The organism is Chroococcidiopsis sp. TS-821 (assembly GCF_002939305.1).
GTDB lineage: Bacteria > Cyanobacteriota > Cyanobacteriia > Cyanobacteriales > Chroococcidiopsidaceae > Chroogloeocystis.
Map to the genome: position 1 here is coordinate 115,343 of NZ_MVDI01000010.1, position 44,297 is coordinate 159,639.

At 44.0% G+C, this 44,297-nt stretch carries 37 protein-coding genes, 1 tRNA gene and 1 pseudogene (1 of these 39 cut by a window edge); 20 read left to right on the forward strand and 19 right to left on the reverse strand.

The window, feature by feature from the left end; translation table 11 throughout:
* Positions 1–1,411: the 5' portion of an IMS domain-containing protein gene (locus tag B1A85_RS19765; protein WP_104548452.1), read on the reverse strand. It extends 737 nt beyond the left edge of the window; the window shows 1,411 of its 2,148 coding nt (coding positions 1–1,411); its start codon is at positions 1,409–1,411; the stop codon falls past the left edge of the window.
* Positions 1,412–1,606: 195 nt separating this feature from the next.
* On the opposite strand from B1A85_RS19765, the gene pdhA reads away from it, so the two are divergent.
* From pdhA to fba, 4 genes are all read left to right on the forward strand, one after another.
* The gene (gene pdhA, locus B1A85_RS19770) at positions 1,607–2,638 is read left to right on the forward strand and encodes a pyruvate dehydrogenase (acetyl-transferring) E1 component subunit alpha (RefSeq protein WP_104548453.1); all 1,032 of its coding nucleotides are present in this window, start codon (positions 1,607–1,609) and stop codon (positions 2,636–2,638) included.
* Positions 2,639–2,780: 142 nt separating this feature from the next.
* Positions 2,781–3,653, forward strand: a complete 873-nt coding sequence (locus tag B1A85_RS19775; protein ID WP_104548454.1) for an aldose epimerase — start codon at positions 2,781–2,783, stop codon at positions 3,651–3,653.
* 113 nt (positions 3,654–3,766) lie between these two features.
* A tRNA-Lys gene (locus B1A85_RS19780) sits at positions 3,767–3,838 on the forward strand.
* Positions 3,839–4,132: 294 nt separating this feature from the next.
* Positions 4,133–5,212: a class II fructose-bisphosphate aldolase gene (gene fba, locus B1A85_RS19785; RefSeq protein ID WP_104548455.1), complete on the forward strand. Its 1,080-nt coding sequence runs from the start codon at positions 4,133–4,135 to the stop codon at positions 5,210–5,212.
* A 68-nt stretch (positions 5,213–5,280) separates the two neighbouring features.
* Here the strand turns inward: fba and B1A85_RS19790 are convergent, their stop codons facing one another.
* The 3 genes from B1A85_RS19790 to glyS form a co-directional block, all read right to left on the reverse strand.
* Positions 5,281–5,712, reverse strand: a complete 432-nt coding sequence (locus tag B1A85_RS19790) for a sulfocyanin-like copper-binding protein (RefSeq protein ID WP_210404609.1) — start codon at positions 5,710–5,712, stop codon at positions 5,281–5,283.
* Between the two features lie 93 nt (positions 5,713–5,805).
* Positions 5,806–6,618: a carbon-nitrogen hydrolase family protein gene (locus B1A85_RS19795; RefSeq protein ID WP_104548457.1), complete on the reverse strand. Its 813-nt coding sequence runs from the start codon at positions 6,616–6,618 to the stop codon at positions 5,806–5,808.
* A 158-nt stretch (positions 6,619–6,776) separates the two neighbouring features.
* A complete protein-coding gene (gene glyS / locus B1A85_RS19800; protein ID WP_104548458.1) occupies positions 6,777–8,924 on the reverse strand; it encodes a glycine--tRNA ligase subunit beta in 2,148 nt (715 codons plus the stop codon).
* Positions 8,925–9,196: 272 nt separating this feature from the next.
* On the opposite strand from glyS, the gene aspS reads away from it, so the two are divergent.
* Entirely contained in the window at positions 9,197–10,984 is a 1,788-nt protein-coding gene (gene aspS, locus B1A85_RS19805; protein WP_104548459.1) for an aspartate--tRNA ligase, read from the forward strand.
* Between the two features lie 68 nt (positions 10,985–11,052).
* Here the strand turns inward: aspS and B1A85_RS19810 are convergent, their stop codons facing one another.
* Positions 11,053–11,973: an S-layer homology domain-containing protein gene (locus B1A85_RS19810; protein WP_104548460.1), complete on the reverse strand. Its 921-nt coding sequence runs from the start codon at positions 11,971–11,973 to the stop codon at positions 11,053–11,055.
* Positions 11,974–12,522: 549 nt separating this feature from the next.
* Between B1A85_RS19810 and B1A85_RS19815 the strand changes: the two genes are divergently transcribed.
* Positions 12,523–13,413 (forward strand): DUF2382 domain-containing protein, encoded by an 891-nt coding sequence (locus tag B1A85_RS19815; RefSeq protein ID WP_104548461.1) that lies wholly within the window; start codon positions 12,523–12,525, stop codon positions 13,411–13,413.
* 138 nt (positions 13,414–13,551) lie between these two features.
* Here the strand turns inward: B1A85_RS19815 and B1A85_RS19820 are convergent, their stop codons facing one another.
* The 3 genes from B1A85_RS19820 to B1A85_RS24070 form a co-directional block, all read right to left on the reverse strand.
* Positions 13,552–14,130, reverse strand: coding sequence for a thioredoxin family protein (locus B1A85_RS19820; protein ID WP_104548462.1), 579 nt, complete (start codon positions 14,128–14,130; stop codon positions 13,552–13,554).
* A 72-nt stretch (positions 14,131–14,202) separates the two neighbouring features.
* The gene (locus B1A85_RS19825) at positions 14,203–14,595 is read right to left on the reverse strand and encodes an amidase family protein (RefSeq protein WP_168192444.1); all 393 of its coding nucleotides are present in this window, start codon (positions 14,593–14,595) and stop codon (positions 14,203–14,205) included.
* Between the two features lie 66 nt (positions 14,596–14,661).
* Positions 14,662–14,814, reverse strand: coding sequence for a hypothetical protein (locus tag B1A85_RS24070; protein WP_168192445.1), 153 nt, complete (start codon positions 14,812–14,814; stop codon positions 14,662–14,664).
* A 202-nt stretch (positions 14,815–15,016) separates the two neighbouring features.
* On the opposite strand from B1A85_RS24070, the gene B1A85_RS19830 reads away from it, so the two are divergent.
* Positions 15,017–16,528, forward strand: coding sequence for a thymidylate synthase (locus tag B1A85_RS19830; RefSeq protein WP_104548487.1), 1,512 nt, complete (start codon positions 15,017–15,019; stop codon positions 16,526–16,528).
* Positions 16,529–16,636: 108 nt separating this feature from the next.
* Positions 16,637–17,014: a hypothetical protein gene (locus B1A85_RS19835; protein ID WP_104548464.1), complete on the forward strand. Its 378-nt coding sequence runs from the start codon at positions 16,637–16,639 to the stop codon at positions 17,012–17,014.
* Positions 17,015–17,078: 64 nt separating this feature from the next.
* On the opposite strand, the gene dcd is transcribed toward B1A85_RS19835, so the two are convergent.
* Positions 17,079–17,672 carry a dCTP deaminase gene (gene dcd / locus B1A85_RS19840; protein ID WP_104548465.1) on the reverse strand — a complete coding sequence of 198 codons (594 nt, stop codon included), beginning with the start codon at positions 17,670–17,672 and terminating at the stop codon, positions 17,079–17,081.
* 244 nt (positions 17,673–17,916) lie between these two features.
* Positions 17,917–18,453, reverse strand: coding sequence for a P-loop NTPase family protein (locus B1A85_RS19845; protein WP_104548466.1), 537 nt, complete (start codon positions 18,451–18,453; stop codon positions 17,917–17,919).
* Positions 18,454–18,653: 200 nt separating this feature from the next.
* Here B1A85_RS19845 and rph point away from each other — a divergent pair, with 200 nt between their 5' ends.
* A complete protein-coding gene (gene rph, locus B1A85_RS19850; RefSeq protein ID WP_104548467.1) occupies positions 18,654–19,379 on the forward strand; it encodes a ribonuclease PH in 726 nt (241 codons plus the stop codon).
* A gap of 451 nt (positions 19,380–19,830) precedes the next feature.
* Positions 19,831–21,357 (forward strand): ferredoxin:protochlorophyllide reductase (ATP-dependent) subunit B, encoded by a 1,527-nt coding sequence (gene bchB, locus B1A85_RS19855; protein WP_104548468.1) that lies wholly within the window; start codon positions 19,831–19,833, stop codon positions 21,355–21,357.
* Positions 21,358–21,381: 24 nt separating this feature from the next.
* Here the strand turns inward: bchB and B1A85_RS24915 are convergent, their stop codons facing one another.
* The 4 genes from B1A85_RS24915 to pgl all read right to left on the reverse strand — a co-directional run bounded on the left by B1A85_RS24915 (position 21,382) and on the right by pgl (position 24,093).
* The gene (locus tag B1A85_RS24915) at positions 21,382–21,540 is read right to left on the reverse strand and encodes a hypothetical protein (protein WP_210404611.1); all 159 of its coding nucleotides are present in this window, start codon (positions 21,538–21,540) and stop codon (positions 21,382–21,384) included.
* A 480-nt stretch (positions 21,541–22,020) separates the two neighbouring features.
* Positions 22,021–22,524, reverse strand: coding sequence for an FHA domain-containing protein (locus tag B1A85_RS19870; RefSeq protein WP_104548469.1), 504 nt, complete (start codon positions 22,522–22,524; stop codon positions 22,021–22,023).
* A 25-nt stretch (positions 22,525–22,549) separates the two neighbouring features.
* Positions 22,550–23,284 (reverse strand): FHA domain-containing protein, encoded by a 735-nt coding sequence (locus B1A85_RS19875; protein ID WP_104548470.1) that lies wholly within the window; start codon positions 23,282–23,284, stop codon positions 22,550–22,552.
* A gap of 74 nt (positions 23,285–23,358) precedes the next feature.
* Positions 23,359–24,093, reverse strand: a complete 735-nt coding sequence (gene pgl / locus B1A85_RS19880) for a 6-phosphogluconolactonase (RefSeq protein ID WP_104548471.1) — start codon at positions 24,091–24,093, stop codon at positions 23,359–23,361.
* 235 nt (positions 24,094–24,328) lie between these two features.
* Here pgl and B1A85_RS19885 point away from each other — a divergent pair, with 235 nt between their 5' ends.
* Positions 24,329–24,994, forward strand: coding sequence for a TIGR04282 family arsenosugar biosynthesis glycosyltransferase (locus tag B1A85_RS19885; RefSeq protein WP_104548472.1), 666 nt, complete (start codon positions 24,329–24,331; stop codon positions 24,992–24,994).
* An 11-nt stretch (positions 24,995–25,005) separates the two neighbouring features.
* Here B1A85_RS19885 and B1A85_RS19890 read toward each other — a convergent pair whose 3' ends face one another.
* The gene (locus tag B1A85_RS19890) at positions 25,006–27,330 is read right to left on the reverse strand and encodes an ATP-dependent helicase (protein WP_104548473.1); all 2,325 of its coding nucleotides are present in this window, start codon (positions 27,328–27,330) and stop codon (positions 25,006–25,008) included.
* Positions 27,331–27,414: 84 nt separating this feature from the next.
* Here B1A85_RS19890 and B1A85_RS19895 point away from each other — a divergent pair, with 84 nt between their 5' ends.
* Positions 27,415–29,064 (forward strand): glycosyltransferase family 39 protein, encoded by a 1,650-nt coding sequence (locus tag B1A85_RS19895; RefSeq protein WP_104548474.1) that lies wholly within the window; start codon positions 27,415–27,417, stop codon positions 29,062–29,064.
* A 17-nt stretch (positions 29,065–29,081) separates the two neighbouring features.
* On the opposite strand, the gene B1A85_RS19900 is transcribed toward B1A85_RS19895, so the two are convergent.
* Positions 29,082–29,279: a hypothetical protein gene (locus B1A85_RS19900; protein ID WP_015188033.1), complete on the reverse strand. Its 198-nt coding sequence runs from the start codon at positions 29,277–29,279 to the stop codon at positions 29,082–29,084.
* Between the two features lie 219 nt (positions 29,280–29,498).
* Here B1A85_RS19900 and B1A85_RS19905 point away from each other — a divergent pair, with 219 nt between their 5' ends.
* From B1A85_RS19905 to B1A85_RS19925, 5 genes are all read left to right on the forward strand, one after another.
* Positions 29,499–30,065 (forward strand): hypothetical protein, encoded by a 567-nt coding sequence (locus tag B1A85_RS19905; RefSeq protein WP_104548475.1) that lies wholly within the window; start codon positions 29,499–29,501, stop codon positions 30,063–30,065.
* A 155-nt stretch (positions 30,066–30,220) separates the two neighbouring features.
* Positions 30,221–31,510 carry a Glu/Leu/Phe/Val dehydrogenase gene (locus B1A85_RS19910; RefSeq protein ID WP_104548476.1) on the forward strand — a complete coding sequence of 430 codons (1,290 nt, stop codon included), beginning with the start codon at positions 30,221–30,223 and terminating at the stop codon, positions 31,508–31,510.
* Positions 31,511–31,606: 96 nt separating this feature from the next.
* Positions 31,607–35,248, forward strand: a complete 3,642-nt coding sequence (locus tag B1A85_RS19915; RefSeq protein ID WP_104548477.1) for an AAA domain-containing protein — start codon at positions 31,607–31,609, stop codon at positions 35,246–35,248.
* A gap of 27 nt (positions 35,249–35,275) precedes the next feature.
* The gene (locus tag B1A85_RS19920) at positions 35,276–36,064 is read left to right on the forward strand and encodes an ATP-binding protein (protein WP_104548478.1); all 789 of its coding nucleotides are present in this window, start codon (positions 35,276–35,278) and stop codon (positions 36,062–36,064) included.
* A complete protein-coding gene (locus B1A85_RS19925) occupies positions 36,042–37,880 on the forward strand; it encodes a phospholipase D-like domain-containing protein (RefSeq protein ID WP_104548479.1) in 1,839 nt (612 codons plus the stop codon). Before B1A85_RS19920 ends, B1A85_RS19925 begins: the two co-directional genes overlap by 23 nt.
* A gap of 4 nt (positions 37,881–37,884) precedes the next feature.
* Here the strand turns inward: B1A85_RS19925 and B1A85_RS19930 are convergent, their stop codons facing one another.
* Positions 37,885–38,973 carry a RuBisCO accumulation factor 1 gene (locus B1A85_RS19930; RefSeq protein ID WP_104548480.1) on the reverse strand — a complete coding sequence of 363 codons (1,089 nt, stop codon included), beginning with the start codon at positions 38,971–38,973 and terminating at the stop codon, positions 37,885–37,887.
* A gap of 136 nt (positions 38,974–39,109) precedes the next feature.
* Here B1A85_RS19930 and ubiE point away from each other — a divergent pair, with 136 nt between their 5' ends.
* A complete protein-coding gene (gene ubiE / locus B1A85_RS19935) occupies positions 39,110–39,799 on the forward strand; it encodes a bifunctional demethylmenaquinone methyltransferase/2-methoxy-6-polyprenyl-1,4-benzoquinol methylase UbiE (RefSeq protein WP_104548481.1) in 690 nt (229 codons plus the stop codon).
* Positions 39,800–39,833: 34 nt separating this feature from the next.
* Positions 39,834–41,069, forward strand: a complete 1,236-nt coding sequence (locus tag B1A85_RS19940) for a DUF445 domain-containing protein (protein WP_104548482.1) — start codon at positions 39,834–39,836, stop codon at positions 41,067–41,069.
* Between the two features lie 53 nt (positions 41,070–41,122).
* Here B1A85_RS19940 and hflX read toward each other — a convergent pair whose 3' ends face one another.
* Both hflX and cofG read right to left on the reverse strand, forming a co-directional pair.
* On the reverse strand, positions 41,123–42,886 hold the full coding sequence (gene hflX, locus B1A85_RS19945) for a GTPase HflX (protein ID WP_246841478.1): 1,764 nt from the start codon (positions 42,884–42,886) through the stop codon (positions 41,123–41,125).
* 105 nt (positions 42,887–42,991) lie between these two features.
* Positions 42,992–43,975: a 7,8-didemethyl-8-hydroxy-5-deazariboflavin synthase subunit CofG gene (gene cofG, locus B1A85_RS19950; protein ID WP_104548484.1), complete on the reverse strand. Its 984-nt coding sequence runs from the start codon at positions 43,973–43,975 to the stop codon at positions 42,992–42,994.
* 147 nt (positions 43,976–44,122) lie between these two features.
* Between cofG and B1A85_RS25705 the strand changes: the two are divergent.
* Positions 44,123–44,297 (forward strand): annotated as a pseudogene (locus B1A85_RS25705) (photosystem II q(b) protein); the annotation flags it as partial.

Genomic DNA, 44,297 nt, shown 5'->3' on the forward strand with positions numbered 1-44,297 from the left:
CACTTCCAGTGGTATTTGCGGTAGTAAAATTTGTCGCACTAACTGCTACATTCGCAGTTGTTTTGCGCGTCCGGTTTGGCTTTTGCCTTTGCGGTTGAGATGTCTTGTGAGTTGTTGATGTTGCCACCGAAGCTGTGGCTTTTTGTGAAGCTTCGATTTGATTTGGTAGCGCTTCTAAGTAAGTTTGAACGTGTTCGTCGGCAAAGTATTCTTTTAAAGAAGCTTGCCGGTGTTTTAAGTCGCAAAACTGAGGAAATACTTCATTTTGCAGCCAACGTTCGGCATAGAGACACAAACCAGGCAATAAATCAGGAGAACCTTGCGAATATTCGCGAATAAATTCTAATGGCTCGCGTTCTTGTGAAAGTTCTAAAGCGCGATTGGCTTCGACTGTTTGACCCAAAAGAAGCGTCGCGATCGCTTGTTCGAGGTAAACATCTTGGCGCTTGGTTTGAGCTAAATGTTGTAACAACTGCTTCGCTTGCGAAATCAGCACAGGCATGCGCTGCGTAAAACCCCGGGCAATTAAAGCATACACTGCCAAATAGCTAGCTACTGCCGAAGGGCGTTTGCTTTCTGCTTCAAATAAAGTTTGCTGTTCGGAGACAGTAAGGTATGTCCGGAGTTGCTGAATGAAGCGCAAAAAGTCGTCAAGACTTAGCCCTGAACCATCATCACCTGTACCATCAATTCCACCACGCGCATTCAGGAGATCTTGCAGTAACTTGAGTCCCAAATGTCGGCGTTCTAAAGTTGTACCTTCTGGTTCGGCAAGCAATGCCAAAATTCTATAAGGACGTAATTTATTGAGATCTGCAGCAATGTCGTTTCTGAGGTTAAGAAAGATACCTTCGCGCGTCAGTCGTTGTTCGCCATTTTGTAGCGAGTTCGCCGCACTTTCATAGTTTTTTTGCTGCCATTGTTCGCGTCCTAGTTCTAAGTATGCTAGTGCAACAGTCAAGACAACATCTGCGCGGAGTTGATCGTTATTTTGTTCGCGGTGCGAGTTGTTGAGATACGAATTTCCCAGCGTTAAAACAAGTTCATATTCGCCGAGTTCTTGAAGAATTAGCAAAGCGCCAGCAAATAAGTTATCTGCAATTTCAATGATTGGCGTGTGCGGCGCGAAAATGTCTTCAACGAGAACTTCTTTACTTTGCGCGCCTTCCGGTGTTGGTTGCTGTTCGTAGCGATGCGCAAAATAATTTGTATCGTAAATCTTACGTTGACTGGGTTCGGATAAAACTGCGTACGCTTGCTCGATCAATTGCTTGCGGGCGGCAATGGCTGCGGTTGAATACTCGCGTCGCGGTAACTGAATAAGGCGATCGCGATAAGCTTGTTGTAATTGTTCGTGACTCGCCGCAACTGGCAGTCCCAAAATTCGGTAGTAGTCTAATGGAATTTGCACAGCTTACTTCCCCTGCACCGCAAGTAATCAACTTCAACGAACGCTTTTCCGTCTCAGCAAAACCGTGCAATTATAATAACTTGAGAGCTTTGTCCGTAACACGGATCTGCCCCACAATAGTTAAAGTTACCTAACTTGAGATACTAGACAGTATACAACTATTTACAATTTCTTTTACGAGGATACTACACGGCAATGGTGCAAGAACGAACATTACCCACCTTTTCTGCGGCTACGGCACAACTGAGTAAAGAAGAAGGTTTGCGGCTGTATGAAGATATGGTTTTGGGGCGCTACTTTGAAGACAAGTGTGCAGAAATGTACTACCGAGGCAAAATGTTTGGCTTCGTCCATCTTTACAACGGACAAGAAGCAGTATCTACAGGGGTGATTCAATCGATGCGCCCTGGTGAAGATTACGTTTGTAGCACGTATCGCGACCACGTTCATGCCTTGAGTGCAGGAGTGCCAGCCAAACAAGTGATGGCAGAGTTGTTTGGTAAAGCCACAGGCTGTAGTAAAGGGCGGGGTGGCTCAATGCATATGTTTTCGGAAGAACATCGTCTGCTTGGTGGTTATGCGTTTGTTGCAGAAGGCATTCCCGTGGCTACAGGGGCGGCGTTTCAATCAAAATATCGGCGCGAGGTGATGGGCGATGAAAGCGCGGATCAAGTGACCGCTTGTTTTTTTGGTGATGGTGCTTGTAATAACGGTCAGTTTTTTGAATGTCTCAATATGGCAGCGTTATGGAAACTGCCGATTATTTATGTTGTCGAAAATAACAAATGGGCAATCGGTATGGCACACGAACGCGCGACCTCGCAGCCAGAAATTTATAAGAAAGCTAGCGTGTTTGGCATGGTAGGTGTCGAAGTTGATGGCATGGATGTTTTAGCTGTGCGCCAAGTTGCACAAGAAGCTGTAGCACGCGCTCGTGCAGGAGAAGGTCCTACATTGATTGAAGCATTGACTTATCGTTTTCGCGGTCACTCGCTAGCCGATCCGGATGAGTTGCGTAGCAAAGACGAAAAAGAATTTTGGTTTGCACGCGATCCCATCAAGAAACTTGCTGCGTACTTGACTGAGCAAAATTTGGCATCGCAGGCAGAATTGAAACAAATTGAACAAAAAATTGCGCAAGAAATTGACGAAGCGGTACAGTTTGCCGAAAATAGCCCAGAACCTGACCCTAGTGAGTTGTATCGCTACGTCTTTGCAGAAGATTAATCGACTGTAGCGGGCAACATGAGATTCGCTTGGGCAGTGGCTAATTAGTATAAGATCGCAAAGCGCTGCGATTAACAATTACTCGTCCTGTATGTGTTTTTATTGATTTTCACGCAATTACTGCAATTACTAAAGAACTATTGTGTTTGCGATCGCCTGTTCTCAACAACAATACAAAACCTACACTCTCACCGACAAAGCCGCTGATTCGCTGATCGAAATTGTCCCCGAACGCGGCGGGATCGTTGCTCGTTGGTCAATTCAAGGTCAAGAGATTCTTTACCTAGACGCAGAACGATTTGCGAATCCGCAATTGAGCGTACGTGGTGGAATACCAATTTTGTTTCCCATTTGTGGAAATTTACCAGACAACACTTATACGCACAACGGGCAACAGTACGCGCTCAAGCAACACGGCTTTGCCCGCGATTTACCTTGGAAAGTCACTAACGAGGATACGCAGAATCAAGCCGCTGTAACGCTCGTTCTCGAAAGCAACGAAACAACGCGCACAGTCTATCCATTCGATTTTCAGTTGGCGTTTACGTATCAGCTACAGGGAAATCAATTAGCGATCCGGCAACGCATTACAAATCACTCCGCAGTCGCTATGCCTTTTTCTGTAGGACTGCATCCTTACTTTCTAGTACGCGATAAAACGCAGTTGCACTTTGCGATCCCCGCAACAGAATATCAAGACCAGCGTACCAAAACACAACACGCCTTCACAGGTAATTTTGATTTTGAGCAAGACGAGATTGACGCTGCGTTTCGACCGCTCAGCGCTGCAAATGCCAGTGTTTGCGATCGCGATCGCAATTTACAGTTACACTTGAGTTGGGATGATACGTATTACTCAACCTTTGTTTTTTGGACGCAAAAAGGCAAAGACTTTTACTGTGTCGAGCCGTGGACTGCGCCGCGCAACGCGCTCAATACAGGAGATGACTTGATTTCGTTAGAACCTGGCGAAAGTTTGAACGCTTGGGTGAATATGACAGTCACTTTTTTATAGAAGCTCTTTCCAAATTCTGAATTTATGTGGTATCTTAGAAAAGTTGCCAAAAACCCTTAGGCACTTTGTAAAGTTTGCTCTCTGGATCAAACCTCCGCAAGCAACTTTCAGCTGGGTCGCTAACTCAACGGTAGAGTACTCGGCTTTTAACCGATTAGTTCCGGGTTCGAATCCCGGGCGACCCATAAAAGCTTTAGCTAACGATACCGTAACTATTGCCATTACTAAATTCCGCGATAGGAATGGTTAATTTAGAACATAATTAAGGCTTATATTCCTTACTCTAACTAAACCTACCCTCCACCTTCTGCTTTATAAAGTAGGGTTACTAGCAGTTAGGGAAGAATGACAAGGAATAGAGATGAGAAAGTATTCTCTGAATATAATTGCTTATAAGTTGAAAATTATCTTAAGATTAGCGTAAGAATTACGTTTGTCTTAAGACGACTAGCTGACTATCAAAATTAGGAGGACTATCTATGGCGCTCGTACCAATGCGGCTGCTGTTGGACCATGCGGCTGAAAACGGTTACGGCATTCCAGCTTTCAACGTGAACAACATGGAGCAGATCCAGGCAATTATGCAAGCTGCTCACGAGACAGATAGCCCCGTGATCTTACAAGCTTCTCGTGGCGCACGTAAATATGCTGGTGAAAACTTTCTGCGTCACTTGATTCTAGCAGCAGTAGAAACCTATCCTCACCTTCCGATTGCCATGCACCAGGATCATGGTAATGAGCCAGCAACTTGCTACTCTGCCATGAGAAATGGCTTTACCAGCGTCATGATGGATGGTTCGCTGGAAGCAGATGCGAAAACTCCTGCAAGCTACGAGTATAACGTTAGTGTTACCCGTGAAGTTGTGAAAGTAGCTCACGCGATCGGTGTTAGCGTTGAAGGCGAACTCGGCTGCTTAGGTTCTTTGGAAACTGGTATGGGTGAAGCTGAAGATGGTCATGGTTTCGAGGGTAAACTCGACCACTCCCAACTATTAACCGATCCTGACCAAGCTGTTGATTTCGTTGAGCAAACTCAAGTGGATGCTTTGGCGGTAGCGATTGGTACTAGCCACGGCGCTTATAAGTTTACTCGCAAACCGACTGGGGAGATTTTGGCAATCAGCCGGATTGAAGAAATTCACCGTCGTCTACCAAATACTCACTTGGTTATGCATGGTTCTTCTTCGGTTCCTGAAGACTTGCTAGAACTAATTAACCAGTACGGTGGGACGATTCCTGAAACCTACGGCGTACCTGTAGAAGAAATTCAAAAAGGTATCAAGAGTGGCGTGCGTAAGGTAAATATCGATACTGATAACCGGTTGGCGATTACCGCAGCAGTACGCGAAGCTTTGGCAAAAGATCCTAAGGAGTTTGACCCGCGTCACTTCCTCAAGCCTTCGATTAAGTATATGCAGAAGGTGTGTGCAGATCGCTATCAACAGTTTGAGGCGGCTGGTCAAGCTAGCAAGATCAAGCAAGTTTCGCTCGATGAGTTTGCGGCGAAGTACGCTAAGGGTGAATTGAGTGCTGTAACGAAGAAGACAGTTTCTGTGTAGAAGATTGTGGGTTAATTTTTGAAGCGGGTGGTTGCAAGGCTACCCGTTTTTTTTTACTCGATTATTCATTATTCAACAAAAAGTTCGGCTTTCATTCCCGCTTGAAAATGTCCTGGAATGTTGCATTCGATGAGGTATCTTCCAGGTTGGAGATGAGTGAGGAGTGTTGCTGTTGCACCGCTAGGTAGATCTTCGGCTTCGATTTCATCGATTTTTTCACCGACTTTTTTGCGTTCGAGTCGGTTGTCTTTGATGGGCATTTGGTCGAGTGGTAAATCAGTTTTGATGATTTCCATTTCGTGGGGAAGTTGACCTTGGTTGTCGGCAATAAATTCGACTGCACCAGCAGGTACAGTTGTCGGCGACAATTCAATTGCCATTTCGGTTTCAATAACTTTAACTTGAGTTACAGTTTGGGCGGCGATCGCATTTTGTGCAATACCACCAACGACAACCAGTAAAAAAATTACAGCAATTAACAATTTACTTAAGATTTTCAACTTAACACCCTTTAATCGCACAATCGACGGCTATCTAAATTCTAAAAGGAAATGCGATCGCCGTACTCTTCCCTCACTCACTCCTCACCGCTCTTAAAGAAACACGCTGTGCTGCAATGATGGCATTTGTCTGCGGACTTGGTCTAAACGCATCGGGTTAATCTCAGCGATCGCAACTCCTGGTGAATTACCAGCATCGGCGAGAATAACTCCCCAAGGATCGACGATCATCGCGTGTCCGTGCGATTGGCGCAAGGCGTAATGTTGTCCAGTTTGTGCAGGGGCAATAACATAGCAAGTATTCTCAATGGCTCTAGCTTGTAGAAGCACTTGCCAATGGTCTTTCCCAGTGTATGCTGTAAATGCAGCCGGAACGAAGAGCACATCTGCGCCTTTGAGTGCCATATGGCGGTATAGTTCAGGAAATCGCACGTCGTAGCATACTGAAAGTCCGAGATTACCAAGATCTGTAGAGGCGTAAACGGGGGGTAGTTGGTTTCCCGCCATCACTGTACTTGATTCGCGGTAGGTATTGCCGTCGGGTAAGTTGACGTCAAACAGATGAACTTTGTGATAGCGCGAGAGCTCTTGACCATTGGGGTCGATCAGTAAAGCAGTGTTGTAGACTTTTGTGCTATCTACAGGTACCGGAAATCCACCACCAAGAATCGTTACTTGGAAGCGCTGCGCCATTGTCTTGAGGAATTTTTCACTCTTTTGCGCGATCGCACTCGCTTGCGCAATCTTAGCTGCTTCCTCGCCCAAGTAAGAAAAGTTTTCTGGCAAACTTACTAACTTGGCACCTTGACGCACGGCAAGCTCGATTAATTCTTCTGCTTGAACTAAGTTTTTTTCTAGGTTAGGCAGGCTTGTCATTTGGATTGCGGCGGCAAGATAAGGCTTCATGGATCGGTATATAGAAGTTGTAGAGAGTAAATAGTAGAAGTACGCAGGCGCAAGCGAGAAATACTGGTTTATATTTCTCCTTGGTTGCAATGGTATGACATCGCGCGTGAAATTTTACATTTGAATATTGATTTTAAAAAATTTGGCGTGTTTTGGGTCTAAGTTTTAACAATTGCACCAAAGTCTGCTAATACACGAGCGTGGTTGCGCAATAGTCCCAGTAAGTTTAAGCGATTACGTCTAATTTCTGGGTCAGGATCCATAACTAAAACGCTGTCTGGTCCATCGAAAAAGTTACTTACTTTAGGAGCAATTTCTGCTAATGCTGTGATTAATTGTTGATAGTCGCGCGAGGCACGGGCAGCAATTGTTTTTGGTGCAAGTTGTACTAGGGCATCATAAAATGCTTGTTCAGATGATTTTTGAAAAAGTTCTTGTTTGATTAAGTGCGGATCTAATTCGCTAGTATTTAAATCTCCTTGTGCAGCTAACCTAGTTGAACGATTTACTGTATCGTAAACTTTTTCTAACTCACCATTGTTACGAATTGACTGCAGAAATAAAGCGCGATCGCGCACGTCTAATAAATCTTTTAACGCTCGGAGTTTGTACTCCGAGTCATTATCTCCTAAAACAGCGTTGACTAGATCGTAATCAACTGCTTTTTCTTCTTGAAGTTGGGTGCGCAGGCGTTGTAAGAAAAACTCTTGGAGTTGGCGTACTAATTCATCGCATCGCGCTTGAGGATGCGCAGTGACAAAATCTGTAGCTACTTGCTCTAGTAGCTGCTGTAAGTTAATTTGTAAGTTGGCACTCCATATGATATTAATTATTGCATTCGCTGCGCGTCTTAATGCAAAAGGATCGGATGAACCGGTCGGAATCATACCCAAGCCAAAAATGCTGACTAAAGTGTCGAGTCGATCGGCTAAACCAACTACTTGACCTGTGATTGTGCTTGGTAGGCGATCGCTGGCACTACGTGGTAAGTAATGTTCAAATATGGCAGTAGCCACAGCTTCGGGTTCGCCACTTGCTAAAGCATACTTTTGCCCCATAACTCCTTGGAGTTCGGGAAATTCGTATACCATTTGCGTCACTAAGTCAGCTTTGCATAACAATGCAGCGCGTTGAATTAATCTGCAGTCATTTTCTGATAGCACTAATTGCGCGCAAATGAGTTCGGCAATCTTACTTAATCGCGTGACTTTATCGCGAACTGAACCTAAATCTTCTTGAAAAGTCACCGTTTCAAGTTGTGGTAGATAGCTCTCTAATGGTTTTGATAAGTCGGTTTTATAGAAGAATTGACCGTCAGCTAATCGAGCGCGGATTACTCTTGCATTGCCCGCAGCAATGATATCTGACTTTGTCGGATCGCCATTAGAAATGGTAATAAAATAGGGTAACAGTTCCTCAGAATTACTAGTTTTAAATACAGGAAAATATCGCTGCTGAGTCACCATTACTGTTGTAATAACCTCTGCAGGTAAGTTTAAAAACTCATCGTCAAAACTGCCAACAACAGCATTGGGAAACTCGACTAAATTTGTTACTTCTGCTAGTAAATCGGGATAGATATGCGTACTTCCATTAACTTTTTGGGCAGCAGCTGCTGTCTGTTCTTGAATTTGAATTTGTCGCTGCTGTGGGTTGACTTCAACGAAAGCTTGTCGTAGTATATCTACATAGTTATTAGGATGGTGGATTGTTACTTTTTCTGGCGACAAAACGCGGTGTCCAAGACTAAAGCGATCGCTCTTAATTGTTTTCGATCCGTTTCCTAGCTCTACTGGTAAGACAGCAGCATCGAGTAACGCCACTAGCCAGACAATCGGTCGTGCAAACCGCAAATCACCGTCACCCCAACGCATCAAGCGCTTACCTTCTAACTTTGTAATCCACTGCGGTACTAACTCGGTTAACAATTCAGCGGTTGTTCGTCCGGGGATGCGTTGTTGTACAAAGACAAAATCGCCCTTATCTGTAGCGCGAATTTTCAGTGCTTCAATGGTAACACCTTGTTTCTTGGCAAATCCTTCTGCCGCCTTTGTTGGTTGTCCATCTTTAAACGCCGCTTGCGCGGGTGGACCTTTAATTTCTTCCTCGCGATCCGGTTGTTGCGGAGGTAATCCTTGAATGACAACAGCTAACCGTCGAGGAGTACCGTAAACATCAATCGAACTTGCCGACAAGCTATTTTCTTGCAAACTCTGCGGAATCAGCGATCGCCATTGTTGAATCGCACTTTCCACAAAATCAGCAGGTAATTCTTCGGTACCAACTTCCAATAAAAAACTAGGCATAAGAAATTAAATGATAGATATTCCAGTTTCAACAGTTTATCGCGCCACCGAATTTGATAGAACTATACAACTTGTGACTTGGTAATTGGCGTCGCCGCATGCTGCTGGTGGTGTCCTAAGCCGAACAACGGTCATTGGAAATTGCGACTCGTTACCTTAATTCATAGTAAGATATCAAGATCTATGTCTGTTTTCTCAGCGAATGCTAGATAATAGAAAGACTTTGACAACCATTACCCTATTCAATCACTAGCGACAAAACTCAAGCAACTATGCGAACTCACTATTGCGGCGAATTGCGTTCCTCAAATATTGGAGAAACTGTCACCCTGAATGGTTGGGTAGACCGTCGCCGCGATCATGGAGGCGTAATATTTTTAGATTTACGCGATCGCACTGGAATTGTGCAAATTGTCAGCGATCCGCAACGCACACCAGGCTCGTACGCGCAAGCTGATGCGCTGCGAAATGAATACGTCGTTCAGATTACCGGAAGAGTAACTCAGCGTCCATCTGAATCGCTCAATCCGCGCCTACCTACAGGTGAAATTGAAATCTACGCCGATGAAATTCAACTACTTAACGCGGTACACAAGCAATTACCGTTTCAAGTCGCCACAGCAGATACCGAGACAGTACGCGAGGACTTGCGGCTGAAATATCGCTATTTAGACATTCGCACCAGTCGCATGAGTCGCAATTTGCAATTGCGCCACCAAGTCGTCAAAGCAATTCGGCGTTACCTCGAAGATGAATGCAACTTCATTGAAGTTGAAACGCCGATTCTGACACGTTCGACCCCAGAAGGCGCCAGGGATTACCTCGTTCCCAGTCGCGTCAATCCTGGTGAATGGTTTGCATTACCGCAGTCACCGCAGTTGTTTAAACAATTGCTAATGGTGTCAGGATGCGATCGCTACTATCAAATTGCCCGTTGTTTCCGCGATGAAGACTTGCGCGCCGACAGACAACCAGAGTTTACGCAACTCGATATGGAAATGAGTTTCATGTCGCAAGCCGAAATTCTCGCACTCAACGAAGGTTTAGTTTGTCATATCTTCAAATCGGTTAAGGGTATTGAACTACCACATCCTTTCCCGCGCTTGACATGGGCAGAGGCGATGGAACGTTACGGTAGCGATAAACCAGATACGCGCTTTGGTTTGGAACTGGTGAATGTTTCTGATTTAGTTAAAGATTCAGGGTTCAAAGTTTTCTCAGGGGCGATCGCCGCTGGCGGTACAGTCAAAGTGCTGCCAATTCCTCACGGAAACGACATTATTTCCAACGTCCGCATCAAACCTGGTGGCGATTTATTCAAAGAAGCTACCGAAGCAGGTGCTAAAGGTTTAGCTTATATTCGCGTACGCGATGATGGTGAAATTGATACGATCGGCGCAATTAAAGACAATCTTACCGCTGAACAAAAGCACGAATTGTTGCAACGCACAGGTGCGCAAGCGGGACATTTATTACTGTTTGGTGCAGGCGATAGCGCAACTGTGAATAAAACGTTAGACCGACTGCGACAAGTCCTAGGACGCGAATTAGGGCTAATTGACCCTGATAAAATTAACTTGCTGTGGGTGACAGATTTTCCCATGTTTGAGTGGAATGCTGACGAAAAGCGTTTAGAAGCGCTGCATCACCCTTTTACCGCACCGCACCCAGATGACTTGCACGATCTTAAAACCGCGCGCGCGCAAGCGTATGATTTGGTCTTAAATGGTGTTGAAATAGGCGGCGGAAGTCTGCGGATTTATCAACGCGAAATTCAAGAACAAGTATTTAGCGCGATCGGACTTTCCCAAGCGCAAGCGCAAAATAAATTTGGCTTTCTTCTAGAAGCGTTTGAGTATGGAACGCCACCTCACGGTGGAATTGCTTACGGTTTAGATCGTTTGGTAATGTTACTTGCAGGTGAAGAATCGATTCGCGATGTTATAGCGTTCCCCAAAACACAACAAGCGCGCTGTTTGTTAACTGACGCGCCTTCGAGTGTGGATGATAAGCAGTTGAAGGAATTGCAGGTTGTTTCGACGTATAAGCCTAAAGCTTAGCTTGGTAATGGGTAACTGGTAATGGGTAATAAACTGATATAACTCCAATTACCAATTACCAATTTCCCTTATTGATTTTCAAACGTAGAACGACCAACGATATAATTTGTCGCTTCTACATTTGGAGTGAGAGGCTCAATTCTACCCAGACGAACGAGTGCTTGATGAATCCATGCAGCTGCGCTGGCGCGGCTTAGAGGTTCAGTAGGATTCAAAACGCGGACGTTGGGATAGTTGACAACGATATTGGCTTCCGTTGCTCTAGCAACATCTTCAACTGCATTTGGGGGAATTTGTGCTGCGTCAACATAGTAGTCGCTGACAATTTCCGAAGGTGGGCGGCTAACGGCTGCTTGCGTTTCAGGTGGAGTTGTGGTTTGCGTTGGCGATGCTTGCGCCGGTGCAACTTGATTGACTGCACTAAATACAGGCTGCATTAAAGATGCGATCGCAAACGGAATTGTACCTCGTTGCGCGCGACGGCGAGTAGCTGGCGTTGTTTGTCCTGGAGTCGTTTGCGGTGCGGTTGCTTGCGTTTGTGCGGGTGCTAAATTCAGTCCGCGCATCAAAATGACAAGCGCTTGTGCTCGTTCAATCTCTTCCCTAGGGCGGAAATTGTTATTTTCAGAGTCCATGAAGCCTTGCTCGTAGGCTTCTTGAATTGCCGGATTTGCCCAGTAATTTTCAGGGACGTCATTAAATACACTGGCGTCAGGAAGATTGCGCACCTGTTCCGTATCAAATGCCCTACGCACAAGTGCTGCAAATTCATCGCGTCTCACCGCTTGTTCGGGTCTAAATGTACCGTCAGGATAGCCAGCAATGATGTTTCGTGCTGTTAGTGATTCGATGAACGGTCGCGCCCAATAATTTTGCGGAACATCAGGAAAAGTTGTTTGCGCGATCGCGGGTGCAATACTCACTATCGGAGCAACTACCGTTAATCCTAAACTTAATAGCGCTATATCTTTTGTGGAAAAGCCAGACATCCTTTATATATCCCTTCTCAAAAGCTTTGTTCTTAATCTAAAAATACCTTTATTACCTTTTTAATCTTCTCTCTCTCTCGATAGAAAGATTTTTTCTAAAACTAGTTAAAACAACTTGAAAAATTTTAATAGTTTTTATATTTTTCCTTGCTAGGTTGAAGCTTAGTTTTCAAAAATTGTTTTTGATGTTTTCTCTTTGGTATGAATAGCTGCCGCCTTAGCACATCCTTACAAGTTTTGCTGTAGTTTAAGTTAGCTTTGATAGCAGTGATTGCTAGCATAAATTCTCAACTAAGTTCTATCTGTAAAGGGAGCTTACTACTATACCCAAAGAAAGAGCAACGATTGAATGCTTGGACACTTTTACTAAAAAAACATTATTTTTGCTAACTTCTGCTTGCCTGTCTTCGTCCATCCTCCGCGGAGTTTATCAACATACCCACCCCTAAGATAGGAATTTTTTTAAATCGAACTCTTACCTCAGAAAGATGGATCGACGCAATAAATTTCTAGGCTAGTTAATAGATGAAATCAGCAGGAGGGTACAACATGGTTCTTTACAAACTGGAAGATTTCGATCCTGACTATCGTGATAGTTTCGATGGTAACGATATTAAAGGATACGACGTTTACACAGACGTAAATAACGAAAATGTTGGTACTATCAAAAATATCTTGGTAGATGAAGCCGGACACTTTCGCTACTTTGTAGTTGATACAGGTTTTTGGATTTTTGGTAAAGAAGTTCTATTACCTGTTGGTCGTGCGCGGATCGATCAAGGAGCAAGAAGAGTTGTTGCCTCAGGCTTGACAAAAGAGCAAGTCGAAGCTTTACCCGAATTTAGCGATGATTTGCGCGTAGATTACGATTATGAAGAGCGCGTACGTGGAGTCTATCGTCCACAAACAGTAGAGTCAACGGCACCCCTAGATGCACCTACAGCGACTACAGCAGGTGCAGTTACGCCGCGTGCCAATCCAGAATACGATCGCGATACCTACGACTACTACCAACACGACGCTGATCTATACAACATGAATCGGCAGGATCAGCAATCGCTTAAGCTTTATGAAGAGCGGTTAGTTGCTAATAAGACACGTAGAAAAGCAGGCGAAGTATCGATTGGCAAGAAGGTAGAAACTGAAACAGCGCAAGTTTCGATACCAGTAGAAAAAGAAAAAGTTGTTGTAGAACGCACGACGCCTACCGATACTCAAGCGGTCGCATCTCCTGGATCTGATGCTTTCCGCGAGGGTGAAGTGGCTCGCGTAGAATTGCACGAAGAAGCAGCAGATGTTCAAAAAGAAGCATTTGTGCGTGAAGAAGTTAAGGTGAAGAAAGTTACTGAACAAGACACTGTCAATGCCCAAGAAACAATTCGAAAAGAAGAGTTAGATTTAGGTAAATCAGGCAACTTGAATACTGACCAAAGAAGTTAGGTTACGTTGAAAGTGTCTACTTATCTGATTCCTTAAACTGATAGCAGCATTAAGTCCTTGAATTTAATCGAGGGCTTATTTTTTATAAGAAAGAGATAAAGAGCGATTTTCGTTAAAAAGGCTGGAGTGCTAGATGTTTTAATTGTAGTAGCTTGGTTCGTTGCCAGGTTTCCATTTAATATTGCATCCAATACTGGGTTTTTGATCAAAATTTACAGACTTTCCACTTAAAGTTGCATCAATTGCTGCGCGCAAATCTTTACCAGTTACGGGTATGCCGTTACTCGGTCGGCTATCATCTAACTGACCGCGATAAACTAACTTATGGTCAGCATCGAATAAAAAGAAATCTGGCGTGCAAGCTGCAGTGTAAGCCTTAGCAACTTCTTGGCTTTCATCAAAGCATATGGGAAATAAAAACCCAGCTTCTTCCGCCATGACTTTTAATTGTTCCGGTGCATCATCTGGGTATTTATTGATATCGTTAGAGCTAATCGCCACGATTCCAAGATTGCTAGCAGCGTAGTCCTTGCCTATGTTTGCAAGTTCTGATTTGACGTGTTTGACAAACGGACAGTGCTGACAGATAAACATGACTAGCAGTGGCTTTCCCGCAAAACTTGATAGTGAAATTGTCTGTCCGCTTACGACATCTGGTAACTCAAAGTTTGGTGCTTGCGTACCTAAAGGCAACATAGTTGAAGCAGTTTTTACCATAACTAGAGTTGCTCCTGCACGTTTTGAATTTTATCTATATGGTAAAGTAAATATCTCAAGCGTGAATTGCACCTAATAATCTGGGGGATGTTGAAAAGCGCCGATGATTTGGTGCAGGTGTTGCGCGATCGCCAGTAATTTCATCTCGCACCACCGCTGACCGACTATTTGCATTCCGATGGGTAATCCATTTTCAGTCGAGCCAATCGGAATTACCACGACCGGATGACCTGTAAAGCTAAAAGGTATTGTATACGCACCTGATGCCATGAGATATGGGACGTTTTTCTCGTCAATTTCGATTGCTATTCCTGTAGGGCGGTGCGTAAATGCAGATGTCATCGTAACTGGGCATAGTAATGCATCGCATGCTTCAAGTTCGCGATCCATTTGCGCAGTTAAGCGATCGCGTTCGGCGAACGCGGCAAAATAGTTTTTGAGATTTGCGTTGAAAAACGCTGACAAGCCAATTTTTTTAGCAACATTACTTTGCTGACGTAATCTGCGATCGCATTGTGCAGTTGCTTCGCGCTACATCAAAGAAGACGAGTCGCGCGCAAAATCAAGATTAAACGGTTGCTGGTGTGGTGAAATATAAGCAAAAAGTGCAAATGGAATCCACTTTTCCACAATAATCTTAGTCTCTATTAATTTTTGAGCAACGGACTGGAGTGCAGCTTTCATTGTTTGCGCAACTGGATACAAATCGATTTCATCTGTCCAAGCAAGACGGAGATTGTGAAAATTCGGTGTATCGAGTGGAATTGGTGGAACTTCTGGTTGACGCGGATCAGCCCCAGCAATTAATGAGAGGACTCATAGACACTTACTAACCCGTCGCTTCGTATGATAGGGTAAAAGATTTGTTACTATGCGCCCAAAACTCATGGCTACACAGACAACTTATCAGTACAAACCACTGTATAAGCCTAACCAATTGCTTTATGGTACTGGGCAAACCGCAGTTGTTACAGGATGGACCATGAAACAGGCGATCGCCAAAAAACTCCATCCCCACGAATATGCAGCGATCGGACAGTTGTATTCTCCTACACGCGGTATTAGTTTCCTAATTCGTAATTTACTTGCTAACCCTCATGTCCGCTTTTTAGTCGTCCTCAATGCTACCAAAGAAGACAAAAATGCTGGTGCGGGAATCTGTTTATTAGACTTTTTTCGTTACGGCTTCGAGAAAGGTTACAGCGATACAGGACGCGAGACTTGGGTGATTCGCTCTGAAATTACAGGCTACATAGATATTGAAATTACAGCAGAAGCACTTGAAATATTAAGGGAAGCGATCGCCTATCAAGAAGCAAGTTCAATTAACGAAGCTGTATCTTGTGTGCGTTCTTTTGCTGCAAAAGATATAGAACCGTGGGGAGTCCCGTTAGAATTTCCGATTACTGAAGCTACACCTACTGTTCTACCAGGAGTACGTTACGGTCATCGCATTGAAGGAAAAACGATTGCTGAGACTTGGGTAAAAATCATTCATCGCATTAAAACAACGGGTACAATTCGACCCACAGGTTACGATGGGCAATGGCAAGAATTGATTGATTTAATGGCGATCGTCACCGATGAACCTGAAGATTTCTACTTTCCTGAACCGAATTATTTACCCTGTAGTAAAAACTTTATTCAAGAATACGTTTCCCAAATTTTAGACGACGCACCATATCAAGAAGGCGTGAAATACACTTACGGACAAAGACTGCGATCGCACTTCGGGCGCGATCAAATTGAACAAGTTATTCAAAAACTTATTAAAGATCTAGACTCAGCTAGAGCGGTTATGTCTTTATGGGATGTTGAAGATCATCAAGATAATAGCAGTCCCCCTTGTCTCAATCACATTTGGGTAAGAGTTATTGAGAATGAACTTTCTTTAACCGCAACTTTTCGCAGTAATGATATGTTTTCTGCATGGGCTGCAAACGCCATGGGATTGAGGGCTTTACAACGACATATTCGTAACGAAATTGCTTATCGGTCGGAACACAATTTACGCATGGGACCATTAATTACAATGAGTCAAAGTGCGCATATATATTCCGACTGCTGGGAAAATGCAGAGCAAGTAATTCAAACTGAATATCCTAAAATTTGCCAACAAAGAGATTACAACGATCCTTCGGGTAGTTTTGTTATCAATATTCAAGATAGTCAAATAGTTGTCGAACACATGACACCAGGAACCGGAGAAGTTGTCAACTGCTACTCTGGTAAATCAGCAACCCAACTTTATCGACAAATTGCCGCAGCTTGTCCAGCTTTACAAGTCGAACACGCAATGTATTTAGGAACCGAATTACAAAAAGCCGAAACGGCTTTATCTCTACAACAAGATTATCAACAAGATAAACCTTTTATACTTGTTACTTCGTACAAGTAAACATTATCTAACCATAAAGCATATTTGCTTTAAAAGCTGTATTAAGAACTATATCTATCAATATTTCAATTAGCGCTATGCTCTAGTAAACATGAGTATTCTAGGCAAATGTGGAAGTTTAAACTAGGAATCTTTAGGAAGCAAGATAGCTTTCCTCAAGTTTTATCGACAGAAGCAATGCGATTGAAAGTAACTATGGCTAAGGCTAAGCAAAAAGGCTTAGACCCACAATTTGAGTCAGAAGTCCAAGATATTATTAGGGATATGATAGTTTTGATGCCTTTCGCCAATCAATTTCGAGAACTAGGAAAAGCTGTACAATCTCTTTGCTCTTTAGAAGAATTGCTATCTGCTACTGAAATTAAAATAGAAGAGCAACGCATCTTATCACTCTACTTTGAATTAAAATCAGATAAGTCTTTTAAACGGTTTTATAAAGCCCTTAATCGGCAAGGAATATCAGAGTTACCATTCCTCAAAGATTAGACATAAAAAATTCACGTATTTCTTTACTTATTTTAAAATTTGTCCTATGTGGAATACTGAAAAATCACACTTTAGCCAGGGTAACAACCTGTGGCTGGTCTTGATATTTCCCTTTGCGAGCTTCATAACTCGTTGCGCAGGGTTCTCCCTCTAAAAAGAGTAACTGCACGACACCTTCCGACGCATAAATCCGACAATCTGCACTTGAAGAATTAGAAAATTCTAAAGTTAAATGACCGCGCCATGCAGCTTCGGCAGGAGTTAGGTTAGCTATAATACCACAGCGCGCGTATGTTGATTTACCAATGCAAATAACTGTAATATTTTCGGGAACTGCTAATTTTTCCAATGCAACTCCTAAACCGTAAGAGTGGGCGGGCAAAATAAAATAACTACCGTTACTATCTGTATGCAGTTGCGTTGGTTCTAAATTCTGAGGATTAAAATTTTTGGGGTCGACAACAGTTCCAGGAATATGACGAAAGATCCGGAACTCAACTGGTGAAAGTCGAATATCGTAACCGTAGGAAGACAGACCATAGCTAATTACAGGTCTGAATAACGTAGTTTCCTGTACTTGTCGAATTAAAGTCGGCTCAAAAGGTACAATCATACCCTTCTGCGCCATGTGTGAAATCCAAACGTCGTTTTTAATCACAGTTTTCTAAATAATCGCAACCGAAATACTATAGCAAGGGTCAAAGGTCACAGATCAGAGGTTAGAGTTACGAAGACATTTGAAGCAATTGCTAAATATTTTGTATAAGTAGGTGGGCATAATTAAATATCACATACAACATTTATCGGGTAATAGGTAATAAATACTGCTTGCCCAATGACCAATTACCAGCCTTAAAGTTCTATTCATTTTTACCCACTTACTTAGCTATTGAGCTGTTATATTACGGTCTGTCGCTTCTGCGCACTTGCGTAATTTGATCGGCAACATCAAGTAGTGGTTGCGGCATTTCGGGTCCTGTGAGAATAATATCTACATGACCAGGGCGTTTATCTAACAAAGCTAAGACTTCTTCTAGCTCAATCAAACCAAAATTAATCGCTAAGCTTAACTCATCTAATACAACTAAAGAATATTTGCCCTCTAACACAACTTGCTGTGTATGTTGCCACAATTGACGTAACGATTGGTTTTCAGCGTCGTCTAACTGAGGTGTATCGATGTAGCGTGGCAAGTCGCAGCGAATCCAATCCAAATGCTGTCCTAGCCGCGTTGGGTGCTCGTGTCCTTGATTAATTCCACCTTTGAGGAACTGCACTACTAAAACTGGAGTTCCTTGTCCAGCAATTCGTAACGCTTGCGCCATCACATTTGTAAAAAAACTGCGGTGCGAGCAAGTAAATACTTGCACCAACCCTTCTACTGGATAGGGTGAACCGCAAGTCGAATTTAAAGCTGGATTTTCAAGCTGGGCAACCATAGCACGATTTAGAATGAGGTGTGAGGAATAACAGCCAGATATATAGCGTACTTCTTCTGTTTGTCCTTTAATAAAACACTAGATATGCTTTTACGTCAACTGGCACAGAGTAGTAGTTTAACTCAATATGTAGCGATCGCACTGCTTTCGCCAACACCAGATGTGCTGTATTCTAATCAAGGTCTTATATAGCAATACCAATGTCCTGGCAACGTCCAGATCGCAGACAACCGCATCAAATGCGTCCTCATAGCTTTGAACTTGGCTTTACGCGCTTCGCAACTGCATCAGTCCTTGCGAAATGTGGCGATACCCAAGTCCTATGTAACGTCTCTATTCAACCAGGAGTCCCCAAATTTTTAACCGACTCTGGTCGAGGTTGGTTAACCGCAGAATATCGCATGCTTCCTGGTGCAACTCCCCAGCGGCAAGAACGCGAATTTATGCGACTTTCAGGACGTACTCAAGAAATTCAGCGACTGATTGGGCGCAGCTTGCGTGCTGCCCTCGATTTTGAAGCCTTGGGAGAACGAACCGTGATGGTTGATGCGGATGTATTGCAAGCTGACGCAGGAACTCGTACCACAGCGATTAGTGGCGGCTTTGTAGCGTTAGCGCACGCGATGGATAAGTTATTACAACAGGGAGTTTTGACGCGATCGCCGATCGTTCACCAAGTCGCAGCCGTTTCGGTAGGATTGTTGCAAGGTGAACCTTTCTTAGATTTAAACTACGTTGAAGACGTCGCTGCTGAAGTTGATTTCAATGTTGTCATGAACGAGAATCTCGGCATTATCGAAGTCCAAGGAACCGCAGAATCAGGAACTTTTAACCGAACTCAGATGAATCAAATTATGGACTTTGCCGAAAAAGGTATTCAAGAATTACTAGAAGCACAACGTCAGGTACTGGGTATGAAATTTTGAAAAAATAGAGAGTAGTTGATTCCAGTTGTCACACTTTTCAGTTATTATTTATCATAATGGAAATCTGTGCAATTTTTTTAAAACACGAGATAATTCAAATATTAAACATTTAAATATAAGATTAACTATACACCCTACTGCCGCAAAAAATATCAGCTTTTCATAGAAAGTAATTTTTCAGATAGGAGTGAGAGTTAGAGTATTTATTAACATCCACTCGATTAACTAATACAGAATATAGAGAAAAATTAAGAATATTTGCATTTACAGCAGCATGCAACTGCAGTTTTCTATAACTGAAACTCAGGCACAGTCGTACTTTTAGCCTTTACTTGTTATGTCTTAATTCAATTTACCCGACCGTTCTCGCCTACCAATATCTTTGAGACAATTAGAGTCTCATAAACGCCATCAACAAACTGATAATAATCAGCACAAGGGAGACAACTTTATGAAATTGGCTTACTGGATGTATGCAGGTCCAGCCCATATTGGTACGCTGCGCATCGCCAGTTCGTTTAAGAATGTCCACGCTATTATGCACGCTCCATTAGGCGACGACTACTTTAACGTGATGCGATCAATGCTAGAACGCGAAAGAAATTTTACTCCAGTCACTGCGAGTATCGTCGATCGCAACGTGCTAGCGCGTGGTTCCCAAGAGAAGGTAGTCGATAACATCACGCGCAAAGATGCAGAAGAACATCCCGACTTAATTGTGTTGACGCCGACTTGTACATCGAGCATTCTGCAAGAAGACTTAAATAACTTTGTCGAACGCGCCTCCATCGAAGCCAAAGCTGATGTGATGCTAGCCGATGTTAACCACTATCGCGTTAACGAACTACAAGCGGCGGATCGGACTTTAGATCAAATTGTGCAGTACTACATCAATAAAGCTCGTCGTAAAGACGAATTACCCGCAGGTAAGACCGAAAAACCCTCAGTCAACATTATCGGGATTTCTACGCTTGGTTTCTACAATCAGCACGACTGTACTGAGTTAAAGCGACTGATGGCTGATTTAGGAATTGAAGTCAATGCCATCATTCCCGAAGGCGCTTCGGTTCGCGAATTAAAGAATTTACCCCGCGCTTGGTTTAATTTAGTGCCATATCGCGAACTGGGTTTAATGACGGCGCGATATCTAGAGCAAGAATTTGGGATGCCGTATGTTGATATTACACCGATGGGTGTCGTAGAGACAGCCCGATGCATTCGCAAGATTCAGCAGGTCATTAACGCCCAAGGTGCGGATGTTGATTACGAAGAGTTTATTGAAAACCAAACGTTGTATGTTTCGCAAGCAGCATGGTTCTCGCGTTCGATTGACTGCCAAAACTTAACAGGAAAAAAAGCTGTGGTGTTTGGTGATAATACGCACGCGGCGGCGATGACGAAGATTTTGGCGCGAGAAATGGGTATTCACGTTGTTTGGGCAGGAACTTACTGCAAATACGACGCAGATTGGTTCCGCGAACAAGTCAGTGAATATTGCGATGAAGTCATTATTAGCGATGATAACGGCGCGATTGGTGATGCGATCGCTCGCGTCGAACCCGCAGCAATTTTTGGTACGCAAATGGAACGTCACGTGGGTAAGCGACTGAATATTCCTTGCGGTGTGATTGCAGCCCCAATTCACATTCAAAACTTCCCGATTGGTTACAAGCCTTTCTTGGGTTACGAAGGCACAAATCAAGTTGCCGATTTGGTCTACAATTCGTTTACTTTAGGCATGGAAGATCACTTGCTCGAAATCTTCGGCGGGCACGATACGAAGGAAGTGATTACCAAAGGAATTTCTGCGGATTCAGACTTGACTTGGAACAAAGAAGCGCAAGCTGAATTAAATAAAGTTCCTGGTTTTGTGCGGGGTAAAGTCAAACGCAACACCGAAAAATTTGCCCGCGATCGCGGTTTAAGCGAAATTACACTCGAAGTGATGTACGCGGCGAAAGAAGCTGTCGGTGCCTAAGTTAGGGGTGGGCTTTTGCCCACTCTATGCTGCTATTGCTCCAAAAACAAGACAACCTAAGGCAATTCGGAAAACGAGTGGTAGTTTAAAGACGCTGGCGATAATGACAACAATGGTTGCGGCGATCGCACTTCCGGTTGTTTGTGGTGTTTGGCTCAAATCAACAATACCGCTGATTGCCATGACGAGAATTACAGCAAAGGGAATGTGATGTATCCGCGCCGATTGGTATTGGTTTTGCTGCCCAAACGCCGAGGCTACACATTAGGTAGGTACCTAAGCCAGATAGTAGAATGATGAGCCAGATGTTCATGTTAACGAACTACAAAGACGCAAAGGAAGGATTATTGATTTGGTAAAAGCGCTACTACGGCTGCAATTGTGAGGATAGACAAGAGGATACTGAGGGTACCGATACTTTGGAGGGATAGTACTAGGACAATACCTGCAAGTATTGTGAAGATTGTTTGTTGATTCCAGCTTTTGATGTTATCGGTGAGAAGGCAAATAAACAAGCTAGGGAGGGCAAATTGTAACCATTGTGCTGGGATTTGTTGTCCTAGTTGACAGCCGATCCACGTGTTGAGAACCCAAAAAAGCCAGCAAAATAGTGATTATTTCCCCGAAGGAAACTTAACCCCGGTCCTTGACCCCTGCTATAGCCTAATCTTTAGGGTATTTTCTAAACGGTTCGCCAATGACAGTTTCTTTTGATGGTTCTTTTGGTGTTGCTGCTGGAAATTCTAAAGGTTCGCCAAAAATTGTCTCAATGGCTGTATCGCGGGTTGAAGTTTGCTCTTTAAACGGCTTAGCTTCCGGTTTCGGTTGCAATACAGGTTTTTTTGTTTCTTGTATTGGTGTAGAAGCTACTCCTAAGCGAATTTGAATTTGCGGTCCCGATTGTGCTAAACGAATCGTGATGCCATCAACGACAGGCATTTTTGTAATGCGTTGGTCATCAATAAAAGTGCCATTCGCACCTAAACTCACAATTTCCCAGTTGCCATTACGACACTGTAGCTCGATGTGTTTGCGCGAAACAACGGCGCTATACAATACCACGTCGTTATCGGTTGCACGTCCTACGCGGATAACAGATTCGTCAGTGAATGTCCAATTTTGAATCGGTGTCGAGTGCAGCGGATGCAGCAGAATGAGTGTAATCACTTTGGTAAATAGAAATCAAGATGAACTAGGATATTTGAAATAAGAAAGTGACCAAATCTCCCTTACCAAGGGCGATGCGATCGCCTGCCCGCAAACGATGGCGATCGCCTGGTTGTAATGGTCTGCGATTGATGTAAGTTCCGTTAGAACTACCGACATCTTCGATATAGTAAGCATCGCCTTCAACGTGAATATCCGCATGAATCCGCGAGACAATTTCTGAATTAGGAAATCCAGAAACATCAATATCAGGAGGAACCCGATCGTTGGGCTTACCGATGTGAATTACAGCTAGATTTTGCGGTAATTCTACACTCGTATTCGTTTGGACGTGTAATAGTTTGATAGTTTGCTGCTGTAATTGTGTTTTAAAACTACCACTTGTTGCAGCACTATCTGGTTGTGTCGATTCAGGTGATTCAGTTTGCGACGTAGGTGTTTCGGCTAAATAACTTTGACTAGATGTTTCCGCACCCGATTGCGCGCTAATTACCAAGCGCTGCGGTTCGACGAGTGGCTCAGGAGTTTCTAGTTCTGGTATTTCTGCTCCCATATCCGTACCAATATTACCTGCAAAAATTTCTTCTGTTGCCCGACTTGCCTTTAAGTTGAAACCGCATTGACCGCAGAAGCTCGCATCTGTTTGTACTGTCGCGCCACAATTAGGACAAGTCGCGGTTGCAGGTAAAGGAGTATAGCAAGCCTCGCACGTTTGCGCTCCATCGGGGTTCGAGTGATTACAGTTAGGACAGACAATCATGAATATCTTTCCATCAAAATTGAACGTCGAGATTGCTTAACCGAATATATTACGTCAAATTCTAATAGCTTTCTTTATGACTCAGCAGCCGTAGAAACTTGTAACTCTTCCCCTGCGCTTCGATCGAGTAACCACCACAGTTCCCCTTGCGGTTGAATTAAGCGACTAGGATAGCTAAAATCATCCGCGTTTGGTGCAAAAACTTGTGCTAACGCAGGTTTTTTGTCTGCACCGGCAACAACAAACATGACACACTGCGCGTGATTAATCAACGGTACAGTAAATGTAATTCGCGGTTCTTCCTGCTTATTTCCCACTGCAATCCAGCCACGGGCTTTTAAAGCTTCTGTATGCGGAAACAAAGACGCGGTATGTCCATCGCCTCCCATTCCTAGCAAAATAATGTCAAATACAGGAAACTCTTCACTACTAATTTGAAAGAACGCTTGCAGATGTTCCTCATACTTACGGGCTGCAGCTGCAGGATCGGCTTCATCCGTCGGAATTGGGTGAATGTTTGCTTCTGGAATGTTGACGCGATTTAACCAAGCTTGGCGTGCCATTAATTGGTTGCTATCAGGATGGTCTGGTGGCACATAACGTTCGTCACCCCAAAATACGTGAATTTTTTCCCAAGGCAGCTGTTGTGCGGCGATCGCTTCATACAAAGGCTTAGGTGTACTTCCTCCAGATAACGCAATTGTGCACGTTCCGCGTTCGGCGATCGCATTTGTCATTTTTGCAACTGTTAATTGCAGCGCTCGCTCAATTAATGCTGGCTTATCTGATAAAACTTCAACTTTTTTCATTGCCTTATATTAATTTGATTGTCCAGCATTAACATACCGGAACTTTTGAATTTTAGTTTTATATTATTTTTTGTTTATTAAACGATATCTCTTTTTATATTTCTTTGTCTAACACAACAATATATACTCTTTGTTGCAAACCAATGATTCATCAAGCAGAGTATGCAAAAAATCCTAAATTTTTGCCTCAGTAATATCACTTAAAAAGCTTGTTATCTGTTTTATACAATTCAGCGTGAGCTATACAAATCCACTTCAAGAACATTTAATCGTCTTTACGCGCTATCCTGAACCAGGAAAAGCAAAAACAAGATTAATACCGCACTTGGGAGCCGTAGCAGCCGCGCAGCTACAAAGGCAAATGACTGAACATACACTTTTGCAAGTAAGCAAATTAGGCGATCGCTCACTAACAGTAGAGGTGCGCTTTGTTGATGGTAATTTAGAACTCATGCAACAATGGCTAGGCACTGATATTGACTATCAACCCCAAGGTGAAGGTGATTTAGGTGAGCGAATTAAACGCGCTTTAGCTGCGGCTTTTGCACGCGGTAGTCAAAAAATTATTACTATTGGTACTGATTGCCCAGGTATAACCGCAAAGTTACTGGTAACAGCTTTTGAGCAACTACACGAATATGACTTGGTTCTTGGTCCAGCCATCGATGGTGGATATTACTTGATCGGTCTTAAGCGATTGATTGCAGAACTCTTCGATGATATTGCTTGGGGAAGTGATGTCGTTTTGCAACAAACGCAAGCAATCGCGCAACAGCTTAACTTATCGGTTGCACTGCTTCCTCCTTTAGCAGATGTCGATCGCCCTGAGGATTTAGTTGTGTGGGAAGAGATACAGAGCAGAGGGGCAGAGGGGCAGAGGGGCAGGGGAGAAATAATTTAAACTACTTTCAGCTAATAGCTTCTAACTACTGATTTGGGAAATTGGCGTTGCAAAGCTGGAAACACAGGACAAGGCGGGCGAGTTTCAAAATTTTCTGGTTTACTCCAAGCAAAGGGCGCTTTTAGGGCGGCTGACATCCACAATAAACGCTTAGCACGTGTCATGGCAACATAGAGTAAACGATATTCTTCCGCAGTTTTGAGTTGTTTGGCTTGCTCGCTTGCTTTAGTAACATTAGGTAACGGAAATTCTTGATGCAGTGCAGCGCGAATTTGAGCGCGCGCGACTTCTGCTAGCGTAAAGTCACCTAGAAACTTAGTTTGCGGTGGTATCCAAAAATTACCAGGAATCAAATTTTCGTGTAAAAACGGGATGAAAACAGCGTCCCAATCTAGCCCTTTGGCTTTGTGCATCGTAACGATCGTTACTTGACCAGGGCGAGTGTAGCGCGCCTCCACTTCTTCGGTTTCGACTGGCTCAAAGCGCTCGGAACTGACGATTTCATTCAAGACAAATATTGCCTCACTCAAACTATTACCAGTAATTTGTCGTGCGATGCGTTCAGCGAGTTTATCAGCTGTAGCGAGTTCGGCTTGGTCGTATTTGAGTTCAGAAGCAACGAAAGCAATCAGTTGGTAGTAGGGGAGTTCCATGCGCGCACGCAGCATACTACAGCACAAGTTACGTGCTTGTAGCGCCGCCTTTGATGGTGAGGGATCTAATGGTCCTGGATAAAGAAATTGTTCGGGAACGCTTGCCAATGCATTGAGATCCTGTGTAGGGATTAGCTGACGCTGGACGAGAACTTCTAGCGCGGCTTTGAGGTATTCAGAAGAATGCGGGCGATCGAGAAATTGCAGAATTGCCAGAATTTCTGCGGGAACGTGCGAGTGGCGATCGCTTTCTGATACTTCATAAAGTGGTATTTTATGTTCGCGACAAATCGGTGACAGTTTTTGCACTAACCACCGTCCTTGGCGGTTCTCGCGTACCAAAATTGCGACACTTCCGTTGGGATTTTCGGTAAATAGCTCTACCAAGCGTTTGCCGATTAGTTCTGCGGTGTGGTGGATGTCGCGCGGGGTATATAGTTCCAATCCGCGTCCGATTGGTGCGGGGTTCGCATCCGGTTGCGGATCGCTGGCGGCGACGGGTCGAATTTGCTGTAACCGAAACGGAAGCGCAGCAGATTGACGTTCGCTTATTTTGTTTTGATAAGCGCGATTTACCCAATTCAAAGCAAAATTTGCAGCTTCAATAATAATTTGGCTACTGCGTCCTGCTTGATCCATTGTTGCCAACCGGTTTTGCGTCTCGCACTCTTCACAAAATTGGCGAAAATAAATTGGGTCAGCAGGTGTAAACGTCGAGTTAATTGCTTGGTTAGGATCGCCGACACGAATCAAGTGCGGAGAATCTGGAGTATTTGGATCAGTTGCTAGAATTTCTAACAATTTGGTTTGTAACGGCGTAGAGTCCTGCGCTTCGTCTTCAAATACGGCAAAGACTTGGTTTTGCTCGAATTTACAAGCACTGGGGTTTTCTAACACGCGCAGCGCCGCGAGAATCATGTCATCGTAGTCGATCAAGTCGCGCGATCGCATCAAATTTTCATACTGTTCGTACAACCCTGCGGCTATTTCTAAAATTCCATAGTCGTCGCTTGTTTGCGTGCTTAGTTCGCGTAGCTGTTGCGGTTGATACCCCGAACTTTTGGCTTCGTGAATCGCGATAGCCGCCAAATCGGGTAAGACTTCGGTTCGCAGTACCGATTGACGCCGTAACCTTTCGGTTTCTTCACCATCAAAGTACAATCCTTCGAGTAACCGAGAATAACGTCGCGGATGATTCGCAATCCATTGTTCCACACACGTCCGAATTAACCGATGTCCTTGATTAGGTGTAATTAAGGTCGCATTTTCTAGCTGTAATCCAGATAATTCAGGATGACGCGTGGCAATATTTAAAGCAAGCCCGTGCAGCGTGTGGACGACAAACCCTGTGGGTGGTAATGATAATTCTTCACGCAGGTATTTGCGCACTTTGGCTTTAATATTAGCTGCAGCTGAACGCGTAAACGTGACAATCAAGATCTGTCGTCGGGCGTGCAGTTGGTAACGCGCGATCGCTAGCGCCGCCGCCGCCGCCATTCCTGTAGACTTTCCCGCACCAGGAACCGCACTAACTGCCAAAGCACCACCCTGCCAATCAGCCATTTGCTGTTGTCCAGAACGCAAGCCGTTTCTAATGCGCTCCCAAGCTGTAGTGCGGAGTGCGCGTGCAGGAGATTGTAATGATAATTCGGATTCGGTGGAAGTAAAATTAGCGTCTGGCATTTTTCATGAGTCGGTAAGAGCTAGGGCTGCTAACCTTTAACCAGCGATCGCGCCCTCTCTTTTTATTACACTGATAGTTTATAAATGACAAATTCTAAACCTTCCCACTACTTTGCACTGATAGCAGTCATCTTACTAGGTGGGCTGCTGCGGTTTTGGCATTTGGATTTAAAACCTATCTGGCTAGATGAAATCATTACAGCGTTATTTAGTCTGGGGCGAAACTACACGGATGTTCCGTTAGATGTTGTATTTCCTGTAGAACGCTTGTCGCAAGTTTTCAGTTTTAAAGCAGCGCTGACTTGTCCTCAGATTGCGGCAAACCTTGCTACTTACTCAGTACATCCACCACTATTTTTTTGTTTAAACCATAGTTGGATACAAGCACCGTTGGTCGGGATGATGCATCAAGACTGGATATGGAGTTTGCGATCGCTTTCGGCTTTGTTTGGTGTAATTGGTATCGCGGCAATTTATTGGCTCAATGCAATCGCTTTTTCGCGCACTGCGGGAATTACTGCCGCAGCTTTGATGGCTGTCTCGCCTTATGCTGTTTACTTATCGCAAGAAGCACGACACTACACACTACCAATACTTTTAATTACTCTCTCTCTTGTGGGATTCGTACAAATTTACAAAGATTTACTACAACAAAACTTACGTTATTCTGTTTGGCTTGGATGGACTGCGGTAAATTGTCTTGGTTTTTACACCCATTACTTTTTTATCCTGGCGTTCGTTGCACAAGTCGTTACTTTACTCGCATTCATGTACTCGCAACGCCGCAGTCTACCGCGTCACAGCCTGTTAGTAACAACTCTGTCAATCTTATTTGTTGTCGCTAGCTTTACTCCATGGCTGCTCGCGATGACGAGTCATTTTAACCGTTCGGAAACAACGTGGTTGCCACAGCTGAATTATTTTGCTCCTATTTATCAAACGCTTGCGAGTTGGGTGCTGATGCTGATTGCATTACCCGTGGAAAATCAACCCTGGTGGATTGCAGTTCCTTCTGGTTTGGTAATGCTAGTGTTGAGTCTTTGGACCGCGCGGTTTGTTTTCAAAGGATTAAAACAACTATGGCATTCGCCTACAACACGTTTATCGACACTAATGCTGTTGAGTTTTACAACGATTGTCTTATTAGAATTTTTTGCGATCGTTTATTTTCTGGGGAAAGACATCACAATCGCGCCGCGTTATAACTTTGTTTATTACCCTAGCTTTTGTGCGTTAGTCGGGGCTAGCCTTGGCGTTCAAAATTTTCGGTTCAAACTACAAGCGAAGTACATTGTTATCGTTTTTGGGCTAGTTAGTTCTCTTTTTGTGGTGAATAACTTAGCTTTTCAAAAACCATTTAATCCTCAACTTGTTGCTCAAAATATGAATTTGGAACCTGCTACGCCACTAATGATGGTGGTAGGTTATGCAACTTATCAAGATGTAGCTTTAGGGTTAAGTTTTGCTTGGGCACTAGAAAAAATCAGAAGCGATCGCGTTCCCACAAATTTGGCTTTTTTCGCGCGATCGCCTGGCTATGAATCTGTTTGGCAAAAGCTTTCCGCAGCGCCAATACCCGACACCACTACAGTTAACTTGTGGGTAGTTGCTTCGGGATTAAGACGCCGCGACTATCCAGCACAGCTTACTGTTTCTCACAAACAATGTCAGATTGATACAACACAACACTACCGCATCGGTATTCCTTATCAACTTTATCGCTGTCATTCGTAATTTCTACTGCTCAAGATTCAAGAAGCATCTTGCTGCTGCGCTTTGAGATCGCGTTCCATCTGCGCCATAATCGCGTTTCGCACCCATTCCGACTTATCGGGAAGCGATCGCACGTACTTATCAACTTCTACAGGTAAACGAATCGCCAATGGAGACGCCGCTAACTCCATACGATGCTTTACAAACTTTTGTGGATTTCCCCCTTCTTTTGCCATATTTTTTAATGTTTACGATAGATCTTATTATGATACAATATTATTTATGAGTTGAAAGCCAGAGGAACAAAGTTACCAGCTTTCCCTTCCTCTGGCTAAACCTCAAAACATAACGTATACAGGAGGTTTACAGAAACTAACGTACGCACAAGGTTTACAGATACAGAAACTCATGTCCACGCGATGTCTCTAGAAACCAATGTATACAGGAGGTATATAATGCATTTTACCCAATCATCCGATTTTGCGATCGCTTCAGCAGAAATAAATCAATATTTTTCCGCACAGATTCAAAAAACACAGCTTGACCTCAAGCCACTGATCGCCAAAAAGATTAAAGTGGAGCGCGTCGGGTTTACGCGTAACGCCTCGAATACTCCGTATATCGTCTACCGAGTCGGAGAACGTCGCTGCTGTACGTTCGTCAAACGCAAGGTAATGACATCGTTAATTCAAAAGCTGCTAAAACTCACGCATGGTATTACTGAGTCAATTCGCAGCCTCAGGGTCAACGCATCAGGAGGACTGCAAGTCAAAACGATGTCAGATATAGTCTGTATTGAGCGTCGTTACGTAGTGAAGTTTTTAGAGAATTACAATACTGTAGCGTTAGAGTCCATTGCTCCTACTACAAATTGTGAGTGTAATGACCAAGACAGAATGTGCGTTCATGCGGTCGCGCGTTTATTTGTAACGTTAGGCGATCGTCTTCCTAGTTTCAGCTTTTTAACCGAAGCACCGATTCAGCCTTTACACCGTACGTATCAAGCTTACGCAAAAACATAAAAGCAGTCACGCAGAACTAGCAAGAATCTTTTTGGCAGCATAGGTGAACGCGACAACTCGAATTGTTACGCTAGCTCGATTTTCCCCAAAAAACGACTTAGACTACAAATAGAGACTTATTCTGTAGTCAAAGCTACAGCTTGCTAAAAAATATTATGGTAGAGACATCAGTACTACCCTTAGAGGCTACTTCTCCTGCACACATTTGCCCCTTCGATCAAGCGTGTAGTTATCTAGAGCAAGCAGCCAAAGAATTGCAACTCGACCCAGGCTTATTAGCTGTTCTCAGTCATCCCCGTAAAGTCGTCACGGTTTCCGTTCCCGTGAAACTAGATAGCGGTGAAGTGCAAGTCCTTGCCGGACATCGAGTACAGCACAGTGATGTTTTAGGACCTTATAAAGGTGGAATTCGCTATCACCCAGCGGTAACACTACGTGAAGTATCAGCCTTGGCGATGCTGATGACATGGAAATGCGCGCTACTAGGAATTCCCTATGGCGGTGCTAAGGGAGGAATTGCAATCGATCCAACTCGTTATAGCATCGGCGAGTTAGAGCGAATTACGCGGCGTTATACTAGCGAACTAATCAAAGATATTGGTCCCGAAGTAGACATTCCTGCGCCTGATATGGGAACTTCCGCCCGCGAAATGGCTTGGATTATGGATACTTACTCAGTCAATGTCGGTCATGCGGTTCCAGGGGTAGTTACAGGTAAGCCCATTTCAATTGGCGGTTCGAGAGGACGCGAACAGGCGACAGGACGGGGAGTCATGATTGTTGTGCGAGAAGCTTTAGCAGCGCGTGGTAGATCGCTAGTCGGAGCCAAAATTGCCATTCAAGGTTTTGGTAACGTTGGTAGCGCCGCAGCATTATTACTTCATGAAGCCGGAGCGAAAATTATTGCGGTTTCAACAGGTTCTGGCGGTCTCTTTGCGGAAAAAGGTTTAGATATTCCAGCGTTGAAAAAGTATGTCGCAGCAAACCGCAAGCGAATTTCTGGATTTACACCAGGAGAACCGATTACCAATGCCGAATTATTAACTTTACCCTGCGATGTACTAATTCCGGCGGCGTTAGAAAATCAAATTACCGAAGAAAATGCCCATCAAATCCAAGCATCAATTGTGGCAGAAGCGGCAAACGCACCCGTAACATTAATGGCACATAAGGAATTAGAAGCACGGGGCGTCACTGTGTTACCGGATATCTTGACGAATGCTGGGGGAGTTGTTGTCAGTTACCTAGAATGGGTGCAAGGACTTTCTTATTTATTTTGGGACGAACAGCGCGTTAATCGGGAGATGGAAGCATTGATGGTAAATGCTTATCAGCAGGTTATCAAACAATCGCAGAAGCGGCAAGTTCCATTACGGTTAGCTGCCTATACTTTAGGCGTGGGTCGTATTGCCCAAGCACTAAGCGATCGCGGTTTGTATCCCTAGTCATAAATAACGAAGTGTTTGTCTGCATCAGCCTGTGGGAAAACTAAACCTGAAGACTATTTGGTTTAGCTCGCTTCACGTGCTTCAGGAACTTCCATGCTGATTCAAGCAGATACCTCATCAACCATTGAAACTACGGCAGAAAATTGCAGCTACGTTATGGTCAGCGCGGCAATTCATAGTTTGCTCCGCAACTTTGACAGCGAAACTGCAATAGAGGCTTATTCAGACTTTAAAGAACGTCGGCAACGTGCTGATGAGATCTTGTTTGACCTTGTGGGTCAGCATCCCCAACTATTCTACATTCGTCGCATAGGCACGGGGCAAGAACCAGGAGAAGAAATTTGGAGCTTAACCGTAGCAACCGATAGGGACAACGAGCAATTTCCTGTAGAACTTGAAGCGCGGGGGAAAACGTTGGGATTTAAAGCCGCAGTTCCTTCTGATGGCAGTGTTTTAAGGTTGTTGTCCTGTAGATTACTACCCAAAGCGGCGGGGCAAAGTGATGGTTATACTGCGCGTTACTGTTTGCGTTTGTTACCGCATTATCGACACCGTATCGGAATTCCGAGTGCGATTCAAACGCGTATGGCAACTATGCCTATTTGTGGAGAACACGTACCGACACAAGACCAGTTAAAAGCTTGGGAAGCATTTTTAAAAATTGAGGAAAAAATTGCTCAGGCACGTCAGTTTTGCGTATCTTTTGTAGCTCACAACTACGGAGCAGCGACAAGACAAATTACCTTTGAAATTGACGTTACCTCAGCTACTCTTGACGGTTCTAGTGAAGCCTTACTCGACATAGATGACTTCTGGAAACGGGTAAAACAAGCAAGACATGAAGATCTCAAACTTTTTGAGAATGCTCCTACTGAGAATAATCGCAATAATTGCCAATTAGGAACAATCGAGGAGGTTGACCCCGACAGTAGTACTATCCGCGTGAAACTAGAGCGCGAATTTGCTGAATATTTAATTGCCGGAGAATATCAACTACCAACTACAGGTTATTTGGTGTTTCAAGCCCGTGGAGAAATTGCTCAGATTAAGCGTAAGAAAAAAGCTTTAGAAGCACTTCATAAAGGGCATACTCAGAATCCCTACTTGGGCAATTTTTTATTCGATGCTAGGCTTGCTAGACCATGCGATACGCTTATTCAACTGCAACCACAAGATCTGCTATTGCCCTCTGCTAACCTCAATCAGCAAAGAGCCGTAGAAACTGTGCTTTCCGCGCCCGATCTCGTTTTAATCCAAGGTCCACCTGGTACTGGCAAAACTACCGTCATTGCTGAAATTTGTTATCAGGTTGCTCGTCAGGGTGGACGTACATTGATTACCTCTCAAGCAAATTTAGCAGTGGACAACGCCCTGAGTCGATTGATCCACAACCCAGCTATCCGCGCTGTCCGCAAGGGCAATAGAAATTCTGTTGGTGAAGAAGGACTACCCTTTCTAGAAGATCGCGTTATTGGTACATGGCTGCAAAATACAGCAAATGATTGCGAAAAAAATCTCAAAATGCAGCTAGATAATGTAGAAGTTTTTCGTCGATTGCTGGCATCATCAACGCGATTTACGGCGTATTCAAAAGCAGAAGAAGCACTGATACAACAGCAGCATCGCCAAGCACATTTAGAATCAATCTGCTCAAGTCAAGCTACAGCCCATGCAGCCGCCGCCGCCGAACTACGGCTGAGCACGTCTTTAAAGTCGGAATTAGATAATCTAGTTGCGGCTATGCCTTCAGTGAACTGGCGTGACCCTGCGATTGTTGATTTATTGGCACATCTTCAGCCTTATGCCAGCCAAGATAGTTCGCTACGAAGTTTCACTGCAAGTGTACAAGCAGCAGTAAATCTCGCGACTGAAGTTAGTCTCACTCCTCCTGCATGTGGAATATTTGGTCTTGCAGCTTGGTTACAGGACACAGTAGGAGTATGGGCACGTGAGACGCAAACAGCGATCGCTTACGCTGATGATGTCGTTACAGCAATGACTAACGCCGAGTCAGCAGCACAAATTTACACTCAAAATTCCGCCTGTTTGGTTCGTCTCCAGCAAGATTGCCAAAACATGCTGGCAAATGAACAAACTTTGCAGCAGAAATTGCAGCAGCTACAAAACCGTCAATCTCAAATCAATTTTGCTGCTAGAGAATTTGCAGCTTGGCTGTCTTCAGCTTACTCAAACATCTTTAGCATACTCGCAAAATGTCTGCGACAGCGTCAAAACTTCACAGCTAATTCAATCGTATTGCCAGCAGCATTACTTACTCTTGCCAATGAAGAAGACTTTCGACCCTGGCAACAAAATTTAAACCAGTATCAAACTCAGTTTAATCGATTCGTTCAGCAATATCGTCAGTGGGATAAGGTTACGACTCTTGCTAGCGAACTCCAAGAGCTAATATTACAAGCGCCAAAGGTATTAGAGCACGCGCCCAGCCAAGCAGCAATTGATAGCGCAACAAATGCACTGCACAAAATTGACGATCGCAACCCTGCTACAGTACTTGAAAAGCTCATTTTATCCGCCCGTTCTAGTCTTAACGAAATTCAAACGCCACTAGGGTTTTGGGGTCGGTTACTCGAATGGTTACTTGTAAAAGCATCACAAATTCAGCAATTAGAGCCGATTGTTAAAAGACTCTACCAATACAATAGGCATTTTAAAGCAACAATTAAATTACAGGCGATCGCCAAACTTCATGCGATTCAAAGGCAAGCTCAAATTATTATTCAAGAAACTGAACCTAGTGAGTTTCAACCTGTTCTTGATTCTCTCACATCAGAAATTGTTGATAGCATAAACACAATTTTTCGGACAGGGCTAGACCAATTACAACAACAAACTAAGCTCGAATTTCAGCAGATCAAAGAAACCTTGACCGATTTACAACAATCCATTCACGATCGACAGCAAAAAATAGCCATTACCCAAGAACAGCTAGCAACTTCACAGCGCGAAGCAGATGTTCAGTTTCGTTTAATGGCTGCAATTGCAAAAGAGTTTACCCTGCTACCAAATTTACCCTTACAATTACAGGCTTTGGCTCAACAATGTCTCCTTAATTCAACAGATATTCTAGCCCACAAGTCGTACTTTTCGTCTAGGGTTCAGTTTTTGAGAAGTCATATTGAAAAACTCACAAGCTTAATTTCTTCTCTCGATCTTAATACAGTACTTTCAACGCTGAAAAATATAGTTGATATAGAAAATTTTCACCATCAAAAGCATACTAATAATACACTTTATCGACTCACAGAATCGCAAGCTCAACTACAAACAGTAGAAACCCAGTTACAGCAACAACTAGAGCAAATAGAACAAGAGCGTAGTTGGTGGCAATCAGCATACGAAGCAATTCCCGAACGCTTGAAGCCGATTCCTACTACTCACTTATTTAGTCCAGAATTCCTACATCAAGTCAAAACTCAGTTTGATACTTGGCAACAAGAACTTACTCAAGAAGAAGCTTATCTCAGACGATATCAGCACTTTGTTTCAGACTGGATTTCTAAACTACGTAACCCATCAGCACAAGACCAAAATGAATTAAGACAGATTTACCTCAATAATGCCAATGTCATTGGTATCACGTGCGTTCAGGCTGCAAGTCGAGAGTTTTCCGAAGAATTTCAAAATTTTGATGTTGTCATCATCGATGAAGTTAGTAAGTGTACTCCGCCAGAGTTACTGATTCCAGCTTTAAAAGGTAAAAAGTTAGTTTGAGTTGGCGATCGTCGCCAGCTACCACCTATGCTTGATACTCACTCTTTAGAAGAAGTTGCTCAGGCTTTAGGAAGTCCGCGAGATGAGCTTGAATTTTTAGAAGAATCATTATTTAAAAGACAATTTGAAGCAGCACGCGCCAGTATCAAACAGATGCTAAATGTTCAGTATAGGATGCATCCTCATATTATGGGAGCAATTAATCAGTTTTATGAAAACAAACTAGAATGCGGTATTCTCAAACCGGAAATACAACGCGCTCATAAATTAGCAGGGACTATTTTTCAAGAAAAACAACATATCGTTTGGATTTCCACACCTATTGGCAAAGGCTTTGAAGAACAACGTGATGGTCATTCATTCTTCAACCTGCGAGAAGTTGACATCATCGAAAAACTGTGTCGGCAAATAGAAGATGTATGGACTTCTAAAGTCGCAAATGGCAAACCTAAAAAAGAAATTGCTGTAATTACATTTTATGGCGCTCAGTTGCGAAAAATCGATCGGAGATTAGACGCTCAAGCTTTTCCTTCTTTACACATTCGTACTGGGACTGTTGACCGTTTTCAAGGAATGGAACGACCAGTGACGATCGTAAGTATGGTGCGCAACAATCGCGATGGAGATGTCGGATTTGCCAAAAAACCCGAACGAGTCAACGTGGCATTTTCGCGCGCGCAAGAATTGCTGATCGTTGTGGGGTGTCATGACTTGTTTACCCAGCAAGCAGGGCGATCGGGAAGTATGTATTTGAATGTTTCTCACGTTGTACGTCGTCACGAAGGATTTATAGATGTTTCGCGCATTCTCGGCTAAACCAATTGAGCCACAACTGCAAAAGTGGGTGGATGAAATTGAAGCGCAAAGTTCTGGGTTAACTGTTTTAGCAGCACGTCAATTTTGCTATAGCGTGTATCAAATTCCAGTAGAAGTGACTATTAGCGAACCGCGCAAATTCAATGTATTAGAAGAATTTGTGCTGCGTGCAGGTATTGAGCTTGACCCACCGCCAACGGAGGATGAATTAGCGACTGTATTAGGACTTGACTCGGTGTTCGTGCGCAATATTACAGCAAATCTGCGGGCTTTGCAAACACTGGAGAGTACACCCACAATTGCAGTAACTCCTCAAGGGCGACAATTCTATCAGCAGGGATCTGTACCACAGCCACCCACCAAAGTCCAAATTTATGCGATCGCCGATCCTTTGGTTGGAAACCTGACTTTTCAATTCGACTCGCTCAACGACATCATTTTCAATCAACTCGATTTAGCTAATTTCGTCACCTTAGAAAATCGCATTCCTGATATTTCATCCTTGCCACTCACAGAACTACAGCAATTTATTCAAGCGTCAGGGTTAGGACTACACGCACCAGAGTCAGGTAAAGCGATCGCAGCTTGTTGTGTAGTTACTCCCACACAAACACTTTGGCGAACAATGTCGCTGTTCGTCATCTTTGATGGACTTGAAGATAAACTGCGACTGCAAGTTAGACGGGGTAAGCAAATCTTAGAAGAAGCCTCGCGCTGGCTAGAGGAATTGAAAGTTGAAGGTAAAATTCGTTTAGATGCTTTGTGCGACCTCTCAGATGACATTATTGCAAAAGAACGCGCCGCAACGCTGAATCAAAAAAATGCTGAAGTTGAAGCCAGACTCGAAAAGATTCGACAGCAGGCGCTAGAAACAGCAAGAATACAAAGACAACAGCTACAAGATCTTATCCCTGAAACGGGTACAGCAATTCAGTTACGCGATGGAGAAATTCATCAAGCGTTCTTCGATGTTCTCGATCGCGCACAATACCAGATTCTCATATACTCTCCTTGGGTGAGCGAGGCGGTTGTAGACAATGAGTTGTTGCAACTCCTTCAGAAGGCAGCAGATCGCGGAGTTTGGATTTTGATTGGACATGGAATTGCTCGCAAACAAGAAGACGAGGATAGACCAATTCCCCTAGAAGTTGAAGCGAAACTACGTGCAATTGAAACTCCTGAGGGATTATCCGCTGTCCAGATTTATTGGTTAGGAAATTCTCACGCGAAAGAAATCATAGTTGATGGCAAAGTTCATCTTTGTGGAAGTCATAACTGGCTATCCTATCGAGGAGATTGGCTACCGCGTGGCGAGACAGTTTATAAAGTTACTATTCCTACGCAAGTTCAAGAAGCTCGCAAATTTTTAGCACAGCGCTTTCAAGTTCGCGCACAAAAATTATGGGATGCCGCAATGCTAACACGCAATCCAGCCCAAGCTGAAGTACCGCTTTGTATTTGGGGGGCGTTGGGTATGGAAGAAATAGCACTTCACCAGTTAGAACAACATCATTTCTTAGAACTTTTACCAGTATGGTTACGCGTTGTTTGCCAAGGTTTAAGGTTAGACTTGACACCACGCTTATTAAATGCTGTCGCAGCAGCACTATCGTTGCTTGCTGAGGTTTCAGAGCAAGAACCCTATATCAAGGAGCTTAAGGCGGGATGGTATCAAGTTATGCGGGCGATCGCCAAACGAGATCGCAATACGGCTTTGACACTGCTCAACGATCGCGCTTGGTCGCAGTTCATCCGTTTGGGAATGACTCATACGCCAAAGGACTCGCCTGAGGAGTTTATCTTACGTTGCCCATAAATTCCTACTCATCAATTTGCCACGAATCTTTAGTCAGTTCCTCATCGACAATTCGCTTAGGACGCAACACGAGGACAATTCGACCGAGGAGTGGAGTCTCAGTAGCGCTATCGAACCACTGAAATTCTAGTTGTCCTGATTGTTCAACAACAAAGTAACTGTTCGCATCCCATTCGCGTTGCGCGCGATCGACAATGACTAAAACTTGTTCTTTGCTACTATCGGTTTGATTCGGCAGGCGATCGCTCGTACACAAAATCGCAATAGGGTCTGTCGTTCCTAAAACAACTTGCCATCCTGGTAATGGTACCCACGCTTGTTCGCCAGCAAACTTGACCATACGAAACGGTTCAAGTTCTTCAACTAAGGGAACTGCTTTAATGTCATCCGCCTTCAGAGGCATTTCGCCAACAACGGGCACAAGACGCGGTAATTCTTCCTCGGCTTCGAGACGGTAAAACGGCAAACGCGGTGCAGGGCGCTTGGAGACAGCTGTAAAATCGACTAAAAGTTGCTCAATTTGTTCTCTAGCAGTCGCAGTATGGGCAAATCTCAAGCCTTTAGCAATGAGACGCGATCGCTCTTGTAGATCGTTTTTTTGCCGCGCCAGTTTCCAACACTGATAGGCAATGGCATCCCCTGGATGATTAGAAAAACCTGTGGGTAAGGTGCGAAATCGGGAAAATTCTTTAACAGCTTTAGCAACTTCTTTTGCTTCATCCACATCAAGCCGATGCAATAAAATCAACTCAGCTGCAGCCGCGCGTTCAGCTTGTGTCAATAAACGAAGTTCGTATAATACATCGCTACCCCGTTGAGCATAGTGCGATCGCACTTCGGGTGGGGCTTCGGCTTTCTCGATCGAGTCGTATACTTGCGCGCCTACGATGATTTGATTTTGCTGCACTGGCTCAAATCCCGTCGCTTCAAAAATTGCTTGAGAACTATAACCAGACTTTTGGAGCTTGGCGCAAGCTCTACCCCATTCTACCCAATTGCCTTGTTTTTGCCGCAGCGATCGCAACAATTCCTCAATTGCTTCAGAAGACTCTTTGCCACCACTATTAGCAGGATTCGCCGGTAATTCAGTCATAATCTCAGCAACTCTTCAGCACAAATTCTATTTTAATGTGAAGAGTGTAGAGGAAGCAGAAGAAGCAGAGGTGCAGAGGAAGCAGAGGAGAAATAATACACTAAAATTCTTTTGCACTAACAACTAGCCACTTTCTATGACTTCAACTCAAATCCGCGATATTTTCGACCGTATTGCGCCAGTTTATGACCAAATGAACGATTGGCTAAGTTTAGGTCAACACCGTATTTGGAAGCAAATGACCGTGAAATGGAGTGGTGCACAAGCTGGAGATACGTGTCTAGATTTATGCTGTGGAAGTGGCGACTTAGCATTGCGGCTGAGTCGTGTTGTAGGCACTACAGGTCACGTGTATGGCGTGGATTTTTCACCACAGCTACTGGCGATCGCCCAACAACGTTCGCAAAGACATTCCACTTCCATTACCTGGATAGAAGCCGATGTTTTAGCATTACCCTTTGCAGATAATTTCTTTGATGCAGCGACAATGGGCTACGGATTGCGGAATGTTGTCGATATTCCGCGTTGTCTTCAAGAGTTACACCGCGTACTCAGACCTGGTGCCAAAGCTGCTATCTTAGACTTTCACCGTCCTAGTAATTCGCAAATGCGAGCGTTTCAGCAGTGGTATCTCGATACAATAGTAGTTCCACTCGCACGCCAGCTAGGTCTAACCGAAGAGTACGCATACATTAGTCCTAGTTTAGAGCGATTTCCTACCGGTTCAGAACAAGTCAAGTTAGCTCAAGATGCAGGCTTTACCAAAGCCACACATTACCCTATTGCTAGCGGTATGATGGGAGTATTGACAATAAAAAAATCATAAATTTACACGCAGCTTTTTATATTGGTTCGCATCCTTGGACTGGTCTAACCTATGGCTCTATGCGGCTCCTCCTGTACTAGGAGCAATCATTGGCTATTTTACCAACGACATAGCCATTAAGATGCTCTTTCGTCCCTACCGGACACTATATATAGGTGGAAAACGCGTACCTTTTACCCCTGGATTGATTCCCCGCAACCAAGAACGTTTAGCTATGCGGGTTGCTGATACAATCATGGGGTCATTGCTGACGCCAGAAGAATTGCAGAATTTGGCACGACGCTTACTGCAACCTGAACGCGTGCAGGCTGGTATTTTATGGTTACTACGACTAGCTTTAGATCAAATTCGCTTAGACAAAGAGCAGAAAACTGCCAAAATCATAGCAAATATTCTCAGAGATCTACTTGGTCAATCCTTACCGCGTTTACTCAAAGTTTTAGCACGACGTGAAGATTTTTTAGAAGCACAAATCAATCAAATTTTTGACCAAGTACTCCTGGAATTTCAACTGAGTGACGAACAAGCGACTAAACTTGCAGATTGGTTGTTACAAGTCGTTTTACCACCTGATGTCATTCGTCAGTTGTTAGTTGACTTTCTTACCGATCGCACAATTCAAATCATCGATGAAGGTTTCAGGGAAAAAGCTAGCGGAACTTATTGGGTAGTTGCTAATTTATTTGGGTTACGCAACACTTTAACTCGCCTGAGAACCTATTGTTTAGATGAAAAAGAGGCTACCAATGAACGTATTCAAGAATTGATTCGTTCTTTGGAAGTTCGTAACCGTCTTAAGACTTGGTTGCAGAATTTGTCTTTACAAAACTTACCAGTTTCTACAGTTCGCCAATTACGTAAAACAATCCGCGACACGATTCGCAGTTATTTACAACTCCGTGGTGGTGAATTTCTCCAAGGATTAAGTGATTCATTAGATTGGGAGAATATTGCCAGCATCCTCTTAAATCGTCTGCGCAACTCTGCGGTTGTCAATACTTCTTTAGATGTTGTTAGCAAAGAACTCGCTTTAATTTTGGAGCGCTACTTAGAACGTGACTTAGAAAATATCGTGGCGCAAGCAATTCCCATCTTGTCGATCGATCAAGTTATCGTTGACCGCGTTAAATCGACTTCTGCTGCGGATTTAGAAACTGCAGTAGAAGGAATTGTCAAAAATGAGCTACAAGCGATTGTTAATTTGGGTGGAGTATTGGGGTTTGTCGTTGGTTTGCTACAAACCGTATTTTTGGTAATTCGTAATTTTTAGTAGTTGCCTCCGGCGCGCTACGCGAACATAATTCGTAGTTAAATGAGATTGTGTTAGGAGTCTGGATTTTGGGATGTAATGCCGCTATTAAGAGTAGTTGTGTAACGCACAAGTTGTCCGAGGCGTTGGCGGAGAGTTTCTAGTCCTAAGCGCTCGCTTGCAGAAATATACACTGCTTGCGGAAATTCTTCTTGGGCAACGGCTAGTGTATCGCTGTCAACGCAGTCAACTTTGTTTAGAGCTATCAGCATTGGACCTGGGGTTACTGGCATTTCTGACAGAATACTCATCACTGAGCGAATCTGGCTTTGCCATGCTGGGTGCGAAAGATCCACGACGTGAAGTAGCGCATCAGCTTCTGTCACTTCTTCTAAAGTGGCGCGAAACGCATCCATTAATGATGCGGGAAGTTCGTGAATAAAACCTACCGTATCTGTTAAGACAATGGTTTGTGGTTCTCCACTCACACCGGGAATAACTAACCGGCGAGTTGTCGGATCGAGTGTCGCGAATAACTGATCTGCTGTGTAAACCTCTGCATTAGTTAGTGCATTGAGGAGCGTAGATTTTCCGGCATTGGTATAACCAACGATCGCTACCGATGGAACTTCGCGATGTTGGCGCTGTTGTCGCAGACGCGAGCGATGTGCTTGTAATTGATTGACTTCTTCTTGTAGCTTAGCAATGCGACGAGCGATCGCGCGGCGCTCGGTTTCTAGTTTTGTTTCACCAGGTCCGCGCGTGCCAATTCCACCACCGAGGCGAGACATTGCTTGACCCCGCCCTGTTAGTCGCGGCAGCATATATTCAAGTTGGGCAAGTTCGACTTGTAATTTACCCGCACGCGTGCGAGCGCGTTGCGCAAAAATGTCTAAGATCACTTCGGTACGGTCAACAACCCGAATTCCAATTTGCGTTTCTAGGTTGCGGACTTGCGCAGGGGAAAGATCTCGGTCAAAAACAATCAAGTTGGCACCTAGGGTTTGTGCTGTTAACGCAATTTCCTGCACTTTTCCTTCACCAACCGCAGTTTGAGGATGCGGACGCGATCGCTTTTGGCGAAATGTTTGTAACACTTCTCCCCCAGCAGAATCAACTAAACGCGCTAACTCGTCGAGCGTATCTTGAAATGCTTGGGGTGTGATATCGTCGGTTTGAACTCCCACAATTAATACGCGATCGCGGTCGGTATCTACCTGCGTTGCAACGTATTCGCGCCGAAATTCAGCTTCGAGTCCTTCAACTAAATCAAGAAAATCTTGATTGCTAAGAACATCTAAACTCAGTGGTTGCGACACACTCCAACTCGCGAGTGGTGCAGTGCGCGTCTGCTGCGTATCAGTTTCTGCTGCTTCGGTGCTAGGAACTAAATGCGCTAGATATGTTTCTTTTACGTAACCTGTTGCTCCTCCACCACGCCGTTGAAATCCTGAGCCTGTGATGTTGAGTACCGCTAGAACATCTAATCTTTGCAGCGCCATTGCCGTTAAGGCTGCTTCGCTGGGTGGTTCGGGCTTTAGTTGCGTAGCAATACAACGAATACCACTCAGACGTTCTGCACCATAGCGTGGCAGTTCAAGTGGTGGAATTTGAGTTTGACGTGGCGTGCCAACACCAACACGAATCACCTGTCCCCGACGATTCACATAGGCACACACCGGTTGATTAATTTCGGTGCTAATTGCTGCCAATCGCTGCGCAAATTCGGGTGTCGTCGGGCGATCGCCTGGTAAGCGTTGTTGATACAGCCGTTGTAGTTGCTTAATTTGGCTGGATTTTAAACCGTGAAGATTACCGTAAATAGTCTCGATAGGCACTTTCGACCAATCTTTGGTCTTTTGAATTCGCTATCTCTATTTTATCGCGCTGTTTTCACGTTGTTAAACTTAAGTTAGTTGACGATCTTAAAGGTTGGTAACTGGTCATTGGGAATGGGAATGACATTTTTCTACTACTCGATATCTATTTCTCCAAGATTGCACCGCTGTGTATAAAGGTTCAGGTAACCACTTGTCGTACTGTGGATAAACTGGCAAACGTGGTGTGAGTTGCCATCCTGCTGACTTTAACATTTCTAATAAATCGGCGTCAGATAAGTGCGGATAATCTGGATTGACTTCATCTTTTGGACTAATACCACCTAAATCTCTTGCTCCTGCTTGAATACAAGCAAGTAGCCAGTTGGGATCTAAAACTAAATTTGGTGGAATTTGAATCGTAATTTCTGCGGGTAAAATTTCTCTAGCTTTCGCGATCGCCTCAGGTAAATGCTGCGGTTTAAAGCCTGGTGCATTCCATGTTTGTTGATTTCCTGGGCTGTAAGGTTGCAGAATGACTTCTTGGATATGACCGTAACGAGCGTGTAACTGCGCGATCGCCTCCAATGTTTCCCACCAATCGTCTTGTGTTTCACCAATTCCTAGAAGCAAACCTGTTGTAAACGGAATCTGTAATTCTCCTGCCCAAACAAGTTGTTGCAATCGCAATTGTGGTACTTTGCTGGGTGCATGGCGATGAACTGTGCTTAATAACGTAGGCGTCAGCTGCTCTAGCATTAAACCCATCGATACATTGACAGCTTTTAGCTGTTGCATTTCTGCAAAACTTAAAGGTCCTGCATTTGTATGTGGCAAAAACCCCTGCGCGATCGCCAGTTTGCATAAATCATAGATTAACTGTAGCCATGGCTGACGCCTTGATGAGTGCGGGTGAACCTCGCCACTTAATATGAGAATCTCACACACACCTTGATTCTGTAGCGCTTTGAGGATTTTTTCGGCTGTAGATAACGTCATCCAAGGTGCCTTACCTGGATCTACCCGAAAGTTGCAATAGTCACAGCGATTGAAGCACTCATAAGTGGGTACTAAGGTGTAAGCAGGACTATACGTGACAACGCCAGACATTGATGTGATGTAGTTACTCTGCTAGACCTCACTTAATTCTAAAAAATTTTTAAAACCCTTTACAAAACGCAACAAATAGCTTAAGGTATTAATTGTGGGAAATAACACCCACAAAATCATAAGCAAAACAAAAGCAATCATAGAAAGATGACAACAACTCTACAAAGACGCGAAAGCGCATCATTGTGGGAGCGGTTTTGCAACTGGGTAACATCAACAGACAACCGGCTATACGTAGGCTGGTTTGGCGTACTGATGATCCCAACACTGTTAGCAGCAACAACCTGCTTCATCATCGCCTTCATCGCCGCACCGCCAGTAG

Coding starts and splice junctions, on each gene's coding strand:
- pdhA (WP_104548453.1), top strand. CDS start 1,607: ATGGTGCAAGAACGAACATTACCCACCTTTTCTGCGGCTACGGCACAA.
- fba (WP_104548455.1), top strand. CDS start 4,133: ATGGCGCTCGTACCAATGCGGCTGCTGTTGGACCATGCGGCTGAAAAC.
- B1A85_RS19795 (WP_104548457.1), bottom strand. CDS start 6,618: ATGAAGCCTTATCTTGCCGCCGCAATCCAAATGACAAGCCTGCCTAAC.
- glyS (WP_104548458.1), bottom strand. CDS start 8,924: ATGCCTAGTTTTTTATTGGAAGTTGGTACCGAAGAATTACCTGCTGAT.
- aspS (WP_104548459.1), top strand. CDS start 9,197: ATGCGAACTCACTATTGCGGCGAATTGCGTTCCTCAAATATTGGAGAA.
- B1A85_RS19810 (WP_104548460.1), bottom strand. CDS start 11,973: ATGTCTGGCTTTTCCACAAAAGATATAGCGCTATTAAGTTTAGGATTA.
- B1A85_RS19815 (WP_104548461.1), top strand. CDS start 12,523: ATGGTTCTTTACAAACTGGAAGATTTCGATCCTGACTATCGTGATAGT.
- B1A85_RS19820 (WP_104548462.1), bottom strand. CDS start 14,130: ATGGTAAAAACTGCTTCAACTATGTTGCCTTTAGGTACGCAAGCACCA.
- B1A85_RS24070 (WP_168192445.1), bottom strand. CDS start 14,814: ATGAAAGCTGCACTCCAGTCCGTTGCTCAAAAATTAATAGAGACTAAG.
- B1A85_RS19830 (WP_104548487.1), top strand. CDS start 15,017: ATGGCTACACAGACAACTTATCAGTACAAACCACTGTATAAGCCTAAC.
- B1A85_RS19835 (WP_104548464.1), top strand. CDS start 16,637: ATGTGGAAGTTTAAACTAGGAATCTTTAGGAAGCAAGATAGCTTTCCT.
- B1A85_RS19845 (WP_104548466.1), bottom strand. CDS start 18,453: ATGGTTGCCCAGCTTGAAAATCCAGCTTTAAATTCGACTTGCGGTTCA.
- rph (WP_104548467.1), top strand. CDS start 18,654: ATGTCCTGGCAACGTCCAGATCGCAGACAACCGCATCAAATGCGTCCT.
- bchB (WP_104548468.1), top strand. CDS start 19,831: ATGAAATTGGCTTACTGGATGTATGCAGGTCCAGCCCATATTGGTACG.
- B1A85_RS24915 (WP_210404611.1), bottom strand. CDS start 21,540: ATGGCAATCAGCGGTATTGTTGATTTGAGCCAAACACCACAAACAACC.
- B1A85_RS19875 (WP_104548470.1), bottom strand. CDS start 23,284: ATGATTGTCTGTCCTAACTGTAATCACTCGAACCCCGATGGAGCGCAA.
- pgl (WP_104548471.1), bottom strand. CDS start 24,093: ATGAAAAAAGTTGAAGTTTTATCAGATAAGCCAGCATTAATTGAGCGA.
- B1A85_RS19890 (WP_104548473.1), bottom strand. CDS start 27,330: ATGCCAGACGCTAATTTTACTTCCACCGAATCCGAATTATCATTACAA.
- B1A85_RS19895 (WP_104548474.1), top strand. CDS start 27,415: ATGACAAATTCTAAACCTTCCCACTACTTTGCACTGATAGCAGTCATC.
- B1A85_RS19900 (WP_015188033.1), bottom strand. CDS start 29,279: ATGGCAAAAGAAGGGGGAAATCCACAAAAGTTTGTAAAGCATCGTATG.
- B1A85_RS19905 (WP_104548475.1), top strand. CDS start 29,499: ATGCATTTTACCCAATCATCCGATTTTGCGATCGCTTCAGCAGAAATA.
- B1A85_RS19910 (WP_104548476.1), top strand. CDS start 30,221: ATGGTAGAGACATCAGTACTACCCTTAGAGGCTACTTCTCCTGCACAC.
- B1A85_RS19915 (WP_104548477.1), top strand. CDS start 31,607: ATGCTGATTCAAGCAGATACCTCATCAACCATTGAAACTACGGCAGAA.
- B1A85_RS19920 (WP_104548478.1), top strand. CDS start 35,276: ATGCTTGATACTCACTCTTTAGAAGAAGTTGCTCAGGCTTTAGGAAGT.
- B1A85_RS19925 (WP_104548479.1), top strand. CDS start 36,042: ATGTTTCGCGCATTCTCGGCTAAACCAATTGAGCCACAACTGCAAAAG.
- B1A85_RS19930 (WP_104548480.1), bottom strand. CDS start 38,973: ATGACTGAATTACCGGCGAATCCTGCTAATAGTGGTGGCAAAGAGTCT.
- ubiE (WP_104548481.1), top strand. CDS start 39,110: ATGACTTCAACTCAAATCCGCGATATTTTCGACCGTATTGCGCCAGTT.
- cofG (WP_104548484.1), bottom strand. CDS start 43,975: ATGTCTGGCGTTGTCACGTATAGTCCTGCTTACACCTTAGTACCCACT.